36 protein-coding genes are annotated in these 40,507 nt (G+C 43.8%); 32 read left to right on the forward strand and 4 right to left on the reverse strand.

Translation table 11 applies throughout. From position 1 onward, the window contains the following. The 15 genes from BT127_RS11760 to BT127_RS11830 all read left to right on the forward strand — a co-directional run. On the forward strand, window positions 1–414 hold a 414-nt coding region (locus tag BT127_RS11760), incomplete at its 5' end, for an IS30 family transposase (protein ID WP_175541961.1). Between the two features lie 534 nt (window positions 415–948). Then, the gene (locus BT127_RS11765; RefSeq protein WP_075425192.1) at window positions 949–1,695 is read left to right on the forward strand and encodes an alpha/beta hydrolase; all 747 of its coding nucleotides are present in this window, start codon (window positions 949–951) and stop codon (window positions 1,693–1,695) included. A 237-nt stretch (window positions 1,696–1,932) separates the two neighbouring features. Continuing rightward, window positions 1,933–2,262 (forward strand): hypothetical protein, encoded by a 330-nt coding sequence (locus BT127_RS11770; RefSeq protein WP_075425193.1) that lies wholly within the window; start codon window positions 1,933–1,935, stop codon window positions 2,260–2,262. Continuing rightward, window positions 2,255–2,740, forward strand: coding sequence for a hypothetical protein (locus BT127_RS11775; protein WP_075425194.1), 486 nt, complete (start codon window positions 2,255–2,257; stop codon window positions 2,738–2,740). The genes BT127_RS11770 and BT127_RS11775 overlap by 8 nt, the downstream gene beginning before the upstream one ends. Before the next feature lie 3 nt (window positions 2,741–2,743). Then, window positions 2,744–2,932 (forward strand): hypothetical protein, encoded by a 189-nt coding sequence (locus BT127_RS11780; RefSeq protein WP_075425195.1) that lies wholly within the window; start codon window positions 2,744–2,746, stop codon window positions 2,930–2,932. A gap of 121 nt (window positions 2,933–3,053) precedes the next feature. Beyond that, the gene (locus BT127_RS11785) at window positions 3,054–4,607 is read left to right on the forward strand and encodes a recombinase family protein (protein ID WP_075425196.1); all 1,554 of its coding nucleotides are present in this window, start codon (window positions 3,054–3,056) and stop codon (window positions 4,605–4,607) included. A 313-nt stretch (window positions 4,608–4,920) separates the two neighbouring features. Next, window positions 4,921–6,654 carry an ABC transporter ATP-binding protein/permease gene (locus tag BT127_RS11790; protein ID WP_075425197.1) on the forward strand — a complete coding sequence of 578 codons (1,734 nt, stop codon included), beginning with the start codon at window positions 4,921–4,923 and terminating at the stop codon, window positions 6,652–6,654. Beyond that, window positions 6,651–8,309 (forward strand): amino acid ABC transporter ATP-binding/permease protein, encoded by a 1,659-nt coding sequence (locus BT127_RS11795; RefSeq protein ID WP_075425198.1) that lies wholly within the window; start codon window positions 6,651–6,653, stop codon window positions 8,307–8,309. Before BT127_RS11790 ends, BT127_RS11795 begins: the two co-directional genes overlap by 4 nt. Before the next feature lie 231 nt (window positions 8,310–8,540). Beyond that, window positions 8,541–9,167 (forward strand): GNAT family N-acetyltransferase, encoded by a 627-nt coding sequence (locus BT127_RS11800; RefSeq protein ID WP_075425199.1) that lies wholly within the window; start codon window positions 8,541–8,543, stop codon window positions 9,165–9,167. Window positions 9,168–9,251: 84 nt separating this feature from the next. Then, window positions 9,252–9,740 carry a hypothetical protein gene (locus BT127_RS11805; RefSeq protein WP_075425200.1) on the forward strand — a complete coding sequence of 163 codons (489 nt, stop codon included), beginning with the start codon at window positions 9,252–9,254 and terminating at the stop codon, window positions 9,738–9,740. A gap of 15 nt (window positions 9,741–9,755) precedes the next feature. Continuing rightward, the gene (locus tag BT127_RS11810) at window positions 9,756–10,295 is read left to right on the forward strand and encodes a DUF6796 family protein (RefSeq protein ID WP_318257232.1); all 540 of its coding nucleotides are present in this window, start codon (window positions 9,756–9,758) and stop codon (window positions 10,293–10,295) included. Between the two features lie 287 nt (window positions 10,296–10,582). Further along, window positions 10,583–11,209 carry a hypothetical protein gene (locus tag BT127_RS11815; protein ID WP_075425201.1) on the forward strand — a complete coding sequence of 209 codons (627 nt, stop codon included), beginning with the start codon at window positions 10,583–10,585 and terminating at the stop codon, window positions 11,207–11,209. Between the two features lie 547 nt (window positions 11,210–11,756). Further along, window positions 11,757–12,443 carry an endonuclease V gene (locus BT127_RS11820; protein WP_075425251.1) on the forward strand — a complete coding sequence of 229 codons (687 nt, stop codon included), beginning with the start codon at window positions 11,757–11,759 and terminating at the stop codon, window positions 12,441–12,443. A gap of 170 nt (window positions 12,444–12,613) precedes the next feature. Beyond that, entirely contained in the window at window positions 12,614–13,105 is a 492-nt protein-coding gene (locus BT127_RS11825; RefSeq protein WP_075425202.1) for an RNA polymerase sigma factor, read from the forward strand. After that, complete coding sequence (locus BT127_RS11830; protein WP_075425203.1) at window positions 13,102–14,205, forward strand: zf-HC2 domain-containing protein; 1,104 nt, start codon at window positions 13,102–13,104, stop codon at window positions 14,203–14,205. The genes BT127_RS11825 and BT127_RS11830 overlap by 4 nt, the downstream gene beginning before the upstream one ends. Window positions 14,206–14,357: 152 nt before the next feature. Here the strand turns inward: BT127_RS11830 and BT127_RS11835 are convergent, their stop codons facing one another. After that, window positions 14,358–16,487: a leucine-rich repeat protein gene (locus BT127_RS11835; protein WP_075425204.1), complete on the reverse strand. Its 2,130-nt coding sequence runs from the start codon at window positions 16,485–16,487 to the stop codon at window positions 14,358–14,360. A 340-nt stretch (window positions 16,488–16,827) separates the two neighbouring features. Between BT127_RS11835 and BT127_RS11840 the strand changes: the two genes are divergently transcribed. The 8 genes from BT127_RS11840 (at window position 16,828) to BT127_RS11875 (ending at window position 30,711) form a co-directional block, all read left to right on the forward strand. Beyond that, window positions 16,828–17,646 (forward strand): class B sortase, encoded by an 819-nt coding sequence (locus BT127_RS11840; protein ID WP_075425205.1) that lies wholly within the window; start codon window positions 16,828–16,830, stop codon window positions 17,644–17,646. 473 nt (window positions 17,647–18,119) lie between these two features. Next, window positions 18,120–19,490: a sensor histidine kinase gene (locus BT127_RS11845; protein ID WP_075425206.1), complete on the forward strand. Its 1,371-nt coding sequence runs from the start codon at window positions 18,120–18,122 to the stop codon at window positions 19,488–19,490. Continuing rightward, the gene (locus BT127_RS11850; protein ID WP_075425207.1) at window positions 19,468–20,265 is read left to right on the forward strand and encodes a LytR/AlgR family response regulator transcription factor; all 798 of its coding nucleotides are present in this window, start codon (window positions 19,468–19,470) and stop codon (window positions 20,263–20,265) included. Before BT127_RS11845 ends, BT127_RS11850 begins: the two co-directional genes overlap by 23 nt. A 488-nt stretch (window positions 20,266–20,753) precedes the next feature. Then, complete coding sequence (lepB, locus tag BT127_RS11855) at window positions 20,754–21,350, forward strand: signal peptidase I (RefSeq protein ID WP_175541962.1); 597 nt, start codon at window positions 20,754–20,756, stop codon at window positions 21,348–21,350. A 20-nt stretch (window positions 21,351–21,370) separates the two neighbouring features. Beyond that, complete coding sequence (gene srtB, locus BT127_RS11860; protein WP_075425208.1) at window positions 21,371–22,657, forward strand: class B sortase; 1,287 nt, start codon at window positions 21,371–21,373, stop codon at window positions 22,655–22,657. Window positions 22,658–22,675: 18 nt separating this feature from the next. Continuing rightward, on the forward strand, window positions 22,676–29,017 hold the full coding sequence (locus BT127_RS11865; RefSeq protein ID WP_075425209.1) for an InlB B-repeat-containing protein: 6,342 nt from the start codon (window positions 22,676–22,678) through the stop codon (window positions 29,015–29,017). Window positions 29,018–29,152: 135 nt separating this feature from the next. Then, window positions 29,153–30,439 (forward strand): DUF7601 domain-containing protein, encoded by a 1,287-nt coding sequence (locus BT127_RS11870; RefSeq protein WP_075425210.1) that lies wholly within the window; start codon window positions 29,153–29,155, stop codon window positions 30,437–30,439. Window positions 30,440–30,486: 47 nt separating this feature from the next. Beyond that, complete coding sequence (locus tag BT127_RS11875) at window positions 30,487–30,711, forward strand: hypothetical protein (protein WP_075425211.1); 225 nt, start codon at window positions 30,487–30,489, stop codon at window positions 30,709–30,711. A gap of 123 nt (window positions 30,712–30,834) precedes the next feature. Here BT127_RS11875 and BT127_RS11880 read toward each other — a convergent pair whose 3' ends face one another. After that, the gene (locus tag BT127_RS11880; protein ID WP_075425212.1) at window positions 30,835–31,473 is read right to left on the reverse strand and encodes a class I SAM-dependent methyltransferase; all 639 of its coding nucleotides are present in this window, start codon (window positions 31,471–31,473) and stop codon (window positions 30,835–30,837) included. Window positions 31,474–31,610: 137 nt separating this feature from the next. On the opposite strand from BT127_RS11880, the gene BT127_RS16865 reads away from it, so the two are divergent. Then, the gene (locus BT127_RS16865) at window positions 31,611–31,769 is read left to right on the forward strand and encodes a hypothetical protein (protein WP_175541963.1); all 159 of its coding nucleotides are present in this window, start codon (window positions 31,611–31,613) and stop codon (window positions 31,767–31,769) included. Between the two features lie 52 nt (window positions 31,770–31,821). Here BT127_RS16865 and BT127_RS11885 read toward each other — a convergent pair whose 3' ends face one another. Together BT127_RS11885 and BT127_RS11890 are read right to left on the reverse strand one after the other, a co-directional pair. Then, window positions 31,822–32,325 carry a hypothetical protein gene (locus tag BT127_RS11885; RefSeq protein WP_075425213.1) on the reverse strand — a complete coding sequence of 168 codons (504 nt, stop codon included), beginning with the start codon at window positions 32,323–32,325 and terminating at the stop codon, window positions 31,822–31,824. A 165-nt stretch (window positions 32,326–32,490) separates the two neighbouring features. Beyond that, window positions 32,491–33,003, reverse strand: coding sequence for a nitroreductase family protein (locus BT127_RS11890; protein WP_075425214.1), 513 nt, complete (start codon window positions 33,001–33,003; stop codon window positions 32,491–32,493). Between the two features lie 257 nt (window positions 33,004–33,260). On the opposite strand from BT127_RS11890, the gene BT127_RS16870 reads away from it, so the two are divergent. The 8 genes from BT127_RS16870 to BT127_RS16875 all read left to right on the forward strand — a co-directional run. Next, window positions 33,261–33,431 carry a hypothetical protein gene (locus tag BT127_RS16870; protein WP_175541964.1) on the forward strand — a complete coding sequence of 57 codons (171 nt, stop codon included), beginning with the start codon at window positions 33,261–33,263 and terminating at the stop codon, window positions 33,429–33,431. Further along, window positions 33,428–35,407, forward strand: a complete 1,980-nt coding sequence (locus BT127_RS11895) for a right-handed parallel beta-helix repeat-containing protein (RefSeq protein ID WP_075425215.1) — start codon at window positions 33,428–33,430, stop codon at window positions 35,405–35,407. Before BT127_RS16870 ends, BT127_RS11895 begins: the two co-directional genes overlap by 4 nt. A gap of 246 nt (window positions 35,408–35,653) precedes the next feature. After that, a complete protein-coding gene (locus BT127_RS11900; protein ID WP_075425216.1) occupies window positions 35,654–36,127 on the forward strand; it encodes an RNA polymerase sigma factor in 474 nt (157 codons plus the stop codon). Further along, complete coding sequence (locus BT127_RS11905) at window positions 36,124–37,215, forward strand: DUF4179 domain-containing protein (RefSeq protein WP_075425217.1); 1,092 nt, start codon at window positions 36,124–36,126, stop codon at window positions 37,213–37,215. Before BT127_RS11900 ends, BT127_RS11905 begins: the two co-directional genes overlap by 4 nt. Before the next feature lie 55 nt (window positions 37,216–37,270). Further along, window positions 37,271–38,167, forward strand: a complete 897-nt coding sequence (locus tag BT127_RS11910) for a hypothetical protein (protein WP_075425218.1) — start codon at window positions 37,271–37,273, stop codon at window positions 38,165–38,167. Window positions 38,168–38,199: 32 nt separating this feature from the next. After that, window positions 38,200–39,090 (forward strand): hypothetical protein, encoded by an 891-nt coding sequence (locus BT127_RS11915; RefSeq protein ID WP_139275520.1) that lies wholly within the window; start codon window positions 38,200–38,202, stop codon window positions 39,088–39,090. A gap of 198 nt (window positions 39,091–39,288) precedes the next feature. Beyond that, entirely contained in the window at window positions 39,289–39,786 is a 498-nt protein-coding gene (locus BT127_RS11920) for a leucine-rich repeat domain-containing protein (protein WP_075425220.1), read from the forward strand. A 279-nt stretch (window positions 39,787–40,065) separates the two neighbouring features. Further along, window positions 40,066–40,507, forward strand: a 442-nt coding sequence (locus tag BT127_RS16875) for a hypothetical protein (RefSeq protein WP_207647505.1), incomplete at its 3' end; no start/stop codon positions are given.

Below are 40,507 nucleotides of genomic sequence, written 5' to 3' on the forward strand. Positions count from 1 at the left end.
CTGATCGCAGTTCTTATTCGCAATTTTGATAGTAATACCGTCCAGGAAGCGATACTTAAAGCATTGGGAGAACTGAATCCGAAAAGCATTACCCTTGATAACGGAGCTGAATTTGCAAAGTTTCGGGAGTTTGAGAAGCAGCTTGACACAATAGTTTACTTTGCAGATCCGCATTCTCCGTGGCAGCGTGGCACGAATGAAAGTACCAATGACCAGCTTCGTTTCTGGTTCCCAAAGGGATTTGATTTCAGATCAGTTTCTCAGACCGATGTTGATCGCGTTGTGGCTTTCATAAACGCTCGACCTAGAATATGCCTCGGGGATAAATCGCCTGCTGAAGTTTTTTGTTGCACTTCATATTATAATCTGCCACTTTCCCCTGACAAGCCGTATAAAGTTTACGATTTTCCATAATCGTAATACTTTATACCGTGCTTGTGAAAATTGATCGGGCGTTTCACGCCCTCACTTGTTTTTCGCCGTTCTACGGCTATTTTTCACTCTCCTGCGTGTTTGGAGCTATGCGACTTTTCTCTGTATCCGCACGGCTCTGAGAGTATTTTACTGGGTTTCGGCGCAGTTATGATGCTGGGTGGGCGGCAGTCTGGTGAAACTATTTCCTCGGCTCTCCCTGAGCCGATTTTGAATGTCGATATGCTTATCGTTACATTCAAATTTCTGCCCCTCTTGACCGCCCATGAAAATACCCTTCTACTTTACTACCGACGTTTTTGAGAAAATGCTCATGATTTTCCGAAAAGTTTACAGTTTGTTCATGGCAATTCTCCCTCTTGCATAGTTTCAACACGGGATTTCTGTTTATGATGACGGTGATTTTGGAGGAGTATTTCTCGGAAATGGGATTGCATTTTCGGGGGCGGTGTATTATAATTTAGGGGTGAGAGTGGGCGGTCGGCTTGCTTAAAAATCCTAAAAATGTGGTGTAATATGAACTATAAAGAATTTGGCAAGGATAATCCCAAAACGATAATACTTCTCCACGGCGGTGGACTGTCATGGTGGAATTACCGTGAGGAAGCAGAAGCTCTAAAAGATGAATACCATGTCGTTATCCCGATATTAGACGGTCACGCAGGGAGTGATAAGCATTTTACTACGATCGAGAATAATGCCTGCGACATTATTTCTTTCATACAGGAACACTTGGGCGGTCATGTTTTTCTGATCGGTGGATTATCCCTCGGCGGTCAGATCTTGCTCGAAATGCTGTCACAGCAAGGCGATATATGTAAGCACGCTATTATAGAAAGTTCAATGGCTGTTTCGTCAAAATTCACCCATGCTTTGATACGTCCGGCATTTGGATGCAGTTATCCGCTTATCAGGCAGAAATGGTTTTCCAAACTGCAATTTCGGCAACTGCGTATGAAGCCTGAATTGTTTGACGATTACTACCGTGATACCTGTCTGATACAAAAGAAGGATATGATTGCTTTTCTCAAAGCGAATACATCATATAGGTTAAAGGAGTCGGTCAAACGGTGTTCGGCAGATGTCCATATTTACTTTGGAGAGAAGGAAAATCAGGGTATCAAAAAATCTGCCCGTGTTATCCGTGAAGCATTTCCTGTTAGTTCGATAACGGGGCTGCCGGAAATGTATCACGGAGATTTTTCTATCAATCATTCCCATGATTACATTAACGCTATCATGGCAATTGCCAATGGAGCATAATGTTGTTTCATAATTTAATTTCAACTGAATATCTCACTCCAATGCAGAGCAACACCAGCTCTGCATTTTTTATGCCCGATTCAAAATTCCACATAACAATTTCACGATAAGAAAAGTTTTATGGCGCACTCAACTTCATGCGCACTGCGAATAGACTTTCACCCCGAAAGTGCGCTATAATTTTAGTATGGGCTGAGTAGTTCAGCTCTACTAAAATATCAGAATGGTGGTGATGATATGGCTACAACTTCTATCGCTGACAAGCTGGCGAAGCTCGAAAAGAAGATCGCCAAGCGTGAGAAAGCTATCGCTGACGAGACAAAGGAGCTTGATAAGGATAGGGCAGAATATAACAAGCTCTACATCATGTTCCTGTCCGACAAGTATAAGCTGAGTGGCAAGGAACTTTTCTCCGCTATCGAGCGTGAGCATGAACAGCTTGAAAAGCTCCGTGAGGGTGAGCAGTCCGATGATGATGCGGACAGCACTTCTACGGTCGGTGATACTGCTGTAAGGCACGGCAGTTTTCCCCGTAACAACATGAGCGAGGGGGCATTGAATGAGTGATTACATCTATCATATCGGTGACGATTTTGATTGTATCAATAAAGATTATGTTATCCTGTCCACGGATAAGGGACAGCAGATAACTGTTGCCCTCGCTGCAAGCGGAGTGCCTTTCAAGGGGCGCTATGATAATGAAAATATCTTCTTCGATTATGACCGCAATTACAAGGAGTCCGTTGATGAAATTATTGCAAAATTCACCTCGGACGAGTATGCCGAACAGCGTAAGAAAATCACGGAGTATAAGGGCGATGACCGCCTTTATTTCCTGCCTGCCATCGCTAAAATTCTGCGTATGACAGAGGGAACGCTCCGCCGCAGACCTATGGATATTCAGCTCGCCGTCTGCAAGCGATATGTCGATAACTGGTACTGCGATACTTACACAATTCAGCATGAGCTGAAAGATGCTATGATGCTGATAACAAAACCCGAAATGACAGACAGCGAGAAAGAAAAAGCTGTCGGAAAGGACTAAAATTTGAATACAACATCTGCCGTAGAAAAGAGAGAGAAGGCAGTTGACTATGTATCTGATGAGGGTATAAAAGTCAGGGTAACTTATCCTGACAATGTGAACGATACTATCAGACAGCAGAAGATCAACAAGATGTATGATATTTTCCTCGGTGCAATGCGCCGCAACGGAACAGAAGAAACAACTGAATGATCTGGCAATCTGCCGAAAAAGAATTACAGTTACGATTATGCTGTTGCAATTTTCGGACGGTTGCGCTATGATATAGATGTAAAACCAACCGTCCGATTGCAAACGCAATTGGAGGTCAACAATGAGAAAATCAACTAAAACAAACGACGGTATCACGGCAATTTACGTTCGTCGATCCGTCAGCGACAAGGATAAGGGCAACAATTCGCTGTCCATTTCCGCACAGAAGGAGGAGTGTATCAGGTTTGTGGGAGAATGCGATTATCGTATCTATTGCGATGACGGCAAGTCGGGCAAAGATGTGATGCACCGTCCCGCATTTATGCAGATGATGAGCGATGCCCGTGAGGGACTTATCAGCAGAATTATCGTGAAAAAGTATGACCGTTTCAGCAGAAACATGAGAGAGTATCTTAACATCACGGACGAGCTTGACCGCTACGGCGTGACCGTTTACTCCCTCTCCGAGCCGTTCAATACGGAGACAAAAGAGGGACGAATGATGCGAAATAATCTGCTGAATTTTGCGGAGTTTGAGCGTGAGACGATCGCCGCAAGAGTGGCTGATGCCTTCCAGACTAAGGCAAGAGAAACAGGCTTCTATCAGGGCGGTAAAGTTCAGTTCGGCTATACTCCCGAAAGACGGACTATTAACGGCAAAACAGGCTCGGTGCTTGTTCCCTCGGAGAATGCCGAAGCGGTGCGTGTGGCGTATGACCTGTATCAGCACCCTGAAAACTCTTTGACCGATATTATCCGCTACATGACGGAGAACGGTATCAATGCTTCAAGACCGACACCACGCATAAAGACAGGCATTTCCAATCTTGACAGGTCGCACCTGAGCCGTATTCTTGAAAATCCGCTGTATGTTCGTGCGGATAAAGAAGTGTATCGTTATTTTCTTTCCAAAGGATATGAAACGCTTGACGATATTGAAGCCTATGACGGTATTCACGGTTTGCTCGTTCACGCCGGGTTTGATGATACGCATTTTGTCAAGGTAGCCTACCATGAGGGGCTTGTGCCTGCGGAAACGTGGCTGAGAGTGCAGGACAGGAAGGCGCATCAGAGCAAGTTCCCGACAAACGGCAAGGCTATGAATTCTTGGCTTGTGGGTATGGTGAAATGTGCCTGCTGTGGCTATGCGATGCACTTCAATCACTGTGCGAACAGAAAAGGTGTGGTGTATCATCGCTTCATCGACTACGGCAAGTTCGCGCTGAACGGCTGTCCCACTCCGCCCATTCAGTTAAAGCCGAAACAGGTCGAGGACGCTATGCTGAAAGAAATGCAGAAACGTATCGAACAGCTCAAAATCGCAAAGCGTGAGGACAGCAAGCACGACACCGAAACAGAGAGTATCAAGACGGAGATCATTCGCATTGACAGCAAGATACAGAAGCTCATGGAAAAGCTCGCTGATGCGGACAGCGTACTCTTTGATTACATTCAGAAGCGTGTGAGCGCCCTGCACGAACAGAAGTCGGAGCTTGATAAAAAAATTCAGACTATGTGCCGTAAGCGTAAAGCGATAGAAACAAAGCCTTTGGAAGAACCTATAAAGCAGTGGGATAAACTGACGGTTCAGGAGAAGCACGATGTAGCGGCAGCTATGATCGATGTCGTGCTTATATCCGATGGAACAGGTATTGAGGTGAAATTCAGCATTTGAAAATGTGCGGAATTTCGGTATTTTTTAGTGTTGATAAGGTGATGCGTAGGGCGTACTGTAAACAAAATCATTTCGTCTCCCTCCACACGGAGGGAGTGGATTGAAATTTACCGATAGAAGTCCATTCACCGCTGTCCATCATATCTCCCTCCATACGGAGGGAGTGGATTGAAATATTAAATGGGTCATCAAAGCCTTGTGCGGTGTGGAACTGCAAAGCTCGCAGATTGGCGGAAAACCGTTTATCATGCCGATTGAAAAAGAGACAGGAGTATGATATAATAATTGTATATTCCTTGATTGGAGTGATCTTATGTTTGATAAACGACTGACGCAGCTATGTCCCGAAAGTAAAAAATACATTATGGGCAATATTATTCTGCAATGGCTGGAGCTTGCGCTGAATACTGTTATGATAATCACGGTCGCAAAAACGATCAGCAAGCTATATTACAAAGAATGGACGATGAGCGACCTGACTTTGCCGATCATCGTGATTCTGGCAACACTTGTCATTCGCTTCTTTACAGCACAGGGAGCAACAAGAATGAGCTATCTTGCGTCAAAAACCGTCAAGCAGAAGCTCCGTGAGCTGATATACGGCAAGCTGCTCAAACTCGGCAGCAAGTACCGTGAACAGGTCACAACAGCAGAGCTTGTGCAGGAGTCCGTTGAGGGCGTTGACCAGTTGGAAAGCTATTTCGGACTTTACGTTCCGCAGTTTTTCTACGCATTTATCGCCCCGATCACGCTGTTTTTTCTATTCGGATTCGGCGGAAGCTGGGCAACTGCAACTGTACTTCTGGTCTGTGTACCGCTTATCCCCGGTGCGATCATGATGGTGCAGAAAATAGCAAAAAAGCTGCTATCGAAATATTGGGGACAGTACGCACAGCTTGGCTCAACATTCCTCGAAAACTTGCAGGGCATGACCACGCTGAAAACTTATCAGGCAGATGAGTTTAAGAACGAGCAGATGAACGAGGAATCCGAGCATTTTCGTTTCGTGACAATGAAGGTGCTGACCATGCAGCTCAATTCCATTATCATCATGGACTTCTTCGCATACGGCGGTGCGGCACTTGGTATTTTAATGGCGACAAGAGCCTTTGTCAAGGGCAACCTTGCGCTTGCAAACTGCATTTTTATGATACTGCTTTCGGCTGAATTTTTCCTGCCCATGAGAAAACTCGGCAGCTATTTCCATGTTGCCATGAACGGAATGGCGGCAAGCGACAAGATATTCAAATTCCTGAAGCTGGACGAGCCTGCTGAGAAAACTGCGGTCTGCACATCGGGAGATATTCAGCTTGAAAACGTGCATTTCTCCTATGATGAAAACCGTGAGATCCTGCACGGTATCAGCATGAATATCCCCGAAAACAGCTTTGTGGGTATTGTCGGTGAAAGCGGCTGCGGCAAATCGACTGTTGCTTCACTCCTTATGGGACGCAATACGATCAACAGCGGAACGCTGACCATCAGCGGCACGAATACTGCCGATGTGACAGAGGAATCTCTTATGAAAACGCTGACTTATGTCAGCCACAACAGCACATTTTTCAAGGGAACTGTCCGTGAAAATCTGATGCTTGCAAAGCCGAATGCAGATTCACAAGAGTTATGGAGTGTTCTCGACCGCTGCAACCTCTCTGCGTTTCTGAAATCTGAAAACGGTCTGGACACCGTTCTGCTCGAAAATGCCGGAAATCTCTCAGGCGGTCAGAGGCAGAGACTTGCCCTTGCAAGAGCGATCCTGCACGATTCTCCTGTTTACATTTTCGACGAGGCAACGAGCAATATTGACGTAGAATCGGAGGAAGTGATCCTCTCCGAAATTCGTAAACTTGCGAAAAACAAGACCATTATCATGATAAGCCACCGCCTTGCAAATGTGGCTGACGCAGACAATATTTACTGCCTTGAAAGCGGAAATATCACTGAAAGCGGCACTCATGAGGAACTGCTGAAAAAGGGCGGTACTTATGCAAAGCTATGGCGCACACAGGCAGAGCTTGAAAGCTACGGAAAGGAGGCAAGGGCATGAAAAAACGTTCAAAAGCAGGTACATTGCTGAAAATGCTCGGACTTGTCAAGCCGCTGACAGGCTTCATGTGCCTTGCCGTCCTGACGGGTACGCTTGCTTTCTTGGCAGTGCAGTTTATCCCGATTTTAGGCGGATTTGCGGTGCTGCACGGACTCGGACACGACACACCGATCGGAATTACGGCAATATGGGTATGCCTTGTGCTGTTTGCACTTCTGAGGGCAGTTCTCCGCTACACAGAACAGCGCACCAATCACTACATCGCCTTCACGCTCCTTGCAATTATCCGTGACAAGGTCTTTCAGGCACTCCGCAAGCTGTGTCCTGCGAAGCTGGAAGGGCGTGACAAGGGCGATTTAATCAGCCTTATCACCTCCGATGTTGAGCTGCTGGAAGTGTTCTATGCCCACACCATTTCACCGATCTGCATTGCGTTTCTGGTGGAGCTTGCTATGGTGATCTTCATCGGCAGCTATCACTGGTCGCTTGGTCTGCTTGCGCTCTGTGCCTTCGTCAGCGTGGGCGTGATACTGCCGCTTATCATCTCCAAACGAAGCGGAAATACAGGCGATGAGATCAGAGCGCAGTCCGGCGAGCTTGCGGCATACGTCCTTGAAAACATAAGAGGACTGGACGAAACCGTGCAGTACGGAAACGGTATGCAGCGTATGGACGGCATGAATCGAAAGACACAGCAGCTTACCGAAAATCAGGGTAAACTGAACAAGCTGACAGGTTTCAATCTTGCGCTTGCAAATACATTTATCCTTGTGTTTGACATTGCAATGCTCCTGCTTTCGGCACATCTTTACAGCAAGGGCATCACCGATTTTTCAGGATTTATCATTCCGCTGATCGCTCTGATGTCAAGCTACGGACCGGTGTCAGCGCTTGCAAATCTGGGAACAACGCTCCAAAGCACTATCGCTTCCGGCGGTCGTGTTCTGGATATTATCGAAGAAACGCCCGAAACTGAGGAGATCACCGGAAAGCAGAACGTTTCATTCAGCGGTGCGGACTGCGAGAACGTCACATTCAGCTACGGCGGCGATGTTGTGCTGAAAGATTTCTCCATGAAATTCCCCGAAAACAAGATCGTCGGCGTGATCGGTAAATCAGGCAGCGGTAAGTCAACTCTGCTGAAACTGCTCATGCGTTTCTGGAAAACGACGAACGGTACTGTGAATATCTCGGGTACGAATATTGAGAACATCAACACCGCAAATCTGCGTGATATGGAGAGCTACATGACGCAGGAAACTCAGCTCTTCAAGGATACGATCGCAAACAATATCCGAATCGGTCGGCTGGATGCAACTGACGATGAAGTGATCGCAGCCTGCAAAAAGGCATCTATCCACGATTTTATTATGACACTTCCGAATACATACGAAACGCAGGTCGGTGAGCTTGGCGAAACCCTTTCAGGCGGTGAAAGACAGCGTATCGGTCTTGCAAGAGCATTCCTCCATGATGCGCCGTTCATGCTTTTGGACGAGCCTACAAGCAACCTCGACAGCCTTAATGAAGCGGTGATCCTCCGTTCGCTGAAAGAGGAATCTGCCGGAAAGACCGTTGTTCTGGTGTCGCACAGAGCCTCTACCATGCGTATCGCAGGTGTGACACATTCCGTAGAAAACGGACGAGTCAGCTGATGAATAAGACAGAATTATTACATAAGAGCCGTTTTTCTGAAACGGCTTTTATTTTTTGCGTTTTAGTGCAAACGAAGAAATGATCGGGAGAGCTGAAAGGAAAAGTGTATCAATAAATGAATCAAAATAAGGAAATATCTTGCAAAACTTGTAATACTGTGCTATAATTAGTTAGTAAGTTCTAACAAACTGATACGATTTTAAGGTCACTGAGTGAAGAAAGGGTTCACTATGAAAAAGATACGTTCATTATCAAAGGCTAAAATCGACGAAATATCCGCACTTATCGGCGCTTCCTTCTGGGACTGGCCATATGAGGAGGGCGAGGGCGGTCTGAAGCCGTTTTTCCCATCAAAAGAGGCAATGACAGAGTACATGAAGTCCTTTGTCATAGCAGGTATCGAAAGCGGAACTTTTTACAGTACCGACAACGGCGAAGGCTACATCCTCATAACCGACACCAACGGAAATCATCCGAATTTCGGGAGCATAGTCCGCATGGCAAAGCGAATGAAGAATGCTCTGGGCGGTTGGGGAAAGCTGTTTTCCTTTCTGAAACAAGCTAACAGCGGAAGTAAAGGCAAGCCTCTTGAGATACAGATGAAAAAGCAGAAAAAGCCATATGTTAAGGTGGAAATGCTCATCGTCACCGAAAAATATCAGGGACAGGGGTATATGCGTAAGCTCATGGAGTTCGCCTACAGAATGGCTGACAAAAACGGATGTCCCTGTATTCTTGATACCGATGCAAAGGGAAAATGCGACCGCTATGTTCACCTGGGAATGAAGCTTGTGCAGACTCGTGAAGCGGCAGGCTGCAAGATATACGACCTGATGTACAGCAAGGGAGATACATGATGATAGTTACGATTATGCTGACATTGTGCAGTATCATTCTGCTGTGTATTATGAGTTCTTTCACAAAGATATGGGAGGTCGCTTATGATAGTATTTCAGCTTTTTTTGTACTGTATGCTGTTCACTGCTATGGTCAGGTTTTCCGTCCGAGGCGGTGCTGTGAACGGACTTTATTTCTACCCGAAAGCTGTTCAGGAGAGAGCTTTTCAGATCGGCATTTCCGACAGGGATACTATGGCGAAAAAACGCAAACGCTTTATGACTGCCTTTTACATCGTCATGTTCACTGCACTTCTGCTGATAATTGCAGTATGGAATAAGGTCAGCACTTTTAAAACTGCCTATTTTCAGGCGCTTCTCTTCCTTGAAGTTATGAACGTATATGACGGAATCGTCATCGACAAGCTTTGGGTGGGACACAGTAAATTCTGGGTGCTGAAAGGCACCGAGGATATCCCGTTTGTCCAGACGTGGAGACAGGTACTTAAAAAGCGCTCGTTCCTTGCAGTAATATGGATAGCGGGTGCGGCTATCGTTGCAGGAGCGGTCATTCTGCTGACAAAAATAGTATAATGGAAGGATGTAAATATGGGAACATTTAATGATATCGGAATCGACAGCCGACTTGACTGGCAGAGAATACGCAAGCTTTTGGTGATAGGCTTGTTTGGCGGTTGCATGACCTTTGTGGGAGACTGGCTGCTGGGGTACGGATTTTGTGACGAAAGCCTGAACGGACTTGAAAGGAAGCTGTCACAGTATCTTGTTCTATCCGACGGGAAACTGTTCTGGTCGGCATTTCTTGGACTTATAGGCATTTCTCTGGAGGGACTCTGCTATTTCGGCATCTGTATACTCATTGCAAGAGGGAGCAAAAAACTTGCACATGTATTCAGTCGAGGTGTATTCGGGTATATGCTCTTTGCTGCCTGCGGAGTTCATGTTCCATGCCTGGCGGCTGTGTTTTTCTATAAGCACATGATGCTGCATGATCCCGATGCCGCTTTTGATCTGACGGTAAAATTCGGTTTGTATTTCCTTTTGCCTGCGCTGATACTGTTTCTGATATTCTTTTTTGTAATGAGCGGAGTGCAGATCGCCGCCTTTGCCAAAGGGCTGACGCCTTAATCAACTCCGACTAGTAAAAGCCTCACATGAAACCATGTGAGGCTTTTGTCATATATTAGCCATGTATTAAATAAGAAACATCATGCGGTATGCTAAGAAAAAGCTTTTTTGGAAAACCTGCACTACGTGCAGGGAGTTAGATTGGCATTGGGTAGATAAAATATAGAATTGCTATATAATATAACTTTCATCAGTATTATTGACATTATATATCATATATGGTATAATATGTACAACAGAAATCTTGTTCGATTAAACCTATTCTTATTTTTTTAGGAGGGATTACTATGATGGCTTATATATTAATGATCGTAATGCTGTCAATGCTCGTTTACTTAAACAGAAACCATGAGCTAGCTTTTTCGAATCAGTGCATTTCTATCCGAAAGCAAGAAGATGAAGATATGGCTTCCGACAGAGCAAACCTAATTTATGAAGAAAAGTCGGGTGGCAATCCATATTATAACGGCGAGAATACTTACGGTCCAACCGCACAGAACTACGACCCAGTCGGCGGAATCGACATAGCCGCAGAAGAGCGCGGTTATCATAGGGCACCAAACGGTAACGAGCTTGCTGCTAAAACACTCGTAAGCACAATTGGTGTCGACGGCAGAAACTCCACAACCGCTGGAGTAGACCAGTGTAACGCTGCATACCTGGGAGCTGAAAGAACATTTGACGCATATGGCGGCTACGCCAACGTCGGCACGAGCACAGTTCAGCATCAGCGCGTACTGTACTCGCAGACAATCACCGAAGAAATGGAGCGTCGAATGGATGAATCATGCGCAAAGCTCGAAAGAGAAAGAAACCGCACGCTCCTCCAGAAAATCGGTGATCTCGCAATCGGATACGCGTTACTCTTCGGCATTATCTTCGGCGTATGGGCTATCTTCCACTTCATTTTCTGACAACAAACCATGATCAACACGCCCGCGACTTCGGTTGCGGGCATTTTCTTTGGCAAAAACTTAGCCTCCAAAGGTCAGCCTAAAGCCTCTTTTATCTGCTCATTTTCTTATATTTACGCAACTTTCGCATAAGCTTGATTCTGCCCCAGATACTCGTGCTGTTTCAAACACGCATCATCGGTCTCTTATTCCTGACTATGAGGAGCGTGGCTTGTAACATACTTGACATGCTTTCAGACAGGTGATATAATAAAATTCTCCATTAGTATGGATGAAATGGATATTATTGCTCCCCCAACTAACTCCTGAATTTTCTTGCTTGTCCTGACAGCGAAATACTGCGTCAGAAAGTCTTGAAATGCGACAGCATTTCTGCGGCTTTCTTCCTTGCCTTTCTCTGCCAGTCCGTCGCAATATTTCTTCAAGAGTTAATTGGTGGAGCAATAAAAATCCCGTGAAACGCACTCACATTATTTGACAGTCGGACGGTGTGACGTGCTTCAACGATCAAATAATAAAGGAGTGCTGAACAGTGGATATAAACGAAATGCAGGAAGAATTCCTGAAAAAGCAGAATGAACTCGGAAACAGGATCAATACAGCCGATAACTTCGATATAGCTTCGCTGAAACTGGTTGCAGGCGTTGACCTTGCTTATTGGAAACATAATGACGATGAATACGCTGTTTGCTGTATCGTTGTGATAGATTTTGCTACTCACGAGGTCGTGGAAAAGAAGAACTTCAGCGGAAAGATAGATGTACCTTATATGCCGGGATTTCTGGCGTTCAGGGAACTGCCTCTCATTCTGAAAACAGTTGAGATGCTTGAAAACGTCCCTGATCTTTATGTTTTTGACGGCAATGGGTATCTGCATCCGCGTCATATGGGTATAGCCACACATGCTTCATTTTACATTAATAAGCCGACGATCGGTATAGCAAAAACATATTTCCGTGTTGACAAAATTACCGATTATACAGAGCCCGAAAACGAAGCAGGAAGCTTCACGGATATCGTGATCGGCGGTGAAACATACGGCAGGGCTTTGAGGACTCATAAAAATGTCAAGCCTGTATTTATCTCTGTCGGAAATAATATCTCTCTTGATACTGCCTGTGAGCTTGCCATGAAGCTGACCGATAAAGAGAGCCACATACCGCTTCCGACACGTTTAGCCGATCTTGAAACACATATCGCAAGAGAGGCGGAGAAAAACATAATGGGCGTGTGATTCGTGAGATAGTGCTGCCCGATTGCCAATACAGTGTAACGATAAAACAAATGTCCTGAGGGCACAGCTTTTCAGGACTTTTTGTTTTTTCAGAAATTTTTTTGAAAAATCTGTAACATTACTGTATCCTCAGTTGTCAAATGTACAGAAGCACGAAAGGAGGCGATGAAATGAAGGAAGAGCTTGACGAGATATACCGTCTGTATGCAGGTGATGTATACCGCTATTTATTCAGTCTTTGCAGAAACGAACACCTTGCACAGGACCTTCTTCAGGACGTCATGCTGAAGGCAGTTACAGGGTTCGACAAATTCCGCGGGGATTCTTCGGTAAAGACGTGGCTTTTTACTATTGCAAAGAATCTCTATCTCAATCATGTAAAGCGTGCAGACAATCGTAATCTTCCGATAGAGGAAGAAGTGCTCAGGTCAGAGGACAACCTGGAAGAAAGGATAATGGATCAGTCGCAGGCTCTTCACATTCATCGCCTTGTACACTCTCTTGATGATCCTTACCGTGAGGTCTTTACCCTGAGAGTTTTTGCCGAGCTTAAGTTCGATGATATCGGAGCTGTTTTCGGAAAAACAGGGAACTGGGCGAGAGTGTCCTACTATCGTGCCAAAGAAAAAATACTATCAATGATGAAGGAGGATCAGATATGAAATGTAATATAGTCAAGGACCTTCTGCCGCTGTATGCGGAGGGACTTTGCAGCGGCGAGACCGCTGAGGAAATAAGAGAGCATCTTGAAGGATGCCCTGAGTGCAGCAAGCTTGCGGAGTGTGATCTTGCAGCAGGAAAGGTGCCCGAGCCAGAAGAAGCAACTGCAATGAAGAAGGTAAACAAGAGCTTCAAAAAGAAGAAAGTCATCATAAGGATACTCAGCGGACTTCTGACAGCTGTACTTCTTGTGACGGGCGTTCTCACTGTCGGACAGGCGGTAAAGGTACCGTATCTGCCGAGCTTCGAGACACTTATAACAAAGCATTACGCAAAGAGAATGGTGGAAAGCCTTACTAACGGCTACTTTGAAGGTTTTTTAACCGAACTATCATATGACTATATGGAAGAAACTCACCTTGACGGTGAATTCTATGAAGAATTATCATATGACCTCATTAAAAATGATGCTGAGGCAATAAAGAATGCATACGACGCTGTTTACAGGGACACTGAACTGAAAAATTATAAGCTGAAATGCTGCTATGGCGGTCAGATTCGCGGCACAGCCAAAAGTGTCATGTGTACAGCTGATCTGGAGTATGTGGACGGCAGAACTCAGCAGCTGGTAATGATAAAGAATACAGACGGTCTGTACAAGGTTTTCACTATGGCTCATAATACAGACGAGGAGAAGAAACTCAGCGATACACTGTCGTATGTATCTCTCAGAAACATCTGGAACACAAGCGGCTGGTTAGAGAATGCGATAGTACGTGACAAGGCGCTCAATACTACAAAAAACCTGATGGAGGACTATTTCGTATCTGACGGTGTCACCGACAATATGGATGCACTCTATTCAAGCGGATACAGGATAACTGATTCGGTATTCTCAGGAAGATGCTATGATACACAGAAAAAGGAATTCTTCTATAAGGTCAGTGTTACCGCAGAGGACGACAAGGGCAGCGCAGTTCTCAACACAAGGCTGCATTTCGATGAGAACGGCATATATTCACCAAAACCTGAGGAATGCAGTATCATTTCTGACGGATGCGGAAAGGACCTTGAGGAGAAGCTTCTGCATTTCTTCGGCTGACATATCCTTTAAAACTCTGAAAAATAAAAGCTGCATATAAAAGAAAACAGCCCCGTATTTTGCGTAAATGCGGGGCTGTTCAGTGTCTATGGCATATTTTGACTGTTACGTAATGAGATCAGATAGTTGAAGGCTCAATGTTTATGATAGTTTTAACGGTTCTGTTTAATAAAATCTGCAAAAGCAGCTGTTCCGCCTGTGGACATGTATCCGTAGTATTGCAGTATCAATGTAGCATCAGATGCATCTATCCTGCCGTCACTGTTTACATCAGCGGCTTTCTGCTGTTCCGCATCAAGCTCGCATTGTCCGCCTGTTGACATGATAGAGTAATTGACAAGGACCAGTGTAGCATCATTTGCATCTGTTTTACCGTCGCCGTTCGGATCGCCAAGAGCGTATTTAGTCCCTTCGGTAACGGATGCAGTTGCAGCTGTGGAAGTTACTGAAGTGGACACAGTTGAAGCAGAAGCCGTAGTTGAAGTCTCAGCGGACGTTGAAGTGTCCGTAGTCGATGCCGAGGTCATATCAGTTAAAGTTGATACTGTTGCAGTTGTTGAACTTACGGCAGTGGTCACAGCTGTGGTCGTAGCTGAAACAGGAACCTCTATGCCCAGTTCTCCCTCATCGTTTACCGAAAGAGTACCGTTTGAGCTTATCAGAGGCAGGTATCGCTTAAGGGTTGAAGCACTGATGTACTTTCCGAGTCCGTTTGTAAGTGTACCTGATGATTCAGCGTAAACGCTCACATCGGCGGATGTTATGGGACCGCTGATATTTACAGTCTTTCCCTTCGGCATATAAATACCGCCTTTTCCGCCTTTGATACTGATATTACCGCTCAGATTGACCGTACCTCTTTTCGGGAATTTAAAGCCGTGATCCTGATCGCTCGATATTTTTCCTCCTGAAATATTAACGATGCATTCCAAAGGCGAACCGCTTACAGCAGGTCCCAGGTCTGAGTGGAATTCTCCGCCTGTTATGTTGAGTGTACCTGCAAAGGTATCTGCGAGCCATATGGAATAAACGTTGGTTTTTCCGTTCTCGGCAGAGGAGGTTTTCAGATTTCCTCCCATAAGGTTTATGATTCCGTCTTTTGTTCTTACGGAAAGGGCGTGGCTGTAGTATCCTGTTATCTCGCCGCCGTAAAAATCAAAGCTTCCGTCATTTATCCTTACTGTTGCGCAGACTGTTTTCTTATCATAGCCGTAAAAGTTACCGCCGCAGATAGTCAGCTTGTTATATGAAGTTATAAGGTTGCTGTCCTCCGTACAGATGACGGTTCCCTTTTTCCCGGGATCGCTGTCCCTGATTGTAACACTGCTGTTGCATATGATCTCGGGAGTTTTTACGGTATGACCGTTCAGATCAAGATCGAGTATACCGTTTATTGTGGTATAGCTTTTAACGTTCACATCGCAGTCCAGTTTATAAACGCCTGCAAGGGGCAGACTGTCCGTCCGCTTCCATAGCCTTTCTTCGCTTTCAACGAAATCCAGACCATTCTTCTCTGCAAATGTCTCGGCAGCCGAATCCTTGAATCCGCAGATAGTATCTATCTTACTGTCCCTCAGTGCGTTTCCGTTTATCATTGTAACTTCCGAAGGGATAAAAAGTGAAGTAAATGTCGTACCTGCAAATACGTCATTCTGTATTGCAGTAACCGAATCAGGGATATCGACTTCCTTCAGCTTCGCACAATTTCTGAAAGCGTTGCTGTAAAGTGCGGTTAAAGACTGAGGAAGTACAACAGATTCAAGTTCCTTACAGTCCATGAACATACTGTTTGTATCAAGTGTAACTGTCGATTCGGGGATAACTAACGACTTAAGGGATGTACCGCTGAAAGCGTACTGACCGATACTTGTTACGGAATCAGGGATAGTGAGACTTGTAAGTGAAGTGCAGTTTTCAAATGCAAATTCGCCGATACCGTTCAATGATCTGGGTAATTCCACCGAACTGATCCCGGGGCAGGATGAGAACGAGTAATTGCCTATTTGCGTTACGCCGTTTTCGATAACCACAGTCTTTATCTTATCGTTATCGGAAAATGGACTTTTACCTTCTGCAAAGTCGGATATAGTGCCATTTCCGCTGATAGTCAGTTTACCTTCACTGTCAAGGGTATAGGTCACGCTGCTGCCGCATTCTCCTGTGAGGACTGATGCAGTATCAGCTGCTGAGATAGTGAATTTCTCATGAATATCCGGATAAGAAAAATAACACGTCAAAACGGACACACTGAGCAATGCTGAGAATAGTTTTTTTGTTATCATAAATAAGTCTCCTGTTAAATAATATCTTTAATTTATCATATCACAAAAAACGGATAAAGTCAATTTCAGTTACCGAACAGCTTTAATCCGGAAGCTTTGAAGGATGATCGTGTGATCTGTACACAGGGGTGAAGCATACGGCATTTCTATTAACTTTTCGGCGGTGCTATGCTCGGAAATATCGGGGATCTCTTGCAAAAAGACCATCAGAACTTTATCGGATGAAAACTCCGCAGGAAAAATACAGGGCTTACTGTTTTTGACAAACAAATCGTGATATGCTATACTATAAAAAGTGCAAAGCTGATTCATGATGCAATAGAAGAAAGGGGAGAGACCTATGTTCCGCACAAAACGCTTTATGCTGCTGATAATACTGTTCATGGCGATCATAGTATGTGCGGTACTGAAAAGAACGTATCGCAGTGATACATCGTCGATAACGGCGAGTGAAAGCGTGGTGACTGCGGTTCCTGTTGTGACTTCTTCCGTTACCGCAGCTGAAATTGCAGTTCCCACATCGGTCCGGACCACCGAACCTGATGCGGAAGTACCATATGTTTCGCCCTCGCGCTATGAGGAGATACAGGAACGTATGCAGCTTTTGCAGGATAGCTGTGAAGATTTTGTCGGATGGCTGTATGTTGCCGATTCGGAAATGGACCTTCCTGTTGTTCAGGGTGAAGATAACGAATACTACCTTTCTCATGCTCCCGACGGCACTTACATCAATGAGGGTACGATATTTCTCGACTGCATGAACAGCCGTGACCTGTCCGATATGCACAATGTACTTTTCGGTCACAATATGACCTCGGGAATGTTTGGTGATATCCGTTCGTATAAGGAACGTGAGGAGTTTGACAGGCATCGTTACGGCTGGTTCTTCACTCCCGATACGACTTATCGGATAGATTTTTTTGCACTGTCTGTTGTCAGCACATATGATATTGTATATGATATCGGTTCGGGACAAAGTGAATGGCTTGATTGCATTTACTCTAAAGCGGTGTATACTTCCGATATAGTTCCTGATGAGAGTGACAGATTGATCGCACTTTCTACCTGTGCTTCAGATTTTGCAAATGCCCGTGTAGTGTTCACAGGAGTACTTGTACCGATAGAGAACGAAGAAGAGATAGTGGAACAAATACAATAAAAGTACAGATAAGGGAAGGCCTGCGGATAATGGTTCTTCCCTTATTTATGTTTTGAATGTCAAAATATATACTAATAGTATATTCAAAGTGATTGTATACATATATCAATTGAATATATATGCCTGCGGTGTGATTTGCTGATTTTTATCACAGGTGTTCCGGAGATTTTGTCAAAAGCGGTGAAAAAACGGTCGGATCAAATAAGAATCAGCAGTGAAATATTTATTTCAATTATAGAATACATCAATATCAATTTCCTCTTGACAAGAAATGAATTACGTAGTATAATACTTATTGTAGTATTGTATAAATATATATGGCAATATTATGAATATATACATTTTATCTGAAAAAACAGAGTAATATATAAACAAAGCGCTTGAGTATTATTCACTTCCTGACTTCATGGACGTCAGACCTCAGAGTACCCTGAAACAGCGCTTAGAATAATTGACCGTTAAGGGGATTATGTATGAATGAATTAGTAAACAGGATCGGAGGTCCCCGACTCATTCAGGCAAGTATTGATCTCTGGAACAGCCTTTTTCTGCTGATCATAGCTTTTCTCGTGCTTAACAGCTACAGAAAGGAAAGAAAACAGCGGTCAATATGTAAACCTGTACCGCTTACTATGGAACTTCTTGTTCTGTGTATAACCGTATTTATTTATAATCTTTTCGATTCGATCTCGCTGTTATTCAACGGTTACACAGGTACGGGCGGAATGTTCTTGAAATCTCTCGGAGAATACGGCTACTTCTTTACGGGTATCATATTGCTTCTCTTCCTTTTGGACATTATAAAGAAATGCATTAATTCGATCGATAGTAACAGGAAGATATGCAATGTGATAAAAGCAGTCCAGTCATTACAGGCATTGAACCTTATAATGCTGGCAACAAATCCATTTACAGACAGATTGTTCCTTATCGACAGCAGCAATTGTTATGCAAGAGGAATGCCGTTTTATTATGTCTGGAGCGGTATAAATATCTTCTCGCTTGCGGTAAGCATCGTCATATGTGCGATTTATTTCCGAAGGATGAGCTTTTTCCAGAAACGCATAGTATGCGTGACGGTAGGTATTACCTTTGTGACCTGTATATGCAATCTTTTCTTCTATACCTTAAGTCTGCACTGCATATGCGTGTCGCTGATAACATTTTATCTCTTCGTTATTTATTCCAAAAACAGGACCGATATCATCATCAAAGATACCGTTAAAATAGAAAAACTGAAAACGGATCTGGTCCTCTCACAGATAAGTCCGCATTTTATCCAGAATTCCATTACAGCTATCATTTATTACGCTGATAAGGATACTGCCAAAACACGTTCGGCACTTATCAATTTTTCAAAGTATCTCCGCAAGAATATCGATTACACAAACCTGAATGAACTTGTTACCATTGAAGAAGAGATCGAACATGTAAAGATCTATCTCTCGCTTGAAGAACTTCGCTTCGGCGATGATCTCAGTGTTGGATTTGACCTTAAAGCAGGCTCTTTCAGACTGCCTGCGCTGACTGTTCAGCCTATGGTCGAGAACGCTGTCAAGCACGGCATAAAGAATTCAGAAAGCGGATGCGGAACAGTTACTGTATGTACAGATGAAACGGAAGACAACTACATTATTAAAATAAAGGATGACGGTGCAGGCTTCGACACAGATATACTGGAGTCTATTGACACCACTCATACAGGCATACGCAGTGTGAAAAGCCGCCTTATGCTTTTCTGCGGCGGAAGTCTGGTCCTTGAAAGCAAAATTGGAGAAGGTACGGTTTGTACTATAACTATACCTAAATCGGAGGACAGAAATGAGAATACTGATAATGGATGATGAGCTTCCCGCTCTGAACCTTCTGACAGATACGGTCAGGGGCATTGTTCCGCAGGCAGAGATAGTTTCACTGAGAAAATATAATCAGTTCAATGAACTTGAAGAAAAAAAGGATATAGATATTGCATTTTTCGATATCGAGCTCGGTAGAAATTCGGGTATCAAGCTTGCACTTGAACTGAAGTCTATCGCTCCGAACTGCAATATCATTTTCGTTACTGCATACTCACAATATGCAGTGGAGTCGTTCGCAACAAGGCCAAGCGGCTATGTAATGAAGCCCTTTACAGAGGATGAGATACGCAGGGAACTTGAAGATCTGCGTTATCCTGTCATGACTCTGAACGGTGTGGCTGAAAAGCTTAAGCTTGTAACATTCGGCGTTTTCAAAGTATTTGATAAAAACGGTGAGATTTTCAACTTCACAAGAACTCTCTCAAAGGAAGTTCTTGCCTATCTCGTCGATCAGGCAGGTTTTCCTGTTACCAGCAAGGATATTGCAAAGGATGTGCTCGAAGAGCCTGTATTCGACGACCGTGTATCAAAACGTGTCTCAAAGATCGTAAATCTGCTTATCGATGATCTCAATAATGCTGGATTCCACGACGTTATAATCAAACAGAACCGTCATTTACAGATAAACAAGGATGCTGTGGACTGCGATCTCTACAGGACTCTTGACGGCGATGTTGAAGCACTCAATTCCTTCCACGGCGAATATATGCTGGAGTATTCGTGGGCGGAATTCAGTGATCTTATTGAAGAAATAGCGTAAATACGTATTTATATGCACCTGTACTGCGGTACAGGTGTCAATTTGTCAAAAAAATATGGATTAATCAGGGAACGCCCTCTCTTGCAGGGCGTTCCCTCTTTCAAAACAGTCCACCGGACTGTTTTGAAATTCACCCTTTGCTGAGCGCTTTGTGGAGTGAGGGGCGTTGCCCCTCTAACCCCACCAAAGGCTCTGCCTTTGGAATCCGCTAAAGGGATAGCATCCCTTTAGAATCCCCAAATTAATGATTTCAGGCTTTTTTTGACACCTCGCACCTGTACTGCGGTACAGGTGTATTTTTTATGCCCGAAAATCTTATCAGGGCGAATTAGGGCGAAGTTGGTGTGTTATTATATATGTATATAAAAAATTGTTATCCCGAGCTTTATTCGGGAGACACAGATCCATTAAAAATCAGAGAATAATACAGCAGGTACTGTATGTTGGTGATACAGAAAAAGTTCCCTGCAGCACGGAGGTGGAAGCTCTTGAGCGATACAGAAAAAATAACCGGGAATACTCCCGAAAAGGAGAGTTCCTCCGCTGAGACAAGCGATAAGAAGGAAAAGTCCAAAAAAGAAAAGAAAAAGCGTTCCCCTATGGGACCGATACAGACTTTCTTCCTCAATGCACTGCTGATCGTTACGGCTATATGGCTTCTGTGCGGATTCGTTTTTGGTTTCACTACCGTTCCGAACGGTGATATGTCGCCAAACCTTAAAGCAGGTGATCTGCTCATGTATTATCAGCTGAACAAGGATTACGTCGCCCAGGACGTTGTCGTATTGAAAAAGAATGATACGGTCTACGTCGGAAGAATAGTCGCAAAGGGCGGAGATACCATAAACATTCCCGATGAGGGCGGACTTGTCATAAACGGCAACACCATGATCGAGAGCAATATCTACGATACTACCGTAAGATACGAGGGATTTGTTTCCTATCCGCTGACTCTGAATGACGGCGAATTCTTCGTACTTGCTGATATACGCAGCAGCGGTGAGGACAGCCGTTATTACGGTCCTGTCTCTGAAGACGAGATACTCGGTAAGGTCATCACCGCCGTCCGCAGAAATCATATTTGACGAAACGGAGGTGACTGCTTGTGAAGATCCTCGAATTTGCGGCAAAGATCGCAAATAAGATACTCATGATATTCGTTATTGTCGTTTCTCTTGTTCTGTTCATGTTCAGCGTATATGTCCTGTACGATGTGTTCTACACAGGCAGGAATGCCTTTGTATCATACGATCTTCTTCAGTATCGTCCCGATATCAACAGCACCGATAAGGACGGAAAACCTGATTTCGAGGAGCTGAAAAAGCTCAACCCCGATACTGTCGGATGGCTTGAGATCTACGATACGAACATCTGCTACCCTATAGTTCAGGGAAGCGATGATCTGGAGTATGCAGGAAAAGATATCTACGGCTATAACTCGCTGACAGGATCGATATATCTTGCAAGTGAGAATCAGAGCGCTTTCAATGACTGGTATAACCTCATATACGGTCATCATATGGATAACGGCGCAATGTTCGGCGATATCGAAAAATACAGGGATAAGAACTATTTCTATTCCCACCAGAAGGGCATCCTTCAGACAATCAACGGAAATTACGAACTTACGATAACAGCTTGTGTCCTTACAAATTCCTACGAGGATGTTATCTATACCGTAGGCTCGAAACAGGAATCCCAGTACGGTGAACTCCACGATTACATCAAAGAGAACTCAGTGCTCCTGGACGAGAAAACGGATATCCAACAGCTGGCAGATGATACAAAGATACTTGCGTTCTCAACATGTGAGGGAGCAAGTACAAACGGCAGAATGGTTCTGTTTGCTGATGCAAAGAAGGTCGAAGGTCCGATCGACAGACCGGATTCCGAACCTGAAGCTTCAAAGCCTTATCTTCAGGCTGTGGGACATCTCTCCAATGAAAGCCACTGGGCTTTTCTGAACCTTATCTGTGTTCTGCTGACATTTCTTATCTGGCTTCCGTTTTTCTTCCTGAGAAGGAAGTACAGACAGCTCGGATATACCAGAAGAACTTATTCGGACATAGATGATATACTCGAAAAACACAAGGAAAAACTCACTGATGAGGAAAATGACCGATTCGGTAAATACAGTAAAATGCTTAAAAGATTCCGTTCAAAGATGAGCGTTGGCATCGCAGCAGAGTTTATCTTTACTGCTGCTGCTGTCATAGTTTTTCTTATTACGGAAAACATCACTAAACCTATGGTGATAAGGGATAAGTGGACATGGCTGATGCTGCTTATCGCTTATATATCCCTTCTGATCGATTTCATCTGCTTCAGATACAGAGGCAGGAGAGTTACTCAGAACGATCAGGAAATGATAGATCAGCTTAAAGAAAACTAACGAAAGGAGATGGCGGGAATGCGTGCTCTTAAAAGAACTGCTTCAATGGTAAATGCACTTATGATAATGGCTAACGTATTATTCAGCGTTATGCCTGTAGCTGCACCTGTAACGGTGACTGCCCGTGCTGCTGAGGATATGATGCAGACTGTAACAGCTGAGCTTTATACTGATGAGACGTATTCCGAGCCTCTCGTTTCCGATACAGAGATAACTCTTACAGGCGTTATGCCTGAGGAAGTATCCGTTAAAGGATATCCCGTTTCATGCGAGATAGAAGATATGGAAACTATCGCCGCTTATGATATAACTGTATTTGACGGCGAAACTGTTTTCCAGCCTTCCGAAAAGGCTATAAATGTGACTTTTTCACTGCCTGAGCTTGTCGAGACCGATTCAGGGGATATTTCTGTTTTCCATATCGACGATGAAGGAAATCAGACCGAGATAACAGATGTGATCGCTGACAGCGAAAAAGTTTCATTTGATGCAGAGAGCTTCTCTGTGTACACAATTGCCAAACACGAAGGCGAAGAGATCGAAGTACCGAGAGTAGAGTTCCACTTCCTGAGCGATCAGTGTACTGAACCCGACAGTGCGGACGGTTACTACACAGCGCCCGACTACGGCTATCCGAATAAGGCTATGCAGCAGTTACAGTCCTCACAGATACTTCTCGACGGCGAATCACTTCAGCTTATCAACGATCCGCCGAACCATGAGGACGGCATTAAGAAATCTTATTTCTACGGCTGGTACGTTGTTGATGAAAACAGTGGACTTTCGGACGATGATACTGTTTATTACAAATGGACGGATGATCCTGTAAGAATGGTTTTTGAAGAGCCTGCATCTATCAGCTTCAATGCTGAAAAGAATCAGATATCATGCGTTCTCGGCGATTACGAGGAAGTACTTGATGTTGATGAGGACGGATGCGCACATGTTTACCTTGCACCTATCTACGCTGACTATTACTTCATCAATTTCCTGAATAATGAAGAAGCTAATATCTACAGCAACTCTTTATCTTTAATGAACAGCAAGCTTATCGCTTTTGGTGCGGACGGCAAGGCTGAGTCACGTATCGGCAATATAACTGCGCCTTCTCCCGATCCGAGACACAAGGTGTTTGTAGGCTGGAAGAGACATCTTGACAGCCCTGATGCTGACGAGGACGGCTTTGTATCGTATATTACTATCGATGCAAACGGCGAAGAAGTATGTTCTCCCGAAGGCAGAGACGGTTATTATATCGACTGCTATCTTAATGAAGTTGACGAGAACAATCAGATAAACCTCTATCCTGTCTTTGCAGAAGCAAGATGGATAAACTTCCACCATGATACAGGTTCGACCTATGTCGGATCAAAGTATATCCTTACAAGCGATGATTCACTCGGTACATCGTTTACCTCATTGCCTGTTACAAATATGGTCGGTTACGAGTTCCAGGGCTGGTTTACAGAACCCGAAGGCGGCGATCAGATAACTGACGGCGAAGGTAATTTTATAGACAGCTATAACAATGCAGCCGAGAAATACGAGATAACAAACGGCGAATTCAAGGCTTACAAACTGCCCGAAGGAACCGAAGATACTGATATTACCCTTTATCCGCACTGGCGTGTGAAGGATGATACTGAGGTAACAGTAAATATCTGGAAGCAGAAGTCAACAGATGACGTTGATCTTCCTGACGCTGAAAAGGATTATGATTTTGACAGTTTCAGAAGCATTACTACTCAGACAGGAAATGATCTTGACACAGTTATCGCTTCACTGACCGACTTATTTAACGAGCTGGATGGCAACGAAAAGTTTAAAGGCTTTCACTATAACAGCTACAAAAATGAAATGGTCAAGGTAGTTAAAAACGAAAACGCTACCACAAAAGAAGATGAATATATAATTGAAGCGATCCCTTCAGTTACCAGTGACGGCAAGACTATTGTAAATATCTATTATGACAGAGATGTTCATGAGCTGAAATTTACAGACACAAATTACACTAACTATCAAGAAACTACTGATGATTATAATACTACTAATACACAGTATGGATTTTGGAACAATAGCTATCAAAGAATTTATTATAGAAACGGAGCCTGGAGACAAAGCGATCGAAATAATGGAGCAATTTATAATGGAACTCGTTATATACAAGATAACGTAGTTAAGACTATACGAGCTCTTTACGGGCATAATATATCAGATAATTTTCCGATAGTCGGAGATAATGGCGTAACTTATGAAAATGGCGAACGTTGGAATCCCACTAATTCATCATATTTTTCTCAAGTTCTTGTCAGATTGGAAAAAATGCCTGGTGAAGATATAGTATTCCAAATGGATTCTGGCGGTAGTCGTCCGGAAAAAACAATGAATTACTATGTTGAAGCTCTTCCCGATGATCCTGACGGTGAGGAACATAACGGAGTAAAATATAAGTTATACTCTACAGTTGTTGCAAAGTATAACTTTGTTACTGAGAGCGAAGATTTCAGTGATCTCGAAGGCTATACACAGGATTATTCAGATCCTGCTTTTGTAAGCGGCAAAGCGCTTAATACAAAAAATCCTGAAACTATCAACATGTACTATACAAGAAATAAATGTGAGTTCACATACAATGTAAACTATCCCACAACAGATCCTGATCTCAGCTTCAACGGAGTGCTTTATATTAATGATCCGTCAGGCGAAGGCACCAATATGGCTCATAACACAACCGAAGAAGTTTTATTTGAAAGTAATCTTTCTGGAATGGATGTGGATTATTCACCGCATAACCCTGATAATTACGAGTTTGCAGGCTGGTACGAGGATGAGGCTTGTTCAAAGAGATTCAATTTTGATTCTGCTATGCCTGCCGGAAATATTGTCGTCTTCGCAAAATGGGAACCTATCAAATTTCACGTAGATATCGATCCTAACGGCGGTATCATAGACCATATCGATCATTCTGTCGATGACTACCGCACTAAAATATTCGGCGATAATATCCCCGAGGATTTCCCCGAGCCGATATTTCCTTTCGGCGGCCCCGGCGGTTATGATACAAGTCATTCTACATACTTCAGTAATACATATAATCAGGCTATAGAGCCGTACGATAAAATAGATCCTCCGCAGTATATCCCTGTAAGTGACGAATATGCTGCTGATCTTGATGAGAATGACGTATTCTACTATATGAATATGCAGTATGTTCCGTCTATCGATAAAGGCGGTATACCTGCTGATCTTAGAAACGCTCTTTACCTCACCGAGTCTGAACTCGATGCTTATTACAATAATTTCTACAGGCCTGTTCTTGAAGCTTATCAGCAGGCAGATCGCGCAAAATACGGTGATATCCCGATAGTTTCCTTCAACGTCTGGAAGGAGAACTACGTTTCACACGAAAAGTATACTCGTATCACCGATGTAACAAGCAACAACTATGTACTCGAAGGCTGGTATGAGGTATTCGAGGACGGTTCACTTGCTGAAATGCCTTTTGATTTCAACACACTTGTTGAAAGAGAATACAAACTGAAAGCTGTATGGAAGCTTGAGGGCGGTTATACTGTCATCTACACACCTATGTATGTAGATAGCGATGATCAGCTCCTCAACGGCGATATCCCTGTATGGCAAGATCCTTACCTTCTCCCCGGACGTAAGGACAGAAATTACGCTGACGGAGCAGATACAACTATCCTCAGACAGCCCGATAACATAACAGTTAACGGCGCTCCTACAAACGGCTATATATTCCGCGGCTGGCGTATTGTCGGCAACAGAGGTACATATGATGACCCCGACTATTATCCTCTGGAACCGGGAGTATACTATCAGCCCGGTGAAAAATTCATTATACGTTCAAAATATGCTGACAGCTATGATCAGATACACATGCAGGCTGTATACGAAAAGGTGGGAGAGTCTTACAGACGTCCCGATGCAGCCAAGCTCACTCTTGATTCAAACGGCGGACATCTTACCGAACTGAATCAGGATAATACACAGCTGTCAGGTGATATAAGCATCGACTGGACTTCATGGTACGATTCTGATTCTATCGGAACCATTAATACTAAGCTTAAGGACTCTGATCCCGTTACAGAGTTCGACCAGCTGCTTTTCCATTCTTTCCAGTCCAATGCAGCAGTTCATCTTTACGAGTATGCTACAGGTCCCGAATACTATACAGGCGATGATAAGAATAAAAGCGGAAGCTACTTCGCACACGATGACGGCTATATGCTCATCGGTTTTGACGAAGCTAAGAATGAAGGCGATTATATCGCTACATATCCCGCTGACGGCATAATCTCGCTTCAGCGCAACGACGATATGACGCTTTATGCTGTATGGGAACCTACAGTATATCTCAACTTTGAAAATAATACGGATAAAGAGATCACTTTTGCGCTTACTGCAAGCGAGACTCAGACTCTTTATATCGTAAATCAGGCTACGAGTCTTTACGACAGAGTAAAGGTCGATGACCTGAGCCGCATAACTATACCTGCAAACGAGACACTGCGTCTTGCTATCCCTTACGGTGCTGATAATGATATAACTATAAACGGTGTAAATCAGCTCGGAACAGGTAATAAACTCAAGATCGACAGTTATTTGCCTCCTGAGGATAATGAAGGTGAATACACTCATCATCTGGGACCTGATTATACAGACAACGGTCAGCCCTTCAGCTTCGGTGAAAAGCTGGTAGAGGATCCTGCGGGCGTAAAGATCGTGTTTGAGTCGGTACCAAGTGAATACGTGCTCATACTCGATGATCCCGAAGATACGGGTAGAAATACAGGTACGCACGAGTTCGATTTTACCGAAGACGATCTCAGTAAATCTTTTGATCTCAGTGAAACAAGATCAAGTACAGGCTATATCTTCAAAGGCTGGTCGGAGACCGAGGGTTCTTCAACAGCTGAATATCCTGTTACTGATTCGGGACAGACTATATATCTGAATGAGCTCTTCAGATATGCAGAGACTGATCCCGAAACATCTGCAAAGATAAAAACTCTCTATGCTGTGTGGGAGATATATAAGGAATCCAGAATTTTCCACGTTTACAAGGAAGCTCTGCTTCCGTGTGATCCCGATAAGGATTTTGAATTTACAGTGGCTCTTTATGCTCCATATACGTATAAATACGGCAATTTCAACAGAACCGGAAACGGTACAGTACAGGCATCGGAAACATTCAGACTGAAAAACGGTGAATATCTCGAAATTGAGAATGATATCGAATATAATAACAATCCGCATATACAGCTGAATGTGCAGAGATATGATGCAAACGGTGAACCTGTGGGCGAGCCTGTGATAATCACAGGGCAGCTCAGTACAACAAATCAGATCACTCTTTCAAATGATTACAGAGTAACTGTAACAGAAACAGAATACGGAAACTTCGATACAGAAACCAGGATCCTCGCAGACACCCGGGATGAAGGATATTCGGCAGCTGTAAACGGTGACCGTGTGCTTTACTGGAGCAATCCTAATACGGGAGGAACTGCTCTTTATACAAACACAAGAAAAACTGCTGATGTCGATGTGGTAAAGGAGCTTATCGATCCCGAAAGCACAGAGGCAGGCAGAGAGTTCCGATTCAGGGCAGAGCTTGTTGATACAGGTTCAGATAAGGATTATAAGATGGACTTATCTGAAAATGACCGCGAGTTCGTTCTGCAAAACGGGGATACACATACATTGAAAGATCTTCCTGTCAACGCACGGCTCAGGATAACCGAGATCGATTCATACGATCACGATGTTTATACCGTTTCATCAAAGGGATCGGCGGATCTCAGCAGCGAAGCGCGTGTATTTGAGTTCGTGATACCCGAAGACGGAGACACTGTTACTTATACGAATGAACTGAGAAAGACGAAAATAGCTGTTTACAGCTATGACGAATATAATCAGCCTTTTATGGATGCATCATATCTGGTATCAGGAAATAACGGGGAATTTTATCCTGATCTGGAGACAGGTGAGTTCTATAGCAAGGATCCGATGTATCTTGGTTCATTTACAGTAACACAGAAGTGGTGTGCAGATGATTATGAGCATATCACAGAGCCTATGAATATTTCGATCGTAGGTACAGACAGTTCCGAAAACAACGGAATGGCAGTCGAAACTGATGCTTCAAACATCAGAGCAGTTTATGACAGCAGCACCGATACATGGAATATCTATATCATCAATCATGAGAAGCAGATAGCTCCTACAGGTGTTGGAAATACTCCTACAGCAGCATTAGCGCTTACTGCTGTACTCTCACTTATGTTCTGTTCGGCTTTTGTATATATCAACAGCCGCAGAAAGGAGGTGGATTGATATGACGCAGCGTATATCCACCTTCTGCAAATATAAGAATCAAAAGCGTAAAAGGAGACGTGATAGATCTCCATGAACGCTGAATACCTTATCCGAAAACCAAAAAAATGTATTTAATCGAAAGGAATGAATTTTATGAAAAAAACCAGATTATTCTCAATGTTATCAGTGCTTGCAGTTTCTGCAACAATGCTGACCGCAAACTTAACTGCAAATGCAGCTAATATGTCCAGTGCCGAGAACGGCGTACTTGTTACAAGCGATACATCCCTTACATTCACAAAGGATATTGTCGTTCACAATGAAGAAAATGTTGCTTCCATATATGGTCCTACGATAACTTACAATTATTCGATAGCTCCCTACGAAGTAACAAATGCTGATACGATAACAGATTCTGAGGGAAAGACCGTTAAGGCTAAGACAGGCATTACAGGCGGTGTTTCACTTACAGACAGCACAGCTGTATTTACTTCAACTGAGCCGATCAACCTTGAAAACGGCAAGAAAGTTATCAGCGATAATCTTGTAGTAGCTGTTGATCTTACCAAATTCGAGGCAGCCGGTGTTTATCGTTACAAGATAACAGAAACTCCCGAAGCAGGAGGACTTGCAGCAGCAGATATTATAAGAGATACAGATAACTACTCTGCTGACAGATACCTTGATGTTTATATCAAGAACGGTGACAGCGGACTTGAAGTTTCAGCTTTCGTCATGTTCCATAAGGGCGAGTCTGAAACAATGACAATAGACGGACAGGATAATAATACAACACTTAAGAAAACAACAGGTTATGACAGCGGTGATAATAACGGATCAGGATCTTCAGATTCAGATGACGGAAATATGGCTGATAAGTACTACACTTACAACTATACAGTAAAGAAGAATATCACAGGTACTCTTGCTGATAAGAAGCATGAATTCCCATTCACTGTAAAGACAACAGCTTCCGGTAAAGCAGGTCAGAAATTCTTTGTTAAGAAGAATGATGCAGATGTACCACTCGGAACCATAGGAATTGACGTTAAGCCCGGTCTTGCAGACGGTGATACACTTAAGCTCATAGGACTTCCTGCAAGTGCAACTGTAGCTGTAAGCGAAACAAACGATACTATCGATTCGTATAAGGGTAGTGCTGTAAAGCCTGCTATCACTGCTACATTACTTGACGGAGACAACAAGACGATCGGATTTGATGCTACAGCACTTACAAACTACACATCATCTTTAAAGACTGAGCCTACAAAGAATGCAGACATAACAGGAACAGAATTCACTAACGCACTTGAAGAAATGTCACCTACAGGCGTTATCCTTACTTATATCCCTTATGCTATCATGCTCGGCGCTGCACTCCTCTTCATTGCTATGTTCATAAGAAACAAGAAGAAGGACGAGTATGAGAATACTATCTGATGATGTAATATGCTGATTATTGATCTATTGAAAGGACGGTGTGAGGTGTGTCACGTTTTGATCCGAGAAAACTCTATATAGTACAGATGCTGTATACCTCATCGAGCCCCGAAGCACCTGTATCTGCTCAGAAGATCGCAGATTATCTGGTAGAAAAGAATATCCGCTGCGACGAAGAAACTGTTCTTTACGAAACCGAGCTTCTTCAGTCTTCGGGTGTTCCGATACTGTGTGCGGAAAATAACAGTAAAAGCTTTTATATCAAGAAATAATGTCCATATGTATAAATGCGGACTGAATGATAAAAACCACCTGTAAAAAGGTGGTTTTTGTCGTTATATCACTCTGCTCTTGCAAAGGATGCAGAAAAAATCCTTTACCAACTGTTCAATTGTTCATTTTCTTACAACGCAGTGCAGACGGCAGAAGCCGCGCTTTTCAAATATTTCCATGTGAAGCCCTGCATTGCGGCACAGTTTTTTAATGTCCTCTCTGCCGTATATCCTTACGTCTCCTTTGCCGATAAGGTGAGCAAGAGGCATCTCGATAGTGTTGCAGAACCAGCGGACTGCTGCGGAATTCATGGTCATATCGCGAAGAACCAGTCTTCCGTTCGGGCGCAGTACACGGCTTACGCTGTTGAAGAAATCCTGCGGATTGGGATAGTGGTGGAAGCTCTCGCAGCAAATGACCACATCGAAGGAATTATCCTCAAAGGGAAGCTTTTCGCAGTCTCCCACAACAAGCTCAACATTTTTCATGTTCTTCCTTTTGGCTACCTCAATCATTTTCGGGGTAAGGTCGATACCTGTGTAATGCTTTTCGGGGTATTTTTTATGCAGAAGCGTCAGCATGGGACCTGTACCGCAGCCGCAGTCCAGAAGGTCGGTAAAGGGTTCTTTTTCGAGTTCTGCAAGAACATCGGGATAGTCCTTTTTGCACATGTTGTAAACGCCTGCATTGTCCGATTCGTATATTTCGGCAGCCTTTGTGAACTCCTTTACGGACAGTTCTTTGTATTCTTTTGGTGTCATAATATCATCTCCATTAAAATCTTATCAAAGCAAGAAACCGCAGATAGCTATTCATCGTTAGTTCTTACTAACGATATTATACCACATATCTTTCGTTTTTGCAATATGTTTTGTGTGTATTTTCTACGGTAAGGATATTGATTAAGTTTGACACTTTTGACCTTCTACTCCTGCAAAAATGGCTTCTCAACGAGTCCGATGCGGAGCTGACGAATCTGAAGTCCGCAGATATCTGCGAGGACGGCAGACTTGATGTATTTGATATGTGTGCAATGAGGAAAATGCTTCCGTATTGAGACTCTCAGCCTGCGGAATTCTCCAAAGGCTTTTAATTATGTATCTGAGCCGTTACCATATCAAAAAACGCAGTATAAGATAATCGATGACTGAAAACAGAACAGCAATTATAGTTGTGTACACGCAGCCGATGAGAAAGCCTTTGAAATGAAAGAACCAGTCCTTATACCCCCTGCATCCCTCTGTACCTTCTATCACTACCCATTTCGGTGTTATAAGACAGATTATCAGCCAGTCCATTACAAGCAGGTCTGCAACGTTCCATGTCATTGCCGCAATGAATATATAGAGCAGTACCGACAGAAAGGAAGCCGGCTCGCTGTGAAAATGCAGAAGTCCGAATACGATCAGTGCGCCGAATATGACAAGTCCGCCGACTGCACCGAAAAGCTTAGCATTTTTCTCCTGTTTTTCCGAAGGCTTTCCTATTGCCGAAGCATCCTGTATATCCTTCGGATAGTCGTGGAGCTTTGAATGCGGAAAAAATTTCAGTATCAGGAAAATATATATCATCCATAATACAGACCATAAAAGTCCTGCCGTCAATGAATTCATAGGAAATTACCTCTTTTCATTTGTTAGTTCATTCTAACTACATTATACCACTATCCCTCATGTTTTGCAAGCTATTTCAGCTATGCAACATTTGCATAAAAAAGGTGACGACCGATACGATCATCACCTCTCATATTTTTTCATTTCTAAGTCAGACTAAATGGTTCAAAGATATTTAACTGTCTCTGAAAGCGGCTTCCTGCTTTCGTGGTTAGGGAGCGGTCCTGCACCATCTGCGGCATAGCCGAGGTCAAGCACCATAAGTATCTCCTCGTTTTCGGGAAGTCCGAGTATTCCTGCAAGCTTGTCGGGATCGAAATAATTGATCCAGCAGCTGTCAACGCCTTCATCAGCGGCTGCAAGAATGAGATGTGTTGCAACTATCGTTGCATCCTCTGCACCCGAATCACGCTTTCCGCCGGGATAAGTGAACACTTCGTTCTTGTCAAATGCCACTACAAGAACTGTCGGCGCACCGTAACGGCAGGGCGTTGCCTGATCTATTTTTGCAAGTGCATCTGCCGACTGAAGCACATATATACGCTGCTCCTGTAAATTCTTGGCTGTGGGAGCAAGTCTGCCTGCTTCCAGTATCGCTGTGATCTTTTCTGCTTCGACCTGTTTTTCACTGTACTTCTTGCATGAATAACGGTTCTTTACTACTTCTTTGAATTCCATGATATACCTCCTGAGTTGATTTGATAGAAAAAACAATGTCTGCTCAGCCCTTTCGGGCATAATGAACTTGTCATAATGTGACGCACAATGATCACCTAACGGCGGTTATTGAACACACAATGTATTATAACATATTATGATCTATTTTTCAAGATATTTACCGCATGAAACTTCTATGCATACACGAACTGTCCGTAATGCTCAGACTTTCCTCGGGTACCTTATAATTCTTCAAGAGTTAACTGGCGGAGCAATAAATGGCAGAATGGCATTTTTTCCGCTTTATTGTACTTGAACTTACTATGCCGTTATGCTATAATCAGTATATGCAGCTCCGCACAGACAGCTGTATATGCATGAAAAACGCTATTGTTAAGTGCGGTGCAGACGGTATATTTTTTTATGATAACAAGGAGGTTCTGAAATGAAAATTTATGTAGACGCAAACGCAGGACGTGACGGCAACGGCTCTGAGGAAATGCCGTTCAAAAGAATAAATGACGCAGCAAGGATAGCTCAGGCAGGCGACGAGGTCATCGTTATGCCGGGTGTATACAGGGAGTATGTAGATCCTAAAAACGCGGGAACTTCCGACAAACGCATAGTTTACAGAAGTGCAGAACCTCTTGGTGCCGAGATAACAGGCGCAGAGCTTCTCACAGGCTGGACTAAGTACAATGACAAAGTCTGGACAGCAAGTGTCGACAGCAGCATTTTCGGCGCATACGATCCATACACGACCTTTGTTTACGGCGACTGGTATTTTGCAGGCAAGACCAAGCACACAGGTGCAGTTTACCTCAATGACAAGGCTCTTTACGAAGCTGACAGCATTGATGCCTGCACAGCAGGAGAAAAGTCCATATACTCATGGTGTCCCGAGGACTCGGTATACAAATGGTACGCTGAGGAAAAGGACGGCAGAACCATTTTCTACTGCAATTTTGGCGACAATGATCCCAATAATGAAAAAGTCGAGATAAACGTCAGAAGAAGATGCTTTATGCCTTCAAAAATGGGTGTAGGCTATATCACCGTAAGCGGCTTCAGAATAAGCAAGGCGGCAACTACATGGGCTCCTCCTGCCGCATTTCAGGACGGCATGATAGGTCCCCACTGGTCAAAGGGCTGGATAATCGAGGACTGCGACATAAGCAACAGCAAATGTGCAGGCATAAGCGTCGGAAAGTACTACGATCCCAAAAACGATCACTATTTCACCACCAAACACGTCAAAAGTCCCACACAGATGGAGCGTGACGCTGTTTGCAGGGGACAGTTCCACGGCTGGCTGAAAGAAAAAGTCGGAAGCCATATTATCAGGCGCAATAATATCCACCACTGCGAACAGGGTGGAATAATCGGGCGCATGGGCGGTGTCTTCTCAATTATCGAGGACAACCACATCCACCATATCAACAACATGATGGAGCTTGGCGGTGCAGAGATAGCTGGCATCAAAATGCATGCTGCAATCGACGTTACAATGCGCCGCAACCATATCCACCACTGCACTATGGGTATCTGGTGCGACTGGGAAGCGCAGGGAACACGTATCACACAGAACCTCCTCCACGATAATCAGAGTCCCGATTTTGCTCAGCATCTCCCGGGCGGTATGATGAGTCAGGATATTTTCGTTGAAGTCAGCCACGGTCCAACGATAATAGATAATAATATCCTGCTTTCCGATGTCTCTCTCCGTATGCCTTCTGAGGGACTTGCTGTTATCCATAACCTTATATGCGGTTCGTTCACATCGATAGACGATGGCTGTGACGGTCTGGTGGACGGCAAACTCCGTCAGCGCTTTACTCCCTATCACATCCCACACCGTACAGAGGTAATGGGATTTATGACTCTTCTTCACGGCGACGACCGCTTTTATAATAACATCTTCGTACAGAAATACGATACCGTTTCACATAAGGGCACTACGGACAACGCCGAAGTCGGTACTCACCTGTTTGATGACTTCCCCACCTATGACGAGTGGATCGCAAACTTTGACATGGATTCGGATACTCCCGATATGTCGGGACTCGAAAAATACCATTGGAGCTACCTGCCTGTATGGTGTGACGGAAACGTTTACCTGAGCGGTTCAAAGAGCTGGAAAAACGAGAAAAACAAGTTCATGAGCAGCGAAAGCGTTAATATTGAACTTGAAGAGAAGAACGGCAGGATATGTCTTAAAACCGATCTTTACAAGCTCATAGACAAATTCTCGGCAGGCATGATATCAACTGGAATGCTCGGTGAAGCATTCGAGCCCGAGCAGAGATTTGAAGCTCCCGACGGCAGAGACATCGTATTCGATTCCGACTATCTCGGAAATCACAGAGGTTCAGCGGTCATTCCAGGTCCCTTTGCGGAAGCCGCTGAAAACTACGAACTGTACTGATAACCTCTGCACGATTAAAAATACCGACCGATATCAATATATTTGTTGAGGGGAGCCTTCCGAAGAAGGTTCCCCTCTGTCTTACTGCAATGCAGTTTACTTGTATTTACCGTCGGAATATGGTACAATATCCGTAGCAGAAAAATTTTTTTGAAAAAAGTGAAACCTTTTCCGCTGCTGAAGTGTATTATGAGTGTAAAGGTCCTGACGAGATCTTATGAAACGTTTCAAAAAGGATGAAAAATTATGACAGATGATAAATTCATATGGGCATATGAAGAATACAGAAAAACGGTCTATTCCGTCATATACAGCTATGTTCGGAACGCCGATGACGCTTCCGAACTCTCACAGGATACCTTTATCAGGCTATACACATACGATGGCAGCTTTGATTCGGACGAGCATATGAAAGCATGGCTTATCAGAGTTGCTATAAACAGCTGTAACAATCATTTCCGAAGTAAAAAGCACATTTCCGCTTCTCCGATACCCGATGACCTTCCCGCAGATGAGGATCACGAGCTTGATGAGATCATAGGCGAAGTGATGAAGCTTCCCGAAAAGTACAGGATCCCTGTTCACTTATTCTACTATGAGGAGTACAGTATCAGCGAAATAGCAGATATACTTGAACTTCCCGAAGCTACCGTGAAAACAAGGCTCAGAAGAGGCAGGGACAAGCTGAAAAATACACTCAGAAAGGAAGATTGGCTGTGAACGAAAATCGCTACAAAAAAGCAATGGACGACGTATGTGATAAACATTTCAATTTGACCGCTGAAGAAATGCTCGCAAAAGCAAAAGCATCAGCAGGTACAGAAAGGGATATCACTATGAAAAAAACTACAAAAAGAAGAATAATAGGAAGAATAATAGGAACAGCTGCAGCTTGTCTCATAATTTCAGGTACAACTGCAACAGCACTGGGATACGGTCCCCTCAGCGAAACTTTCCGCAGCTTTTTCGGTAAGGACGAAACTACCGCAGAAATAATCGAACAGGGACATTACTGCAATGTGGGACAGGAGCAGTCCGACGGTATTTTCACCGTTATGCTCGATTCTGTAACAGGTGATAAGACTTCTCCGAAGCTTATTTTCAAGGTAACTGTCAACGACAAAGTCCTCGCTGAAAAGAATGACAGGTTAAAGCTCAGCGCTTACATCCTGAACGAGGATAAATACTATAACCATATCGATGAATATGGTACCTGGGATGCATACGGCGAAAAAGATCCGCAGGTAAACAATATGTACCACGTATGTATGGACGGTCCCGCCGCATTTATGATAAACGAGGAAGAAGTCATCGCCGCAGTAAAGCAGATAAGCTTTGAGAACGATCCCGAAAATCAGGTCTTTGATTACGATGTGGATATGGAATACAGATTTATAGTTCCCGATAAGGCGCTTAAGGATTCATTTATGGATTTCTCGAAAGATATTATTCTGAACAGCGGTAATGTGGAGTATAAACTGCACTATGCCGAGTATGGTTCATATGACTCTTCCTTTGGATTTACCTTTGATTTCCTCGGTAACGATCTTGCCGGAGACGAGACGGATTATACCGCAGTTTGCGGTAAATTCGACAATGACTGGCACGAGTTTGCCAAGAACTTCATACTCAATGTTGACGGTGTCGAGTATTCACCAAAGGAGATCGGCTACAGCTACTGCGACACGGAAGGTGAAGCCTTTGAAGCAGGAAAATGCAGCACATGGATGTCTTTCCCGTCAGTCGACTTTGAATCCGCTGAAAATGTAGAGCTCATTGCAGGCGGAGAGACTTACAGGCTGAAATAATAGCATACAGCAGTTCGGAATAACGGACTATCAAACACGAAAGGTAAAGAATAAAATGGCAAAAAATAACAGCGGAAAGAAAACTGCTTTTCAATTGCTGACAGCCGCAGTATTTATACTTGCAGGCATAGTTTACACATATGTGTCCGCTTCAGAGATCATGGACGAATATATGACCAAAGCACAGGTAAATGCAAGCTGGTCACTCCCCGAAAGCACTGATAAGCTTACCTCAGATAACATTATCAGAACAGTATATCGTGGATGGCAGGATGAATACTGGCATCCGGATGATGACATGGGATTTTACGGTGAACTTGATCTCAGCAGCGGTCAGAAAATATGTTCAGGCAATTTCCTTTCGGTCAATTACGCGGCTGCTAACTGGGATGAAAACAGGATAATCCCCGTAAGCGATGATTTCAAGGCAGATCAGACGATGGGTACGCCGTTTATCTTCATAAACAGCGATGCCCTCAACGCAAAATGTGATGATAACTTTATCTTTGACGGTACATTGAAGTACAAGAATTACTCTACAGACGAAGAAATCGTTTATAACATCGGAAGCAATCCGTATGCTTCTGCTTCCGATGCAGTTCCTGTATCGGAATGGTGCGGAGATACTGAACTTGAGATCCGTTATTTTAAGATGGCAGACACAGAAAACGAAGCAAAGCTGAACAAAATCGCTGAAGAACTGTTTACCGCCTCTCGTGAAAAGTGGAATGGCAGTGAAGATCAGAGCTTTTCTGATAAAAGAATAACTACTTCATACTATGCACAGTCAGAATACGTTGATAAGCTGAATGCCTCCATATATGCTGTGTACGTTTTCAAACCGCTGAATATCGCTGTCAGAAAGGATCTGCCGGTATACATCATCGGAGCGGCAGTACTTGTATTGCTGGAAGCAGTCTTAATCTTTATGAAAAAACACAAGGCTGAATGATGAACAGACAGTCAGCCGGAAAGAGGATGAAAATGAAAAAGATCATTATTGCAATAGGTGCTGCAGCACTGATAATAGCAGGTATATGCGGAACCGCTCTGTACAGATACGTGAGCAATGTGCCGAAGGTAACTCCTAAACAATCGGTATTCGATGTGGAGTCCGGACGTTCATATTCACTGGAGGAACTGGCTGATGTCAGATGCAAAGGCGGTTACAGCGGTGAAATGCGTATCCTTGACACGAATATCAGTGATGCAGAAATCAAAAAAGACAGCAAGGACACGCTTTATGCAGGCTCGGAGGCAGGATATATCCATTTAGCTGCATCGGGACGCGGCGATCATTCGGAATACGGTGAAGAGACTGAGTTTTACGTGTTTACCGCTCTCAGTGAGACACAGCAGGCGGATCTTGCAAAAAAGCTGTCTGCTCTGTTTGAACAAGTGGACGGCAATATCAGGAAGGAGCATTTAAAGGATGAGAATGCTGAGGTTCAGTACGCTGCTGTAACTGTCTGGTTATCTGATTACAATGCTGATGGTAAGAATATGTCTCCGACATTTTACTCGGAATACAAGCTGTCAGACGGCGGTACACAGAAACTGGTCACAGGTACATCGGCTGTAACGAACGGCGATAAGATCACGCTCGAAGGCTGTGAGTCTAAAACAGATACGCCGATGAGTGACGGATTGTGTACGGTTGATGTTATGCGAAATGTGTTTGATAACTGCGATAAACAGGCAGCCGATAATTCCATAGTTCAGGATTATACATGGAAGAAACTTGGGTATGGGTTATATGCGGTCTTCTCTCCCGAAAGCTATAGAGAGAATGGTCTGGCGGACATGGACTCCGCTTTATACCACAGTATCAGTTACGCCGCTGACGTTACAGGAGCGGTTTCTGATGATAAGTAAAATAATAAGGCTGCATAGGTTATATGCAGCCTTGAATGATGAGCCTTGCCTATCTTTTCGATACGTTCCTCCCCGGAGAGTTCTGCATTTCCGAGGGAATGTTCCGCGTCTGGACGATGTTTCAAAACAGTCTTGCCAAGCTGAGGACTTTGTGGTATGATTATATAAAGTATGAAATAAATAACGGAGGAAAAGAAAATGCAGAACATAATGTTTGCCCCTGTTGAGGACGGTACTTTCAGCGTTGTGGGTTATGAGGGAGATGAGGAGAAAGTTGTCATACCTCCCGAATACGGCGGCTCGAAGGTAACTGTTATCTGCGATAAGGTATTTGCGGGACACAGTGAGATAACGTCCGTAGAGATACCCGATTCCGTGACTGATATGGGCGAATTCGTATTTGACGGCTGCTGGTCCCTGAAAAGCATAAGGCTTCCTTCCGAACTCCGCTACCTTTGGGGATATACATTCTGCCGCTGTGGTATAGAGGAGATAACGATACCCGATAAGCTCGTATCGATACCGCCCTTCGCTTTCAAGGAGTGCAGGAATCTGAAGAAAATTGTTTGCGGTAAAGGACTGAAAAAGGTGTACTCATGGGCATTTGCAGGCTGTGATTCGCTTAAGGAAACGGTTTTCCCCGAGAATACGGATATAAGTCCCGATGCCTTCAAAAATAAGGAACTAAATACCTGAGCGGCAACGGCAAAATAGATGCAAGCGATGCAACACTTGTCCTTGTGAACTACTCGCTGGAATTATTAAATTAGAAAAATGAAATAAATATCAGCCGGCATTATGCCTAATATCATTAAGCTAATACCTTTTCCAAAATTTTATTAGAAAGATGTTATATTTTTATTAGTTGCTGCGAGTGTTATATATATATAAGGAATACTTAATCTGAGGTCAGCGGAAGAATATTACGGAAGAAATATGTACGACGCTGTACATAACATAAACGGAGGTTTGAAAATGAGAAAATATACAAAAGAAATAGCGACCATTTTGGCATCTATGGCTATAAGTACAGCTGTAACGTCCAATTCAGCATCATCGGAAGAACTAATTCATACAGAAAGTGCAGCAACTTTCTCTGAGAGCAAAACTGTCACATCATACACAAATGAAGTATGGGACCGACCTGAATATCCTGTAACAACTATTCCGCCTTTAGCAGGTACTATAGTTGCATCACCGCCAACTACGACATCTACAACAACGACCGAAGCTGTTCAGCCCTATGAAGATGAGGAATGGGAAACACCTGAATATCATGCATCAACTATTCCTCCTTTAGCAGGTACTATAGTTGCATCACTGCCAACTACGACATCTACAACAACGACTGAAGCTGTTCAGTCCTATGAAGAAGAGGAATGGGAAACACCTGAATATCCTGTAACAACTATCCCTC

Origin of the sequence: Ruminococcus sp. XPD3002 (genome assembly GCA_900119535.1) — a bacterium.
GTDB classification, from domain to species: domain Bacteria; phylum Bacillota; class Clostridia; order Oscillospirales; family Ruminococcaceae; genus Ruminococcus; species Ruminococcus flavefaciens_H.

Bases quoted from the DNA above. Each gene is read 5' to 3' on its own strand.
- BT127_RS11790 (WP_075425197.1), top strand. From the start codon at position 4,921: ATGTTTGATAAACGACTGACGCAGCTATGTCCCGAAAGTAAAAAATAC.
- BT127_RS11840 (WP_075425205.1), top strand. From the start codon at position 16,828: ATGTTCCGCACAAAACGCTTTATGCTGCTGATAATACTGTTCATGGCG.
- BT127_RS11810 (WP_318257232.1), top strand. From the start codon at position 9,756: ATGGGAACATTTAATGATATCGGAATCGACAGCCGACTTGACTGGCAG.
- BT127_RS11845 (WP_075425206.1), top strand. From the start codon at position 18,120: ATGAATGAATTAGTAAACAGGATCGGAGGTCCCCGACTCATTCAGGCA.
- BT127_RS11785 (WP_075425196.1), top strand. From the start codon at position 3,054: ATGAGAAAATCAACTAAAACAAACGACGGTATCACGGCAATTTACGTT.
- BT127_RS11920 (WP_075425220.1), top strand. From the start codon at position 39,289: ATGCAGAACATAATGTTTGCCCCTGTTGAGGACGGTACTTTCAGCGTT.
- BT127_RS11865 (WP_075425209.1), top strand. From the start codon at position 22,676: ATGCGTGCTCTTAAAAGAACTGCTTCAATGGTAAATGCACTTATGATA.
- BT127_RS11775 (WP_075425194.1), top strand. From the start codon at position 2,255: ATGAGTGATTACATCTATCATATCGGTGACGATTTTGATTGTATCAAT.
- BT127_RS11915 (WP_139275520.1), top strand. From the start codon at position 38,200: ATGAAAAAGATCATTATTGCAATAGGTGCTGCAGCACTGATAATAGCA.
- BT127_RS11890 (WP_075425214.1), bottom strand. From the start codon at position 33,003: ATGGAATTCAAAGAAGTAGTAAAGAACCGTTATTCATGCAAGAAGTAC.
- BT127_RS16870 (WP_175541964.1), top strand. From the start codon at position 33,261: ATGGCAGAATGGCATTTTTTCCGCTTTATTGTACTTGAACTTACTATG.
- BT127_RS11880 (WP_075425212.1), bottom strand. From the start codon at position 31,473: ATGACACCAAAAGAATACAAAGAACTGTCCGTAAAGGAGTTCACAAAG.
- BT127_RS11795 (WP_075425198.1), top strand. From the start codon at position 6,651: ATGAAAAAACGTTCAAAAGCAGGTACATTGCTGAAAATGCTCGGACTT.
- BT127_RS11825 (WP_075425202.1), top strand. From the start codon at position 12,614: ATGAAGGAAGAGCTTGACGAGATATACCGTCTGTATGCAGGTGATGTA.
- BT127_RS11820 (WP_075425251.1), top strand. From the start codon at position 11,757: ATGCAGGAAGAATTCCTGAAAAAGCAGAATGAACTCGGAAACAGGATC.
- BT127_RS11885 (WP_075425213.1), bottom strand. From the start codon at position 32,325: ATGAATTCATTGACGGCAGGACTTTTATGGTCTGTATTATGGATGATA.
- BT127_RS11765 (WP_075425192.1), top strand. From the start codon at position 949: ATGAACTATAAAGAATTTGGCAAGGATAATCCCAAAACGATAATACTT.
- BT127_RS11835 (WP_075425204.1), bottom strand. From the start codon at position 16,487: ATGATAACAAAAAAACTATTCTCAGCATTGCTCAGTGTGTCCGTTTTG.
- BT127_RS11850 (WP_075425207.1), top strand. From the start codon at position 19,468: ATGAGAATACTGATAATGGATGATGAGCTTCCCGCTCTGAACCTTCTG.
- BT127_RS11805 (WP_075425200.1), top strand. From the start codon at position 9,252: ATGATAGTATTTCAGCTTTTTTTGTACTGTATGCTGTTCACTGCTATG.
- BT127_RS11910 (WP_075425218.1), top strand. From the start codon at position 37,271: ATGGCAAAAAATAACAGCGGAAAGAAAACTGCTTTTCAATTGCTGACA.
- BT127_RS11895 (WP_075425215.1), top strand. From the start codon at position 33,428: ATGAAAATTTATGTAGACGCAAACGCAGGACGTGACGGCAACGGCTCT.
- BT127_RS11770 (WP_075425193.1), top strand. From the start codon at position 1,933: ATGGCTACAACTTCTATCGCTGACAAGCTGGCGAAGCTCGAAAAGAAG.
- BT127_RS11815 (WP_075425201.1), top strand. From the start codon at position 10,583: ATGATGGCTTATATATTAATGATCGTAATGCTGTCAATGCTCGTTTAC.
- BT127_RS11870 (WP_075425210.1), top strand. From the start codon at position 29,153: ATGAAAAAAACCAGATTATTCTCAATGTTATCAGTGCTTGCAGTTTCT.
- BT127_RS11800 (WP_075425199.1), top strand. From the start codon at position 8,541: ATGAAAAAGATACGTTCATTATCAAAGGCTAAAATCGACGAAATATCC.
- BT127_RS11830 (WP_075425203.1), top strand. From the start codon at position 13,102: ATGAAATGTAATATAGTCAAGGACCTTCTGCCGCTGTATGCGGAGGGA.
- BT127_RS11900 (WP_075425216.1), top strand. From the start codon at position 35,654: ATGACAGATGATAAATTCATATGGGCATATGAAGAATACAGAAAAACG.